Origin of the sequence: Brevibacillus dissolubilis (assembly GCF_006170445.1) — a bacterium.
Taxonomy (GTDB): domain Bacteria; phylum Bacillota; class Bacilli; order Brevibacillales; family Brevibacillaceae; genus Brevibacillus_B; species Brevibacillus_B dissolubilis.
In genome coordinates this window covers 57,672-115,342 of the sequence record NZ_VCNA01000010.1, presented here as the reverse complement: position 1 = coordinate 115,342, position 57,671 = coordinate 57,672, and the positions used below count along the sequence as shown (strand labels likewise).

Genomic DNA, 57,671 nt, shown 5'->3' with positions numbered 1-57,671 from the left:
TTACCAGCTCTTTTAATATCTGATGAACCACATCATACTTTCCGTGAGCCAAAAGCTCTTCGATGATGTGATCGGGTTTTGGGTCTCCTTCGAGGCGAAGGGAATCGAGGTAGGCATCGCTGTAGCGCATAAACCCTTATTCTCCTTTTCTATGTTGTCGCTGGATACAAGTCGGATCTATGTATGTGTAAAAATAATAGCAAAACTCTTTGTGTAAGTTAAGTAAAATTTACCTATTTTTTTCGACCATTGTTAACTTTAACATGAAAAAAAGCCTGCCATCCAGCCGGAAGCACTGGAAAAAGCAGACTTTTGTCTTATTCGCTTGGGACGACATTCATCCGAAAGCGGACATAGAAGGTCGTTCCTTTTTCACTTGTAGAGACGTCAATTCTCGCGTTGTGATGGGCAGCCACACTATAGCAGACCGCAAGCCCCAAGCCCGTGCCCTGTTCTTTGGTCGTGAAAAACGGCGTCCAGATCTTCTCCAGCAATTCCTCGGAGATGCCGACACCTTGGTCCGCGATCTCTAAGATCACTTCACGGCCCGCTGTATACGTCTTCACCTTCAGCTCACCGCCTGCCTCCATCGCTTCGAGACCGTTGAGCGCGAGATTGAGGAAGAGCTGACGGATTTCTTTTTCATCCAGATAGAGATCAGAGCAGTCCTGCAGATCGATGCTGACACCCTTGTCAGACAACAGCGCCTCCGCTTGGACGAGCGGGAACAGAGCGGAGATGATCTGGTTGAGCTGCTGTTTTTTCATGTCGGTTGATTTGTTCTTGGCAAGGGTCAGGAACTCGGTGATGATCGTGTTGGCCCGATCCAGCTCAGTCAGCATCAGATCGATGTAATCCTCGGTCGGGATATCCTGGCAATTCTTCGCAATCTGTAAAAAGCCGCGCACCGTGGTCATCGGGTTGCGGATTTCATGGGCGATCCCCGCCGCCATCTCGCCTACGAGATTGAGGCGGTCGAGTCGGGCCATCTCTTTTTCCAGATAGCAGCGTTCGGTGATATCGGTGACGACCGAGAGGACACACGGCTCACCCTCGATCTCGATGATCTCAGTGGAAAGCAACCCTTCCCGTACCTCGCCTGTTTTGGTCACGTAGCTGATCTTGGCGTTGCGGATGCTGTCCCGCAGATCAATCCCCCGCCCTGCGAGCGCTTCGTTGTCTGTCTGATCAAGAATCAGGAGACGGTCGGCATTGAGATTCTTTACCTCGTCATACTCATAGCCGGTATATTGCAAAAAGCTCTCGTTCACATCGATATAGCGTTGATCTTCCATCGAACGGATCGCGATCAGACTTGGGCTTGCTTTGAAGATTTTGCCGAACAGATCACGGGATTTCTGCAATTCCTGGGTGCGCTCAGCCACCAGCGACTCCAGCTGGATATACTGCTGTTTGCGCTCGGTGATATCGCGGATGGAGCAGACGATAAAATTCTCGGGGGTCACATGTGCCTTGCCGATATGGATTTCCACCGGGAAAAACGTACCGTCCTTGCGCTGTGCGGTCATCTCGATAATCTGGCTGGTCGCGGTGACGACCGAACGAATCTGGGGCAAGAGCAGCTCCACACTCTGACCGGTCAGCTCCTCCATCTGATAGCCGAACATCTCCCTCACCGCTGGATTGGTCATGATGATTTCACCCGTCTCAGCCAGTGTCAGGATCGTATCGACAGAGGTTTCTCCGATTGCGCGGGCGAGCGCCTCTGTCTTTTGCAGCTCCAGGGTCAGGTTCTCCAGCTCCTGCGCACGGTATTTGAGCATCTCGCTTTGCAGGCGGATCTGCTCTTGGTACTTGTGGAGCCGGATGAAGCCTTCGATCTTCATCCGCAGCAGCTCAGGCTGGAATGGCTTGAAGATATAATCGATCGCGCCGACGGCATAGCCACGGGCGACATGCTCCATCGTCTGGCTGATCGCTGTGATGAAGATGATCGGGATATGACGCGACTTTTCCCGCTCCCGGATCAGCTTGGCCGTCTCAAAGCCGTTGAGACCCGGCATCTGCACGTCAAGAAGAATCACCGCAAAATCTTCTTTGAGCACGTGACGTAACGCCTCTTCCCCAGATTGAGCGCTGACCAGCCGATAGTTGGGAGAATCCAGCACGGCTTCCAGTGCCAAAAGATTCTCCGTCCGGTCATCGACGAGCAGGATATTAATAGGTTTGAGCTCATCTGACTTTTCGATAGATTTTTTCCAGTCCATCGACTTCTTCATAATCGTTTGCATGGCTCGTACATACAACTCCTTCTCTATTCCCTAATCCAAAGAATCCAGACATACACAAGCTGTCGTAGAACAAGTCGTGCACCCGGTTTTGAAGCGTTTCGTCAAAATAGATCATGACGTTGCGGCAGATGATGACGTGGAATTCATTAAAAGATCGGTCTGTTGCCAGATTATGCTGGGCAAACACAATATTATCCCCCAAAAACGGTTCAAAAATCGCCTGATCGGATTTGACCGTGTAATACTCGGAGAAAGCGCGGGTTCCTCCTGCTGCCAGGTAGTTCTTGGTATATAACTGCATTTTGTCGAGCGGAAATGTTCCGGTCTTCGCGCGTCGCAGCACATGCTCATTCATATCGGTGGCATACAGGCGGGTCCGGTCAAAGAGACCCTCCTCGTGCAGCAGGATCGCCATTGAATAGACCTCCTGCCCTGTGGAACAGCCTGCGTGCCAGATTCGTATAAACGGATAGTCTCTGAGAATCGGTACCACTTTTTGGCGGAATGCGAGGAAAAAGCCGGGGTCGCGAAACATCTCTGTCACATTGATCGAGAAGTCAGCCAATAGCTGTTCCATCACGCGTGCGTCGTGCAGGACCCGCTCCTGCAAGCCGGAGATGCTGGTCAGCCGTTCAGCGCGGATCCGGTGCCAGATACGGCGGCGTATCGACGAGACGGCGTAGTTGCGAAAATCAAAACCATAATACCGATAGATTCCTTCGAGCAGCAGTTCAATCTCAATCGTTTCTAATTCTTCTTGGTTCATCTGCCTGTTACACTCCTATTTCTTGTATAACCAGACCTTCATTAAAGAGAATAGCTGATCCATATGAACCGGCTTGCTGATATAATCTGAAGCTCCCGCTTCGATACATTTGTCGCGGTCATGCTTCATGGCCTTGGCTGTCAGCGCGATGATCGGCAACGATTTGTAGGATGGCATCTGCCTGATCGTGCGCATGGCCTCATAGCCGTCCATCTCTGGCATCATGATATCCATCAGCACCATATCGGTGTCGGGATGCTCTTCCATCATCTTGATCGCTTCCCGTCCGTTCTCCGCAAAGATCACATTCATCTGTCTGTCTTCAAGTGCGGTGGTCAGCGCGAATACATTACGCATATCGTCATCGACGACGAGAATTTTTCTGCCTGCCAGCTGCACTTCACTGGATTCTTCCATATCTGTCAGAGATTCTTCGTGACTATCAGATTCCCCTTTCTCATCCTGCACTTTTGTATACTCATCTGCTACAGGGGCTGCCGCCGCATCGAGATAGGTTCCCACAGCTGCTTCGTTAAGCGACAGAATCTCCTCTGTCTTCGCATCCAGATAAAAGGCCGGCAGGTACAGGGTAAAGGTACTGCCCACTCCCTCTGCGCTGTTCACCGTGATGCAGCCGCCAAGAAGCTGAGCAATCTCGCGGCTGATCGACAGACCCAGTCCGGTTCCGCCGTATTTGCGGCTGGTGGTACCATCTGCCTGCTGGAATGCCTCGAAGATGATCGACTGCTTCTCTTTTGGAATCCCGATCCCTGTATCGATGACCGAGAGAGCCAGCACCGGGTCCACCTCGTACATGAAGGAATGGTCGGCCAATTCTTCCGGCTCAGCGTGGCGTACCTCCAAAGTGACACGACCCTCGTGTGTGAATTTGAATGCATTGGATAACAGGTTGGTCAAAATCTGCTGCAGGCGCTGCTCATCCGAGTAGATCCGCTTCGGCAATTCTTGGGCCAATCGGATGTCGAACTGGATTTCCTTCTGCGCCGCAATCGTGCGGAAATGACGCTCGGCAAACGCCTGGATTTCATAGATACTCAGATCTGTCGGGCTGATTGACATTTTGCCTGCCTCCACCTTGGACAGATCTAGGATATCATTGATCAGATGGAGCAGGTCGTTGCCTGCACTGTAGATCGTATGGGCGAATTCCACCTGCTTCTGGGACAGGTTGCCCTCTTTGTTCTCCGACATGATCTTGGCTAAGATCAACAGGCTGTTAAGCGGCGTCCGTAATTCATGTGACATATTGGCGAGGAATTCGGACTTGTACTGGGAGGCTTGCTGGACTTGCTTCGCTTTTTCCTCCAGATCCACTTTGACCTTCTCCAGCTCTTTGGTTTTGAGCTCGGAATTCCTGTATTGTTCTTCGAGCTTTTCATTGATGCTGCGCAATTCCTCCTGCTGCAGCTGCAGCTCTTCGGATTGGCTTTGCAGCTCTTCGGTGAGGGTCTGTGATTCACGTAGAAGCTTGCGGATCCGCATGTTGCTTGCGACACTGTTAATTGCTGCCCCAAGTGTATCGAGCACGCTTGCGAGCAAGGATTGATGCAGCTCCGTAAACGGTTCCAAAGAAGCAAGCTCGATGACAGCCAGTACTTCACCCTCGAACTCAACTGGCATGATGATCACTTGTGTCGGTGTGGCATACCCCAGTCCGGATTGAATCTGGGCATAATGTCTCGGCACGTCGGTCAAGAGGATCGGGCGGTTCTCCAGCGCACACTGACCGACCAGCCCTTCTCCCATGGCAAAGCCTTCTGCACCGACAGCCTCACCGTCGAACGCATACGAGGCTTTGCGCTGGAGGCGCTGCTGCTGATCCTGTCCGTCTTTGATATAAAAAACACCGTAGCTTGCTCCCACCAGCGGCGACAGCTTGGTGATGATCAGCTGTCCGAGTGCGGCCAGATCCTGTACACCCTGATAGTTGGCTGTAATCTCGGCCACTTTGGTCTTGAGCCAGTTGTGTTCCTGCATTGCTTCTTTGTATTCTAGTTCCTGTTTATTATGTTTTTCGAGGGAGTCAGCCATCTGATTGAATGCTCTGGCGATTTCACCAATCTCGTCCTTGGTGATGATCTCAATGCGCGGTAAGTTTTCACTTGGGCCGATTTCGGTGGAGGAGATCGCCGAGGTGATCCGGTTCAGACTGTTGCCGATGCTTCTGATCACCCAGAAGGTAATGCCGATCGCAAGCAACAAGCCAGCCAACACGAAGCCAATGGTGACTTTCATCGTAAAATAATAGCTTTCGATGGCACGCTGGTGTGCGACGTCAAGCAATCCCTCCTGGAACTGCTTTAGATTCTGAATCGCTGTGAACAGCTCCCGTTTCATCAGACCCGCGTTGTGGGTGATTTTGGTCGAGGCTTCCGCTACTCGGCCGGCGCTGATATCTTCGAGGATTTCTTTTTCCAGCTGGGAGTAGTTATCGTAGGCCACCTCCATATGGGCCAGATTCTCAACGCCTTGTGGCAGCTTGATATGCTGGTTGAGGTACTCCAGCGAGGTGGCGACTTGGAGTCTGGACTTTTTGAGCTGGTTCTGCTCTTCTTGGAATTGCTGGTCATTGTCCGCCAACAGCATGTTGGTCAGCGCACGGGTCATGTTATTGACCTCATTTTGCACGATGGTCGCTTGTTCTACTTTTTTATAACGGTCGTTGACGATCTCATCGACGCTGGTATGAATATTGGTTACAAGGCTGGACACGATCCCCAAGAGAAAGATCATCAGAGCCGTGATGGCACCGAATCCGATATACAGCTTGGTTTTGTATTTCATATGTTATTTTCCATTCCTTCCTTGTATGTCAAAAGAACATCGTTCATTTCAATTCAACAATTTCCTTCCTTTTCCTGCATAATTATAGGTTTATAAGTATAGAGACATGGATAAGACCCACTCCGTGGCCTGTTGTATCGGCTCGGTGTGGGTCTTTGGTGTGTCGAAACAGGTCAAATGGATTATAAAAATCTGCGGTGAACCTTTTTTCCGTCGTAAGTGAACAAGACAGGACGGCCTTCGACGAGGGATTCGAGATGGATCGTTTTGCCCCAGAGCGTGTGGATGTAGGGGAGGGTCTTCTCCACGTATTTGACGTCCAGCTCCATGTCCTCAAAGTGATGCTTGAGGTACAGCTCACCGCTTCTCAGGTAATCACCGTCAAAGACCGTGATGTACGGGAAGCCGCCGTTGACACGGGAGTTGACCAGACTGTCGCGGACCTGTTCCCATGCTTTCTCCATGATCACCCAGTCGTTGCCCTGCTTGCCGAAGGTGTAGAGGTCGAGGTCTTTGACCAGATCCTTGGTCAGGTAGTTGCGGATGAAGCTCATGTCGGAGTCGACCTCTCGCACCTCGAAGATCTTGGCACGGCCACCGCCCGGCTTGCGGCCATAGCGACGCTGCTCCTCCTCTGTCGGATTGTTGAAGCGGCGTTCGATGTCCTCAAAAATCTTCAGTCCCAGATGATACGGATTGATGCTGGTCGCAGACGGCTGGATGACAGAGGAGTGCAGACGGGCGAATTCGATCGTATCCTCTTCGGTCAGCTCCAAGTCGCGCATGATCTGGGCGTGCCAGTAGGAAGCCCAGCCTTGGTTCTGCAAAGGTGCTTAGGAGGTCATCACCCCACCGACTCAGTCCCTTCCTTCATCGTAATCACATAGCGGGCCGCCGCCACCTCTCCCACCGCTTCTGTCAGCAGATGACGGGCAGCTGATAGTTTCACCTGTGCCGCCCATGTGTGAAGTACTGTCTGAAGTTGGTCGGCGAGAACCGGATGGTGGTTACCAAGATCGTTCCAATCGGAAAAAGAAACCAATGGCTCCACTAATGCCCCTGTGTCCACGCAAAAAACAGCTTGAAGTGGTTGCTCATGCTGACTCTGTTTCAAACCGGCATCCCCCCTTTTCCACCCATGTCTATGCAGGACGGCACCCGGGACAACCCTCTGATTCATACCCCCTGCCCATGCTGAATAAAGTAGAGCATCAGGGAAGGAGGGCAAGCCATGACCCGATCCATTGCGATCTATTGCCGCGTCTCCACCGATGAGCAGGCACGGGAAGGTGTCTCACTGGAAGAACAGCAGGAGCGTCTTGCTGCCTACTGCAAAGCGATGGGCTGGACGCAGCAGATTCTCCTCTATGTGGATGACGGCTACTCCGCCAAAAACACAGACCGCCCCGCGCTGAACCGACTGCTAACCGCTATCCGGCAAGGCCGTATCGCCAAGGTGATGGTGACCAAGCTCGACCGGCTCAGCCGCCGCCTCTTGGATCTGTTGACCTTAATCGAGCTGTTTGGACAGCATCAGGTTTCGTTTGTCTCCACCAGTGAATCCTTTGACACAGATACGCCGTCTGGCCGCCTGACCTTGCAGGTGCTGGGTGCGGTCGCTGAGTTTGAGCGGGAGCGCATCCGCGAGCGTGTCTTCGATAATATGCATCACGCTGCTAGAAACGGTAAATGGCTGACACAAAGCCCCTACGGCTACCGTCTGGAACAGAAGGAGCTGATCATCCACGAGCAGGAAGCCGAGGTGGTGCGCCGGGTCTATGATCTGTATCTCAACCAAGGCCTGGGCTACCTGACCATCGCCAAGCGGCTCAACGAAGAGGGCATCCCCTCCCCGCACAAAAAAGAATGGTCCCTGCGCGCCATCAAGCTGATGCTGACCAATCCCGCCTACAAAGGCACCCTGATGTGGAACCGTACCGACTCCAGCACCCCCACCCGCACGACCAAAGACGAGGAGGAGTGGGTGATCGTCCCCGACTGCCTCCCCGTTATCATCGATCCATCCGTCTGGGAGCAGGTGCAAAGACGCATCGCCAAGCCACCCGTCGCCTCCCGCGCCCAGACCAGTCCACACCTGCTCGGCGGCCTTTTGGCATGTGGTCATTGTGGAGCGTCGATGAGCATCGGCTACTCCGGCTGGCCCAAGCGCCACCGGGTCTATCGCTGTTCCGCCCATAAGAACAAAGGAACCTGCCATTCCACCCCGTACCGTGCCGATCAGGTGGAGCTGCGGCTCAAGCAGGCGCTCGACAAGCTTTTTCGTACCCTTCCGATTCCTCGGCCCCTGCTCCCTATGCTCACCCTCTCCACTCCCTCCCACTCAGCTTCTGGTCACGGACAACGCCTCAAAAAAGCCCAAGCCCGTTACAAACGAAAAGTAGAAGCCTATGCCAACGGTCTGATCGACCTCGACGACCTTACCGCTGAAAAGACCCGTCTGGACAAAGAAACCGCCGCCGCTGTGCCTGCTCCTGACAATCCCAATACCTTGCCTGCTGATCTGCAGTTGTTGAACGAATCCTTCTCCCACCAGCTTTCCCATACGATGGATGCCTTTTCGCTGTTGCCTGTCGAGACGGCTAAAGCACTTTTGCAGACACTCGTGGAAAAAGTGACAATCCATAAAGAAGGAGCCGTAACCCTGAGGCTACGGCTCCCTTCCCAGATCCCGTCCGAGACCTGAAAACCTATAAGATTACTGTCCAAACCGATAGATAGCATTATCGTCAGCCGCAATGATCAGGCTGCCGTCCTTGTCAATCGATGGAGATGAAAGTGTTCTGTCTCCGAGCGCATACGACCATTTGAGCGTTCCGTTCGGATTCACCCCATATACCGATCCATCGGTAGAGCCGAACCAGACCACTCCAGATGCATCGATGACCGGAGTCGAATAGACATTGCCGCCTGCTTGGAAGGTCCACTTTTTGGCACCACTTGGGGTTAGGGCATAGAGATTCGCATCCCCGGCGCCGAAATAAAGCGTACCGTCTGCCGCGATGGCAACGAGGCTGTCAATGTGGCTGGTCAATGTATAGGTCCACTGCAGGGTGCCGTCTATATCGATGGCATACAGCTTTTTATCATTGGAACCGACGAAAATCGTTCCGTCCGCCCGCAGCGTAATCCCTGAGATCAGCGCCCCTGTTGCATAGCTCCACATGACTTGGCCTGTGTAGCTGATCGCGTATACTTTGTTCTGGATCGCAGCATAGATCACGCCGTCTGATCCCATGGCCAGATCCACGTAGTTGGCTGTCCAGCTCGTTAAGGAATCAACAAGTAAGGTTTTCCACTTGATTGTGCCATCTGGATTGACGGCATATAGGTATCCCGTTGCCGATCCCACATAGATCGTACCGTCCGCCCCGATGATCGGAGCCGGAGAGAAGCTTCCCTGCAGCTTGAGGCTCCACTTGAGCTTGCCGTCTTTGAGAGCCAGCAGATAGCTGTCACCTGTCACAGCATAGATGGTGCCGTCCTGACCGAGGGTAACGTCACCGATGACATAATCGGTCTGGTACCTCCATTTGAGCTTCCCTTCCGGTGTGATCGCGTAGATATCACCTGTGTTGGTCGCACCGAGATAGGTGACCCCGTCCCGGTCGACAATCGTAGAAGCATCCTGTACAGCCTGGTTGTAACCTTCCAATTGGTACTTCCATTTGAGACTTGGCTTTTCCGTAACCGTATAGCGGGATTGGCGTGTCCAGTTAAAAATCGTCGGCTGGGCCGCGTCAGGCTGGTAGGCACCATTTTGGTAGCCGCCATAGCCGCCTTCGTTCTGGTCAAATGGGTCTGTGATCAGCTGTTGCAGCACGAGAGCCGGTACATCGACCACACTGCCGATGATTGGGCTGACTGTTGTTGCAGCAGACAGATACCCTTCTTTGCTGGCTTGCAGGGAATAGATGAGCTTGTCCCCTTTGGAGGTTTGCGGTACGAAGTCAATCCGGTACAAGCCATAGACGTCGGTGGTGACGCTGTGACTGTAGGAATTGCCAAAGATCGTAACCGTTGCGCCAGCGACAGGTTTACCGGAGCTGTTCTGCACAAGCCCGTTCACCGTGCCGGATTCGAGGTAGTAGGTCAGCACGCCCCCAACATCCGTGGTCTTACCTGCGGTCACCGAGAATGGACCCCAGGTGATGTTGGCATAGCCGATTGCCTCTGCTTGGAGGAAGATCTGGTATTCGCCCTCAGGCACATCTGTGAAGAGATAGGTTCCTGTGGCATCCGTTACCGTGGAGTAGGTTGTCCCAACCAATTGCACAGGAACTCCGGCAAGAGGGATGGCCCCATTCCCATAGACTCCCAGCAATTTACCTGTGAGGCTTCCCGTCGGTGCGGCCACTTTACTCAGGACGATCGCGTCTGCCGTGATAACACCGCCACGGGTAGGCGCTACCGTGACAGAATTCTGCTGATAGCCCTCTTTTCCAGCTGAGATCGTGTAGGTCAGGAGATCCCCTGTCGCCACCTGCGGCACTTGATCAAAACGGTAATTCCCGTATACGTCGGAGGTAACCGTCTGCTGGTACCCATTGCCCAAAATCACGACATCAGCATTGCCAATCGGCTCTCCTGTCACTTCGATCACGCGGCCCGTGACAATACCCGAAGCCGTATACAGCACTTGTGGATCAAGTGTGAATGTCTCGCCTGCCTTAACTTGATAAGGCAGGGTGACCAGATTCTCATGACCCACTGCTTCGCCGATGTAGCGCAGTGTATAGGTACCTGCCGCCACATTGCTGATCGTGAACATGCCCTGCTGGTCTGATACCGTATAGAGGTCAGTTCCCATCACTTCGACGGTGACACCAGCCAGCGGGTATGTCTCCAGTCCGTTCGCTCCTTTTACCTGACCAGTGATATGGCCCGGCTTCTCAGGAACGACAACAGGAATCAGTGTCAGAGTAGGAACGCTGGTGAGTGCCCCTTTGGTGAGCGGTATGCTGAGAGTGGCTGTTTGGAAGCCTTCTTTTTTCACCTCCATATTCAGCCAGGTGATGGGATCGTCAGAATACGGAATGTTGGTCTGACGGTATTTTCCTTCGGCATCTGTGATCAGGTCATACGAAACACCTTGTCCTGTCACCGTCACCGAAGCCCCTGCGATCGGCAGACCGGTCGGATCTGTCACCATACCAAGGATACTTCCTGTAGTAGGTGTCAGTTTGACAGGTGCAATCGTGGTGGTCTGCCCTGCTACTACCGTATAAGATCCCGAGATGGTCTCTGTATAACCCGGTTGGCTTGCTTGAAAGCGCAGTTGGTAACTGGCTTGCGGGAGATTTGGAATGGTGAAGCTTCCCTGCGCATTGGTCACGGCAGCAAAAGTCGTGCCCATGACCTCCACGCGGACATCTGCGAGCGGGAACTGGTTGAACCAGTCCGTACCATAGACGTAGCCTGCCAACGAACCAGTCAGTACTGGCGGTGGCGGATCATCTGGAATCTGCTGCTTTTTGACAGTAACACCCAGTGAACCGGACACATTGTCGACCTCGGCGGTGATGACAGCATTGCCTACGCCTCTTGCTGTCACATTCCCAGTGCGGTCAACGGTTGCGACCCGTTTGTCGCTGGTGGACCAAGAGAAGCGTTTGCCTGAGATGGTATTGCCGTCTTTGTCTTTGGCGATGGCTACGAGTGAGAGGGAGATATCGTCAGTGCCTAAGACCAGCTCCGCATCCTCGGCGAGATTCATCACCTCGACAGACGCTACCTTCGCTTTGCGTGAAGCCAGAATGAATGGGTCTGCCTTCAGGGTTTTATTACCGTACATAACCAGGATCGTGACCTTTTGATCCTTGGAAGTCGATGGAGTGAGCGGATTGAAACGGAAGCTTGCCGCATTGGTCGATTCACTCCAGTGGTAGGCCGTGATGGACAGCGCACGCTCCTTGCTATCATCGATCACAGCCCGAAATATGAAGTCTCCTGCCGTCGGCGCTTTCTCCATAGCCCCATTGAATTGCACGGTAACGGCTCCATTGGTGGCAGAGACGCCTGCTGCACCGCTCGGCCCTTCTACTGCTTCGATGCGAAAAGATGCTTTTGCATTACCTGCGTAAGCGGTGACGGAAGCCGATCCTGCTTTTTTGGCTTTGACCAGTCCTGTATCGTCTACCGTCAGAACCTTGGAATTGCTGCTTGTCCATTCGATGTCGGCATTGGCGACGACGTTGTTGTCCTCGTCTTTGGCGATCGCCACCAGGGACAAGCTGTGGCCAACCTCTAGTTCATTGGTTGCAGATGGATTGAGAATGCTCAGACTTTTGACCTCGGCATCCTTGGATGCGATCGTAAAAGCCCGTGAACTCTTCTGTGAACCGTTATAGTTAACGCTGATCACCACGGATTGTTTTTTCTCTGTCGATTCCAGCGGTGCAAATGTGGCGTAAGCCGTTCTTTCTTCTTCATCATAGCTAAACGTATCGATTGCTACGGACCCCGCATCCTTGCCATTAATTCTTTGTGATAATTGGAAATCTTGGCTGGATGGGGCTTCTTTTGGTGCTGGGGATAATTTTAATTTGATAAAACCATTGTTGGCCGTGACATAGCTGAGCCGGGCATCAGACGAATCAGGCTTCGTCTTGGCGGCTTGGGCTACACTTGGTACGACCTGTGCGAAAACGAGTAAGAAAAGCAGCAGGACCCTGAAGAGTCTCTGAATTTCTAGGACGCTCGTCATCGGTTCACATCCCTTCCAGTTGATTTTTTGGGTTAATCTTCCTATAACCTTATCGGCATATTAGGGAGAAATGTGTAGATCGATGTAGAAGGTTGTCCTGTTTTTTTAAGCAGCTTTGAAGAAGGAAGCCCACCCTTCGTTCATGATCTTAGTCTCGATCTGCGGCCAGAAGTAGAGCATCTCGTCGCGGATGATCGTCATAATATCGCGCTGCCATTCGTCTAGAATGGTGCTGTACTCTTGGATGAACAAGAGCAGATCTTTTTCGGGCTGTGGTGGGAAGCGGCGGACGATTTTTTCCGGTTCCTTGTTCTTTTCATCGGGATCGAGCTTCCAGAGGTCGTCATAGACGGTGCCAGCTGACAAGGTGCTCGATGTGACGGAGACATCGCCGGTCTCTTGCTTCCAGCGAAGCTTCGGGCGCAACAGGCTCGGATCGATATGCTCCTGGATCGCGATAGCGGCGTCGAGCACTTCTTCCACGGTTTCTTTGCCGTACTTGATCTCGTACTGGCGAATTCGCTCTGCGCTCGCTGCCATGCTCTCCACCATATCGCGGTTGGTGTTGGAAAAACGGACGTTGTTCTTGAAGAAATCACAGTGACCAAGGACGTGGGCGACAATCAGCTTGTTTTGGATCAGGCTGTTGCCGTCGAGGAGGAAGGCGTAGCAGGGGTTGGAGTTGATGACAAGCTCATAGATTTTGCTGAGGTTGAGATCATACTGCAGCTTCATGCGGTAAAACGATTTTCCGAAGCTCCAGTGGGAGAACCGGGTCGGCATCCCATACGCACCGAATGTGTAGATGATATCGGCCGGACATATCTCATAGCGCATCGGGTAAAAATCAAGCCCGTAGCCTTTGGCGATCTCGGTGATCTCATCGATGGCGCGCTCCAATTCTTTGTGTTCCTCTGGCTTCATGACAAAAATCCCCCCATTCACTTTCTTGATTCTAAAGTATATGGGGGGAGGTGTGCTTTCAGTTATGATTTTCGGAATAGGGATTAGCCCTAATAGCTAAATGCGTAAATCGCGTTATCATCCGCGGCGATGTAAATGCGCTCAAACGGATAGGTGATGCTTAAGCTTGGAGAAGACCATGTACGGCCGCCCAGTGTATAGCTGGTATCCAAGCTGCCAGACGTGGTCAGACGGTAGAGTTTTCCATCTGATGAACCGAACCATACTCCATTCATGTCGTCAAGAAGTGGTGTCGAGTAGACAGCTCCGCCTGTTTTGTACGACCATTTTTTCGTTCCGTTTGGATTAAGGGCATAGAGATTGAAGTCGTTGGAGCCAAAATACAAGGTTCCGTCTGCACCAATCGCAACAGATGAGTTGATGTCATTGGCCGTGTAGTATTTCCACTTCAATGTACCATTGGCATTGATCGCGTGCATGTAGTTATCGTAAGAGCCTGAGTAGATTACTCCTGTGGAATCCAGCGCGACACCTGTGAGCATGCCGCCTGCGGTGTAAGACCATTTGGTTGCGCCTGTGGAAGTGAGTGCGTAAAGCTTGGTGTTGATCGCAGCATAGATCGTTCCATCCGCGCCGATCGCCATGCCTCTGTATGGAGCATTTAGTGTGGTTGTGGCATCCACGACGAGCGACTTCCATTTGAGTGTACCGTTTGGATTCAGTGCATACAGGTTACCTGATGTAGAACCGATATAGATGGTTCCATCTGCTCCGATGACTGGTGCTGTATGCGAGTAGCCCTGTGTCTTATAGCTCCATTTGAGTGTTCCGTTCGGGTTGACGGCGTACAGGTATCCGTTGGAGGTCGGCGCATAGATGGTTCCGTCTGCACCGATGGCTGGGTCTTTGATATAGCCGCTGCCTGTGAACTTCCACTTCTGTGTGCCGTCCGGATTGATTGCATACAGGGTATAGGTGTTGGTCGCACTCAGATAGACAGTCCCAAATCGGTCGATGACAGTTGATGAGGCTTGTACCGCCTGGCTGGTTGTTGCACCTTCCAGCTGATGCTTCCAGATTTGTTTGGCGTATTTGTTGAGACCAAGCGTAGATTGGCGTGTCCAGTTGTATACGCTTGGCTGGTAAGACGTGTTCTGGTAAGCCCCTGTCAGATAGCCGCCTTTTCCACCTTCGTTTTGATTAAACTGGATGGTTGTGCTCGGTACCCTCTTCAGTTGAAGCTGGAGAGTCTCTCCGATAACGGGAGTGACGTACATGTCAAGGTTCTCATATCCAAGCACCGAAGCAAGGATCTTGTATCGATACGTGATCCCCTCTGGTCCATGATAGACATGTTTGAACAGGAAGGCCCCTGTCGCATCTGTAGTCGCTTGATATGTCCGACCACCATATTCCTCGTTATAAAGTTCCATTTCGACGTTTTTCAAAGGAGCTCCGTTATGATTGGTCATGACACCTGCGATATCACCTGCTGCCCGCGGTAGTGCAACCTCTGGCGCGGTGATGATTTGAGCACCGGTAATCTGGTATCTTTCGGGTGAATACAACTCTTCATAACCTGACTCCCAGCCAGAATAAAAAAGACCGTAATCCCCATCTGGAATATTTTGAATGGTGAAGTTCCCTTGCTCGTCCGTTGTTCCAACATGCTCGAATAAAATATTGTTGTAGATATCGGTCAGAAAGACTCTCAATCCAGCAAGAGGGTAGATCTGATCTCCAAAGCTTCCTATTACCGTACCTGTGACGGTTCCATAGTAAGACGATGGAAGCAAGGTGATCGGGTCTACCCTTAGTGCCGATCCTCCATACGGATACACACCATAGATGGTTGTAGGAGCATATCCCTCTTTGCTTGCCATGATCCGATACGGGTTGTAATCCGGGTACGACGCTTCCTCGGGTGGGACGTTATCAAAACGGTATCTCCCGTACACATCAGTCGTGACCGTATCGTGATAGTCGCTTTGATTCCCATAAAGTTCGACCGTGACACCTGCGAGAAGTTGATTGCCATCCCCTTTTACAATCCCCGTGACAATACAGTTCGGATTCGTGAGATGTTGTCTCTCATAGGTCACCAATTCGCCTGCCACAACAGGAACGGTCTCACCTACCGTATTCGAATGACCGATGCTTCGGCCCATTGATTCAAGCTTTCGGTCGCCTGGAGGCACATTTTTAATCAGATAGAATCCATATTCATCCGTAACTGCTGAAAGATTGGTACCTTGGACGTTCACCGTGACACCTGCCAACCGATAAGCATCCAAGCCATTTGTCCCCCATACTTCACCTGCGATAGAACCTGTGGTCGTGGAAGGCTCATCGTACAGGACGATCGATTGTAAGTCGGTTCCTTCCCAAAAATAAGGTTCTGCCGTCAGCGTCTTGGAGGGATACCCGTCTTTGCTGATCTCAATGGTGTAGCTATAGTGATTCGCCCAGTCTTCCTCTTGGGGAAGCCCGTCAAATCGGAAGTTTCCTTTGGCATCCGTTGTCGTGCTCCGGGTATAGCTGTCATGGGTGATGGTGGCCGTTGCATCTGCGATAACTGCCCCACTGTCATCCACGACACGTCCCGCTACCAGACAAGTTTGCGATGGCATGTGGAACGGCCCGGTTTCAATCCAATCACCTGGTTCCGCATAGTAATACATATCGGTCAAATCGCGTAGTCCTACCGGATCACCATCAAAATCCAGAATGATCGTCCCCGGTTCAAGATTGGTCAGCATGAACCGTCCATTTTCATCTGTGATGACACTGGTATTGGTTCCTTGAACACTGACAGGTACACCGGCTACGGGAACTCTAGGGTCAATCCCGTTGTACACCTCGACGATCCCCATGATCGTAACCTTGGTGTCGGCTTCACCGTCCGTGCTGATCCGAGCCTGGGTCTCTTTGGTGGCAACCCGCTTCACAGTGAATGCCTCCGCCGCTTTTTTGGTACGACCTTTATACTCAGCGGTAATTAAGACGTTCTGGGTTTTGTCCGTCGATTTCAGGGGTGCATATCGGACAAGCACTGCCCCCTCCGCTTCTACATATCTGAAAGAATCCACCTCTACTTCCACTTCTTCAGCGCCATTGATGGTCTGGGTAAAGCGGAAGTCCCGGCTGACCGGAGCTTTCATAGGCGCTTTGGCAAAAGCAACCCTGACCATGCCATTAGTGGCCATCACATAGGCAATCTCTGCCTCTGTAGAGTCCGGCTTGCTTTTTTCAGCAAAAGCCACAGTCGGTACAACCTGTGCGAACACGAGTAAGAAAAGCATCATGACCCGAAACAATCTTGGAATCTCGTATCCTCTCGTCATCTGTCTGTACATCCCCCTTTTTTTCTGAATGGAGAAGAGTGGTAATCTCTTCCTTTCTCGTATCGGTATATTTAGTAAAAACATGTATATCCTTACACTATATTTTTCTGAGGGTTTTTACATCCTTGTGAACAATATGAGAAAAAGCCCTGTCCCTTCCACAAAGAGGTAGGACAGGACTTTTTGAGTTACGGTGAAGCTTCTTACTCACAGCGGAATGCCATTAATCCTCCTAATAACCGAAGGAGTAGACCGCGTTGTCATCCGCGGCGATATAGAGTCGGGAGTAAGAACCGATCGCTGGAGAAGACCAGGTGCGCCCCCCCAGCGTGAAGGTAGCATCTACTGTGCCTGTATTGGTCATCCGGTACAGCTTGCTGTCAGCCGAACCGAACCAGATGCCATTATTGGCGTCAATGATCGGAGTCGAGTAGATCGCCCCGCCTGTTTTGTATGACCATTTTTTTGTTCCATTTGGATTAAGGGCATAGATACTCATGTCGTTGGAGCCGAAATAGATCGTGCCGTCAGAACCGATGGCTGCTGAAGTATTGATATCATTGGCCGTATAGTATCTCCACTTTAGCGTACCGTTGGCATTGATCGCGTACATGTAGTTGTCATAGGAACCTGTGTAGATCGTGCCTGTTGCATCCAAGGCAACACCGGAGAGCGCTCCGCCTGTGGTGTACGACCACTTGGCTGTACCTGTCGGGGTCAGCGCGAATAGCTTGGTGTTGATCGCCGCATAGATCGTGCCGTCTGTGCCGATCGCCATGCCTCTGTACGGAGCATTGAGTGTGGTCGTGGCATCGACGACAAGCGATTTCCATTTGAGCGTGCCGTTCGGATTGAGAGCATAAAGATTACCAGATGTGGAACCGATGTAGATCGTGCCGTCTGCTCCGATGACAGGGGCGGTGTGGGAGTAGCCTTGGGTTTTATAGCTCCATTTGAGCGTACCGTTCGGGTTGACCGCGTAGAGGTAGCCGTTGGAGGTCGGGACATAGATGGTTCCGTCTGCACCAATGGCTGGGTCTTTGATAAAACCGCTGCCCTTGAACTTCCACTTCTGCGTACCGTCCGGGTTGATCGCGTAGAGCGTGTAGGTGTTGGTCGCACTCAGATAGATTGTGCCGAAGCGGTCAATGATGGTCGAGGAGGCTTGTACCGCTTGGCTGGTTGTGGCTCCTTCCAGCTGATGCTTCCATTTTTGGCTGACGAAGCGGTTGAGGGAAACGCTTGATTGGCGTGTCCAGTTGTGGACGGTCGGCTGATAGGATGTAAGCTGGTACGCTCCAGCTAGATAACCGCCTTTGCCGCCTTGGTTTTGGTTAAAGACAGGTGTGTTGCTGATCGGCAAGGTGATCGGCACTTCTACGGTTCCTCCGATGACAGGTGTCACGGATACTCTTGTCGTCTCATATCCAATCCAGTTGGCTTGGATCGTATAGGTCAAGCTTGTACCCTCAGTGCTTTGTCTAACGTTGGTAAAAGTAAAGCGGCCGTCTGCATCGGTCACGGCGTCTCTGTGCATACCATTATCCATGATCGCCACTCTGACGTCTTTGAGCGGAGCTCCTGCTTCATTCTTGACGATACCTGTTACGGTACCTGTGACCAGTGGGACGATGACCTCGTCCACCTGTGTGATTTGACCCGCGGTGAGGTGATACGTCCAACTGTCATAATCTGCATGTCCCGTATTGCTAGCGTAATAGGAGATCTGATAATCTCCCTCTGGTATGTTTTGGATCGTGAAATTCCCCTGCTCGTCTGTTCTTCCGTCGCGGTCAATATAAGAACCATCCTTCATCACGGAGACGGAGACACCTTGGAGAGGATAGACATTCCCGTCAAAGCTGCCTTTTACCGTACCCGTAACCGTAGCGAAGTGAGCAGATGAGGTCAGTGTAATCGTCTCAGCCGTAATCGCATATCCCATGCGCGGGTTGACCTCATACAACAATCCTTCGGTATAATCCGGCTTGCTCGCCCGAATGGTGTACGTCATGTCGGAGTATAGGGGGTCTTGCGGCACTTTATTGAAACGGTACGTTCCGTAGACATCTGTGGTGACGCTGTCGGTGTGAGCATTTTGGTTTCCTCTCAGCGTGACTGTTGCATCTGCAAGGGGCTGACCATTCTCATCCACTACCTCACCGATGATAATCCCCGTATCAGGATTGAGATGTACCGTGTAGACAACCGCGGTTTCCCCCGCTGTGATCTCGTTTGGCAACGTCACGTATCCAGAATGCTCAGCAGGCTGACCATTGTAATACAACTTGTAGCTGCCCGGTGGGACATTCTGGATGAAAAAGAAGCCCTTCTCCCCAGACACGGTGGAGATGTCAGTACCTTCGAGGCTTACCGGTATGCCCGGCAAATCATACGTCTCGATTCCATTGCTTCCCTTCACTCTGCCAAAGATGGAACCCGTGGTCGTGGATGGGTCATCATATAGAAGGATATATTCCACGTGTGCCGCTCTGCCCAGATATGGCTTGGCGGTTGTGAGTTTTGTCGGGTATCCGGTCTTGGTGACCTCCACGGAATATGTATAAGTATCAGGCCATGATGCTTGTGGAAGATCGTTAAAACGGAAGTTGCCCTCCCCATCCGTCAGCATACTGCGGGTGAAGTCGTCATGGGTGATGGTGACCTTTGCCTCAGGAATCCCCTTTCCGGTCTCATCAATCACGCTGCCATAAATAATCGAGCTAAATGGTGCCATGTACGCCGGGAACGCCTCCGTCGTCTGACCTGCATATACCATGCAGTCCATATCCAACAGATCCTGACGGTCAACCGCACCCCCATGATAGTCAAGATAATAATACCCTGGCGGCAAATCAGAAATCTTATATTTCCCCTCTGCATCAGAGACGACGGAAATATCGGTTCCATCCACTGTGACAGTGACTCCCGCCAATGGAACCATCGGATCAACACCATTGTAATCATAGACCACACCGATGATATCACCTGTCGTCTCAGACACATCCGGGCTGACGAGCTGCCCAGCCTTCACGCCTGCTGCCACTCCTGCTGCGCCAATCGTAAAGGCTTTAGCACTCTTCTTCAAACCTTGATAATCCACACTGATCACCACGGTTTGTTTTTTGTCCTTCGGCTGTACAGGAGCGATTTTGAGATAGGCAGCCAGCTCCTGCTCTTCATAACGGAGTGAATCTATCTCTGCCTCGCTTGATGTTCCCCCGTTAATCTGGGTGGTAATACTGAAGTCACGGGCTTTGGGTGCTTTCTCCAGTTCCTTGGAAAAAGCCACCTTGATCCATCCATTGGTTGCCGCCACGTAATCAATCTGTGCCCCCTCTGGATCTTTCCCCGCTTTTTCAGCTTGTTCGGCAAAGGCGACCGCTGGTACAGCCTGTGCAAAGACGAGTAAAAACAGCAGCATGACACGAAGCCATCTCGACATCTCTTGTAATCTCGTCATCTTCCTCACTTCCCTCTTTTCTAGAGTTTCGGAAGAATGGAATACTCTTCCTGTTTTACCTATCGGCATATTTTTAGTAATTATGTATATTTCAGGATTACTTTTTTAATTTTTTTTAGAAAGTTACCCAACATAGAAAAAAGCCGCCCGCTCCTTTTGAAAAAAAGGGCAGACGACTTAGCATACTTGCTGGGATGGCGGGAACTATTTTCGTTGGGCGGTCCATTTTATGCCATAGACATCTTCATAGGTCAGTGCTGTTACGTTCCCATCTGACGCGCGTGTGAAGCAGACTTTTTCCCAGATGTGGTGGGTGACGGCCTGGACGGTATCTGCCAGGATTCCGGTGATGGTCAGATGATAGCGGTCTACTCCGCCGTATTGGTTCTGCTTGGTGATGAGCAGGTGCGGAATGCCGGGGGAGGTGGGCTTGATGTCGTCAGATGGTCGATTAGACGATACGGTCTCAGACCGCTCACGTTGCTCGTCCGTCACTCCCGCCACCAGCGAAATCTCTACTGTCCGATCCGTCCCCTCGATCTGATAAATCCCCAGAAACGGCATCAACTCTTCCTCAGACATCACCATCCCTGCGGTCTCTTCCACGCTCCGCTTCATCTCCGGCATCTCCACTTCCACATCCAAGATCAGCTTGGAGAGATCACGGCTGAATTTCACCGTCGGCGTGACCCCGATATTGGACAGCACGACGACGATCAACTCGATCTCGGGATAGATCAGAAGGTCGACACAAAACCCGCAGATATCCCCATAGTGGCACAGGCGCTTCTGCCTGCCGTAGTGCGGGGTATCAAACTCGTGAACCGCCCAGCCGCAGGCATAGTCTTCCTGAACAATCGTGGTCATCTGCTCAAAAGATTCCGGGCCAAGCAACGTCCCACGGCTCAGTGCCTGTGCAAAACGGTGCAAATCCTCTACCGTCGAATACATCCCATAGGCACCGTACGTGACAGACATATCCGTCGTGGGCGCATGAACGATTCCTCCATCTACACCATAGCCGGTAGCGCGGTTTTTTAACAGCACATAGCCGTCGTCGACCCCGGTATCGTGCATCCCGAGCGGGTCGGTGACGAATTGTTTGACTGCTTGGGGATAGGTCAGGCCGGTGATGTCTTCGATGATATAGGAGAGCAGCATGTAACCAGAGTTGGAATAGTTGTAACGTTCCCCCGGTTGGAAATCAAGCGGATATTCGGTCATCTGAGCGAGCATCTTTTCCCGTGTGGCAGGCAGGCGCATGATACTGTCCCAGAAGTCAGGACGCGCGGTGTAGTTAGGGATGCCGGAGGTGTGGCTTAGGAGGTGGTGGATCGTGATCTCATCCGCATGCGGGAAATCCGGGAAATACGTGGCGAGCCGATCGGTAAGCGACAGCAGACCTTGCTCCATCAGACGAAAAATCACGGTTGCGGTGATGGGCTTGGTGATCGAGGCGATACGGAACTTAGTCTTGCTGGTATTGGGCACGTCATGTTCCATATTCGCCATGCCGTATCCATCGGCGAGCAGGATGTTGCCTTGGTGGGCGACGAGGACGGAGCCGTTGAAGTAGCCGTGGGAGGCGTATGTATGCAGGTATTCGGTCAATTGAGATGTGATAACGGTCGTGCTGTTCATAGAGAAGACACCTCTCTTCGGTCGTGATGATCTGGTACGTTCTTACCTATCTACCCACACCTTATCATAAAAAACACCCCGTCGAACAGACATCCTCCCTGTGCTTGGAGTGCGGTCTGTTACCACGGGGTGCTCTTGGTATGGTCAGGCTCATCCTATCCTTTTTTACTCAATCACAGCCGATCTCGACGCTTCCTCCCATGTCACCTTCGCTCCCAGCGCCTCACTTACAAAACGAAGCGGCAGGAACGTCTTTCCGTTGGTGATCTGAGCCGGTACTTCCAGTGGCAGTGTCGTCCCATTCTTGGTCGCATTGGCCTGTCCGATGACAAGAGTCACCGTGTCATTCCCTTTGGTCATCGTAACCTTGCGTGTGGCTGCGTCCCACTCCACCGTGGAGCCAAGCGCTTCGGAGATCTCGCGGATCGGCACAAGCGTGCGTCCATTGGCGACATAAGGCTGAACCGGGAAGCTGATCTTCGGATACTCGGTCTCACCTGTGGCGGCTGTCGTCTTCACATAGACACGGATGTTGTTCGACTGATAACCCATCATCTTGGCGAGCATGCGTGGGATATCGGTGTTATCCAGCACACCGTCGAAGTTCTCCGCCCCAACCCCATAGGCAAAAAGAGGTGCCATGTTAGCCGTGTGACCACCTGTTCCACTCAATGTCCGCACGTCACTGCTCATCACCCCGACCGAGTTGTGCGAGGCGATCAGGCTGCCGATCTCCCAGCCGATGCGGTAGGAGGCGTAGACCTTGCCTGCTCTGTCTTTGACACGCTGGTTAAACGAAGCGATCTCTGCATCGGTCAGCTCGATATTGGCATATTGCTTAAACACTGCGCGCAGACTGTCTGCCGTAAAATCGCCTGTCGCCGGATCTGCGACCAGCTTGCTTGCCATGAACTCTGGAGAGACTTGGATCTCCTTGAGCTTCTGCAAATCCATCGGCTCGGCGGCGGCGATCCCCATAGTTTCGTGGTCGGCGAGGACGACGACGAGGGTATTCCCATCGATCTTGGCCCAGTCAGTGGCATAGCGGACAGCTTCGTCGAACTCTACGGTCTCTTTCCAGATGCTCGTGATATCAGCAGCATGTGCCGCGTGATCGATCCGTGCCCCCTCAACCATGACGAAAAATCCTTGGTTGCCGCGATTGAGCACCTCGATCGCTTTTTGCGTCATTTCTTTGAGCGTAGGCTCGTTGCTGTTCATCTCTTCGCGGTCGAGCTTGTAATTCATGTACGAGTCATGGAAAAGCCCGAGCAGCTTGTCACCCTGTGCCTGATCCAGTTGGTCGCGGTCGGAGACGTAGGTATAGCCGCGTTTTTGGAACTCATCTATGTAGTTGACGGGATTTTTGTCGGTCGGGCGGAAGGTCTTGGCGCCGCCGCCGAGGATCACGTCGACTTGGGCCTCCAGCTGTTGACGGGCGATATCCTCTTGCCCGAGCCAGCGGTTAGGGATGCTGGCGGTGAAACCGGCGGGAGTCGCGTCTGTCACTGTGTTGGTGGAGATGACGCCCACTTTTTTACCGGCTTGCTTGAACAAATCGAGGATGCTGTCCACCTCGCGGCCTGCCGGGTTGACCCCGATTTTTTCATTGTCGGTCTTAAATCCTGTCGCAAGCGCGGTCGCCGCAGCGGCAGAGTCTGTGACGATATTGTTGGCCGAGTAAGTCTGGACGAAGGCAACATGCGGGAGAGTCTGCATGTAGAGCTGGCCTTCCTTGCCGTGTTCCATCAGGCGGGCCACTTCCATCTGACCGATGCCCATACCGTCACCGACCATGAAGATTACATTTTTCGGACGGCGATTGGCGGCAAGACGATAAGTCGTATCCCGTCCGAGTGAGACTGCGTCATCCTGGGAACTGATCGATAAGCCGAACTCGTTGTTGCCGAGCTGCCCCATTTTGCGCGGGCCGTTCTGTCCGTTGCCTTGTGCTTGGGTCTGGGCCCCTTTTTTGCCGCTTCCGGCGTTGCCCATCTCATCGGAGGCTTGGATGCGGTCTTCGGTGTCCATGTACATCTCGTAGTTGGCTTTTCGCGTATCCAGCCGCTGTCCGTTGATTCCGGTGCTGTTCTGCTGGGCTTGCTGGGTCTGGGCGTTCTGCTGGTTTTGCCCGTTCTGCTGGTTCTGTTGTGTCTGTTGGTTCCGCTGATTCTCAGGACCGGCCTGGTTGTTACATCCCGCCATCGTGACGGCGAGGACGGTGGCCAGTGACAGGTGGAGCAGGTTGCGTCTCATCGTGATCCCTCCCATGAAAAATATTCATGGGTAGTATCTGTCAAGCGGATCGATTCCATGGCAGGTGATGATTGGTAAAGCAGGGAATTCGCCTGCCCGAGCCTAAGCGAATACTCCGACTGCCCAGCCTACGCGTGAAAACGGTACCCCGCTCCCCACACGGTCTCCACATACTGCGGATTGGATGGATCATGCTCGATTTTTTCCCGGATTTTGCGAATGTGCACGGTGACGGTCGCGATGTCCCCCATCGAATCGATCCCCCAGATGCGGTCAAACAGATGCTCTTTGCTAAATACCCGGTTGGGATTGGAAGCGAGGAAGACCAGCACGTCGAACTCCTTGGTCGTGCACGGGACTTCTTTTCCGTTGACGAATACCCGGCGGGAAGCCTTATCGATGCGAAGTCCGCGGATCTGGATCTCATCTGTCTCCCGATCCTCGCGTCCCACCAGGCGGTCGTAGCGGGCCAGATGTGCCTTGACCCGTGCGACCAGTTCACTAGGGCTAAACGGCTTGACGATGTAGTCGTCCGCGCCCAGACCGAGCCCCCGAATTTTGTCTACATCCTCTTTTTTGGCAGAGACCATCAGGATCGGGATGTCCTTGGTGCTGCGGATCTGCTTGCAGATATCAAAGCCGCTTATCACCGGGAGCATCACATCCAGCAGAAGCAGATCATACTCTCCTTCCAGCGCCATCCGAAGCCCTTCCTCTCCATTGTGCGCCATGTCCACCTCGAATCCCTCGATCTCCAGATAATCCCGCTCCAGCTCAGCGATGCTTGCTTCGTCTTCTACAATCAACAGCTTTTTCACAAGGCTCCTCCTTCGGTTTCTTTGACTTGCGGCAAGGTGATGATCACCCGTGTCCCTTGACCGATTTGACTGGTGGCGCCGATCGTGCCGCCATGCTCCTCAATGATCCGCTTCACGATGGCAAGCCCTAAGCCGCTTCCGCCTGTCAGGGAGTTGCGGGACTGATCCGTACGGTAAAAGCGGTCAAAAATATAGGGCAGATTCTCCGCCTCGATCCCTGGCCCGTTGTCTTGGATTTCGAGCGTGACCGTGCCGTCTTCTTCGTCCGTTCCCGCTTTGGCCGACAGCCAGATATCCAGCCGCTTATCCGCCTTATCCATATACTTCAGGCTGTTCTGCACGATATTGATCAATACCCGCTTCAGCTTCTCACGGTCAGCCGTCACCAGATAAGTAGCTCCTTGCTGTACATCAAATGCCAGCTGCACCTGTCTTTTATCCAGCTCAAACTGCAGTTCCTCCAGATAATCCTGCATATAATCACGCAGATTCAGTGTCTCGAACTCAAACGGCAACCGGTTCAGATCCAGCTTCGAGTACAGGAACAGCTCATCAATCATATGATCCAGGTCATTTGCTTTCGTCGAGATGGTCTGCACATACCGTCCCAGCTTCTCCGGCGTATTGGCTACTCCGTCGCGGATGCCTTCCACATAACCCTTGATCGCGGTGATCGGGGTTTTTAAGTCATGCGAGATATTGGCGATCAGCTCTTTGCGGTTCTCCTCATACTGGAGCTGGATGCGGATGGACTCTTGCAGCTTTTCCCGCATCACTTCAAAAGCATGGGTAAGCTGTCCCAATTCATCCTTGGTCGTCGCCTCCAAGCGGAAATCGAGGTTGCCCTCTGAGATCTGCTGTGCCGCCTCTTTCAGCTGATCAATCGGACGCACGATACTGCGAGACACGAAATACGTCAGCATACTGTTGGTCAACACCAATAACCCAATCAACAACAGGAACAACACCGGATAGAATGTCCAGGCAAAATCCTCCACCGGACTTGCTTCCTTCACAAACATGATAGATCCCTGACTGCCATCACGGAAATAAAAGTCATGCTTCATCACCGCATACGTCTTCCCTCCGATCTCATACATCGGACGACCGCGTTCATTGAAGTTAAAACTCGGCAGCTCCAATTCTTGAATGTCTGGAAGACTTGGTGACGTGTAGATGAGCTTGTCTGCTTTTCGCACGATCAGCGCATTATCTGTTTTCTTCAACCGCGTGTCAATCTTCTTCAGATAACTTTGATTCAGATACTTCTCCGGATTGACGAACGTCTGCTCACGAAGCTCTTGATGCAGCATGAACTCCGGCGCCGGCGGGCGTTTGGGCCCATCCTTGCGATCTCCCCACGGGAACTCGTCCCAATCAGGCTGGTATACCAATGACAACAGAGACGCCGCCAACAAAAACAATACCAACGGCACCACAATCATACCAATGTTAGATAAAATCAACCGCTTGCGGATTGACATAGGCTTTCCACCCGCTTTCTCTTCCGTTTCATTCTCTGGTTAGCCATTATCGTACCCTACTGATAACCACATTGCATTCCTTCTTGCTTCAAGCATACTGCCCAATGGTAAACACCCGCTAAACCAATTCTTAAGAAAAGCTTAACTCACAGAAAAAATCCGCCCAATCGACAAAAGCCGGCGGATTCATTTTTTTGTATAAGGGCCAATGCCAACCTCCACACTAAAGGTACACATTGGGACACGGTGAGTAAAGGAGGATGAAATGGACACAACAGGACGCCATATCATACTGGACATGTGGGAATGCAACCAAGAGCTGCTGAAGAAAAAGCAAGTGGTCGAGCAAATCATGGTAGATGCGGCCAACGAATCCCAAGCCGACATTCGCGAAGTGATCTTTCACCAATTCGAACCGGACGGGGTAAGCGGTATTGTGGTCATCGCCGAATCCCACCTGAGCATCCACACTTTTCCCGAAGACGGCTACGCCAGTGTCGATGTCTACACCTGCGGGGATATGGACCCGCACATCGGGATGGAATATCTTGTGAAACGATTTGAGTCCCGCTCACAGGAGGTTATTGAGGTGGTACGCGGGGTGAGGCCGCTGAAAGTAGAGACTCCGTCTGGTGACCTGCTCGTGGAATCGACGCGTCCGTAGCGGGTGCGTCGGTTATCCTTTAGGATTCACTTGGACCAGACTTGACTGCATCGAAAAGCGCTTTGAGTTTTTTCAAAGAATCGAGTGTATAATTCCAGCCTCTGTTTTCCAGCATTTTTTTGATGATATAGGAGGTATATACCTTCTCCACCCTCCAGTTGGTGATATGCTTGGATGCCACGATCGTCATGACCAGCTTCTTTGAACCGCGCGGGCGGCCGATTACCTTGATATCCTTATAGCCGTCCCCCCACAGCACAGGAAAACAATAAACCTTGGTGTCGAGTGAAAATACGTTGGTGCCCTCCACTACGTTGCCGACCAGGCACCAGAGATAAGGAAGAGAGACACTGCCCTTTTCGCTTTTCCCTTCCTTCTCTTCCCCCTCCTCCTCTTCGCCATCGCGGAACTTCTTTTTCCACTCGATGTAGTCCGTGGTCAGCAGATTGATCAGGTCGATTCCCTCCTGCATGAACCCCCGCAGTTCTGCGAAGTCTCGTGTCGCCCGAAAATACAGCACCTCTTCCTCATAACCAGGAACCATTCTGCCACTATGCAGGATCGTCTCACTGTCTTCCTGACGAATCAGCGACACCACAAAATTCCCCTCAGGATCATGCTCGGGATACCAGCCCACATGAACGAGGTATTGGTCTTTTTCGTGTATGACCTGAAACATATCCGCACGCAATGCTCCCACCTGCTCGGTGAACGCTACATTCGGATCAATCTGAAATGCATCATAATAAGATGAATGCGGGAAAAAACCAAGATCGTCAAACAAAAGCTGCTCCCCCTTTTCGTCCTGCTTACTATAGAAAAAAGACGAGATCCCTTATCATTGTATGGGCATTCCCGTCTTTTTTAGGTATGATCGTATTTTTCTATTTTTATCATGTCTTTTTATTATATCTAATGTATAGTGGCCCGTTACAAATATGTACGAATCTACCCAACGACCTCTTTCGCCATTGAGTCCTTGTTCATAGAGTTATCAACCAATTCGGCGTGATCCGAAGGCGGTTCACCTCTCTTCAAGTAATCCATTCTGCCTATATTCAATTCCACCTTATCAGACAAATTCCTGCATAAAAGTTCACATAATACGAAAATAATTTTTCATTCGACAACATCGGATCAAAAAAAAGCCCTCCCCACACTGCTTGGGAAAGGCTCTGGATCAAACTTTTTGACTATACCCGGTCGTTGGTCAAAGCGAGGAACTGCTCCACATCTTCCAATACCAGACGCACACCACCAGACCAGAAGTCTGTCTTGGTCACATCGGCACCCAGGTGCTTCTGGGCCAGCTCTTCTACAGTCATGCGGCCTGTATCACGCAGCAGCTCCACATATTTATCTTCAAATCCGGTTCCTTCTTCAAGCGCACGCGCGTAGACACTGAGGCTGAACAGATAGCCGAAGGTATACGGATAGTTGTAGAAAGGAACACCTGTGTTGTAGAAATGCGCTTTAGCCGCCCAGAAATGCGGATGATAATCAGCCAGCGCCTCACGGAATGCTTCTTTTTGCGCGGAGACCATCAGTTCATTGAGCGTGCCCACACTCACCAGACCATTTTTACGATGCTCATAGAAATCCTGCTCGAAAATGAAGCGTGCATGGATATTCATGAAGAACGCTACACTGCGCTCCAGCTTATCCTCCAAGAGCAGAATACGCTCATCGTCATCCTTCGCGAGCTTCAAGGCCGCATCCGCCACGATGATCTCGGCAAACGTCGAAGCCGTCTCCGCCACGTTCATCGCAAAAGCGGTCGTCAATGCCGGCAGATCACTGGTCACGAAGTTGTGGTAGGCATGCCCCAGCTCGTGTGCGATGGTCGCCACATTGGATTGGGTACCGCCGTAAGTGAGGAAGATACGGGATTGCTTGCTCACCGGGAAGTTGGCGCAGAATCCACCCGGACGCTTGCCAGGACGGTCTTCAGCTTCAATCCATCCTTCGGCAAAAGCACGCTGGGCAAAATCAGCCATCTTCGGACTGAACTGACGGAACTGATCTATGATGAAATGAGCCGCCTGATCATATGGAATCTTGGTCTCGCTGCTGCCAAGCGGTACACTCACATCATGCCAGCCGAGCTTTTCTTTGCCCAACAGCTTCGCTTTGCGGTTGAGGTATTCTACCATCCGGTCTTTGCCCTGATTGATCGCTTCCCACATCGCATCGAGCGTCTCTTGGGTCATACGGCTGCCCGATACCGGTTCACGCAGCACAGACTCCCAGCCGCGGTGACGGTACAGGGCCAGACGGAATCCACCCAGATGATTGAGTGCATGCGCAAACAGATCGGCATTGTGAGCCCAAGCCTCTTCCCATTTCTCGCTCATCGCCGTGCGCACCTGTGGGTCAGTGGAGAGCAGCATGTTGGCCGCTTGGGAGACGGAGAGCTGCTTTTCTTCCCCGTCTTGTGTGTACGGAATGCTCATCTTCCCGACGATGGTATTGTACAGGTCAGGATACGCATGATAGCCGCTGACTGACAGATCGTTCGCCAGAATCTCCAGCTCGGCTGCCATTTTGTCAGCTGCTTTTTCACGGATTTCGTTGAGGTTAAATGCCAGAGGCTTCAAGCTTGGGCTTGCGAGAAGCTTCTCCCACTGATCCTGTGGTACGTTCTGCGCCACTTCTTCCAGACGGCTGCGCAGGGAGGCAAAATCAGCAGACACCTTGCGCACGCTTCCTACCAACAGCTTCGCATTCTGGTCACCCAGATCCTGAGCCGACATGCATGAGCCAAAAGATGACAGCTCCTTGATCTGGGACGCTGTATCCTGATAGCCAGTCAGCAGCTCCACCCAGCTTGCAGCCTGCTGTCTGTTCTCTTCGGTGTTCATCTCTTGAAGCATGTTATGTAGGATCTTGATATTCCCTTCTACATTATGTAGAAACGCCTTCTGCTTATCCGAGTTGCTTTCCCCTCCGAAAAAAGGGCTCATATCCCAGCTTAATGGATATTGATTCGTCATCTGTTCATACCTCCATTATTTGTCTAGTACAGATTCCCCCTCCTTATCATACTCCTCTTCATAAAATCTTGACCAGTCAAACCCAAGGACTTGCGCAATCCTTTTCGCCACACGGACGCTGGGAACCACCCCGTTTTCGATTTTGGTATAGTAAGAACGGGTGATATCAGTCAATTGGGCCACACTGTCATGGGTCATATTTTTTTTCGTGCGTAATTCGATCAGCCATTGATGGTTGTTTTTCATCGCGTCTTCCACCTTTGATTGTGACAAATCGTCACATACTATGGCTAGTATACAAATGTTAATGCTCACATTCAATACACCATGTGACGTTTAGGCACATATCTTTTATGGTGAATTTTTGTCACCTATAATGGATTTGTGAGGTGAAGGCACGATGGATACGGTTGGCGCAAGACTCAAAGAGCTCCGACAGCTACGGAAATGGACCCAGCAACAGGTGGCAGATCTGCTTGGCATCGAGCGCTCCACCTATACCAAATATGAACGCAACACCAACCAGACCGACTATGATCTGCTCCAGCGCCTCGCTGATCTGTACGGAACAAGTATCGACTATATTCTCGGCCGGACCGATGTGATGTTCATGACAAATCCAGACAACCCCAATAGTGAGCCTGACACATTGCGACACCGTGACCTGCAGGCTTTTCTACAGGAAGATCCGATCCTGCTGCTGCGCGACAAGCTGTTCGAGCTGTCACCGACAGAACGGGAGGAACTGTTGAACCTGACCGAATCCAACCTTTTTTATATCCTGCAAAAACGCAATCCCAAACCATAATCGTGATAACATGAAACCAAATACGAAAGAGCGCTCAGGCGGAGCGCTCTTTTTGTTTCTTCTATTAGTTAACACCTACAGCCGAGTAAGCTTGTTTTACGCTGTTGACTTGAGTAGAGGTCGCACCGTAGAGGTCGCTTGCTGCTTGGATGGCAGCTTGGCGCATCCCTGCAAAGTTCGTGGAGGCAGTCATATAAAGGGTGAGAGCACGGTAGTAGATTTTCTCCGTAGCCGCACGGCCGATCCCTGTGACCGTTACACCATAGTGGGTGCCACCGTCAGAGAGGAGGTAGGCCGCTTTGTTATTGATCCCGGAGTTGGTGTGTACGCCACCGTTGTCAGCCGTACCGGTGTAGCGTTTGCTGTAGTGATCCGGGTCACCGTAAGCAGCCGGGTTAGAGAGAGAACGCAGTGCGTCACCGGCAGTGGCAGGCGTGTAGATATCTTCACCGATCAGCCAGTCACCACGGTCAACCATCACGGCGAAGATGTCGCTGATCGATTCGTTAAGCGCACCGGACTCGTTTTGATAGATCAGACCTGCTGTTTTTTCCGTTACACCATGGGTAAATTCATGGGCGGTTACGTCAATCGCATAAGAGAAGGGACGGAAGGTTACACCATCGCCATCCCCGTACACCATGTAGGTTCCATCCCAGAATGCATTGTTGTAGTTGGAACCGTAATGGACGACAGAAAGCAGCTTTTTACCTGCGTTGTCAAGGCTGTTGCGGTTATGTGTATTTTTGAAATAATCATATACCTGCTCAGCGTTGGCATGAGCGTTAACCGCTGTACAATCAGTGAACGTGGTGGTCGGGCTGGTGATGTAATAAAGACTGCTTGTACCGTTTCTCGCGGTATATGTCTCGATTCCCAGACCACGGGAAGTTCCACGAAGGTAGTAGCTGCCGTTAGAGTAAGTGACTTCGAAGGTCCGGCCGCAACCTGAACCGACTTCATCTGGTGTTACAGCAGTTGCTGCTTCTTGAAACGCTGCTTCCCATTCCTCAGCGGTTTCTTTTCCAGCCGTTGCATCTGCGCTTTGCTTGTCGTCATGGTCAACGTCAATGATGTTCTGTTGAGCAAGGATTACTCCAGAAACCGCATCGACTACGGTAATATAACGGCCTGGGGCTGGATCGAGAAACGATACCTCTGTTACATAAGCGAGGGTAGCTTTCCCTTCGGCCATGTACACATAGAGGTTTGCCTCTTCTGTATTCAATTTCCCGAGTTTTCCGATATCCCCCTCGATCGAATCGGTCGCGATCTTGAGTGCCTCTTTGCCCGAGAGCTTCGCTTCTGTGGCGGCACCTGCAAGAACATCGTCTGGTACCACTTGGCCGAAGTAAGATTTCACATTGCCTTCTGCGTCAATGGCAACGGCTTGGTCTGCGCCATATACAGGTACACCGTTCACCTGTTGCTGGAGGCGGAAGTGAGTTGATTTGGTCTCTTTGTCAGAGATTTCGCTTTTGACCTGAAAGCTGTCAGGCACATTTTTGATTTTGAAGTCCACTTTTTTTGATTCGAGGAAAGCGATAACGGTTTCGCGTTTATCTAGACCTTTGGGTGCGACCCATTTTTCACCGATAAAAGATGGTGTGCCGTACTCTTTCGTAAATGCATTCCCCTCTTCTGCCGCAAAAGATGGAGTCGCGCTGAAAAGTGAAGTTCCGAGAACAACGGTGGCAATGACAGTCGAAGCTGCCTTACTCTTTTTCACAGATACCCCTCCCGAATCAAATTTGTTTTACTGAGTGTTTATGCTTATTGTAAAAAATAGGAAGTAGAGACGTCAATTACTTTTTGGTATTTTATTACTCTTTTATACAAATACAACATTTCTTTCGAATCCCGCCCGACTCAAATAAAAAAGAGCGCCCGGGAGCGCTCTTTTTTGGAAGCTGTTATTAGTTTACACCTACAGCGGAGTAAGCTTGTTTTACGGAGTTAACTTGAGTGGAAGTTGCACCGTAGAGGTCAGTTGCTGCTTGGATTGCAGCTTGACGCATAGCAGCGTAGTTAGAAGAAGAAGTCAGGTACAGAGTGAGTGCGCGGTAGTAGATTTTCTCAGTTGCTTCACGACCGATACCTGTTACAGTTACGCCGTAGTGAGTACCACCGTCAGAGAGGAGGTAAGCAGCTTTGTTGTTGATACCGGAGTTGGTGTGTACGCCACCGTTGTCTTCAGTACCGGTGTAACGTTTGCTGTAGTGATCTGGGTCACCGTAAGCAGCTGGGTTGGAGATGGAACGCAGTGCGTCACCTGGAGTTGCTGGAGTGTAAACATCTTCACCCATCAGCCAGTCGTCACGGTCAACCATCGCACCGAAGATGTCGGAGATGGATTCGTTGAGGGCACCGGATTCGTTTTGGTACACGAGGTTAGCGGAGTGCTCAGTAACACCGTGAGTCATTTCGTGAGCGATTACGTCAAGACCAGCGGAGAGTGGGCGGAATACAGAACCGTCACCATCGCCGTATACCATGTAGGTACCGTTCCAGAACGCGTTGTTATATTTGCGGCTGTAGTGAACAACGGACAGGAGTTGTTGACCTGCGTTGTCTACGGAGTTACGGCCAAAGTTGTTTTTGTAGTAGTCATATACTCTTTCAGCGTAAGCTTCTGCGTCAACTGCAGCAGCGTCAGAGAAAGTAGTGCTGGTGCTGGTTACGTAGTAGAGGCGGCTTGTACCGTTGTTAGCGTTGAGGGTTTCAGTCCCCAGACCACGGGAAGTACCACGCAGGTAGTAAGTGCTGCCAGAGAGAGTTACTTCGAAGGTTTGGTAGTTGCCGAGAATACCGTAGCCAGAACCAGTTGCGTTAGCCGCTACTGCGTCAGCTACTGCCGCTTCATCCTTGATGGACTCAACAGTGGTGTAGCCAGTAGCTACTTTCGCGCCTTGTTTGTCGTATTTGTCATCGTGGATGAGGTTTTCTTGCTCAAGGATTTTGCCGGAAACCGCATCTACCACAGTGATATAACGACCTGGAGCTGGATCGAGGAAGGATACCTCTGTTACATATGCGAGGGTAGCTTTACCGTCTACCGCATATACGAAGAGTTCCGCTTTCTCTTTATCCAATTTTCCGAGTTTTCCTACTTCTTTCGCGATAGCTTTGGAAGCGATTTTGAGAGCTTCTTTACCAGAAACTTTTGCTTCAGTCGCTGCGTCAGCGAGGATCTCTTCAGGTACTACTTGACCGAAGAAGGAATTTACATTGCCTTCTGCGTCAACGGAAACAGCGGAATCTGCACCAAATACAGGTACGCCGTTTACTTGTTGTTGGAGACGGAAGTGAGTAGATTTAGTTGCTTTGTCAGCTGTTTCGCTTTTTACTTTGAAGCTGTCAGCTGCGTTTTTGATTTTGAACTCACCTTTTTTCGCATCGAGGAATGCGATTACGGTTTGTTTCTTGTCGAGGCCTTTTGGAGCTACCCATTTTTCACCGATGAAGGATGGAGTTTTATATTCTTGGTTGAATGCTACTTTTTCTTCTGCTGCGAAAGATGGAGTTGCACTAACGAGTGAAGTACCCAGGACTGCAGTTGCAAGGACAGCTGTAACGACGGATTTCTTTTTCACAATTACCCCTCCTGAATGAATATTGTTTTATTTGTTATACCTTATTTTAAAATATTCTGACGGATTGTCAACATTTTTATAAAAATAAATAATATTTTTTCAAGGATAATTTATCCAGTAAATGTATTCTAATGAAATAATATACTTTCCCTTCCCCTTCACCCCGCTGGAAAAAGCAAAAAGAGCGCACGAGGGCGCTCTTTTTTTGTAAAGATTAGAGGTTTACACCAACAGCGGAGTAAGCTTGTTTCACGCTGTTAACTTGAGTAGAAGTTGCACCGTAGAGGTCGGTTGCAGCTTTGATTGCAGCATTACGCATGCCAGAGAAGTTGGTGGAAGAAGTCATGTAAAGGGTAAGTGCGCGGTAGTAGATTTTCTCAGTAGCCGCACGGCCGATACCAGTTACAGTTACACCATAGTGAGTGCCACCATCGGAGAGAAGGTAAGCAGCTTTGTTGTTGATACCGGAGTTAGTGTGTACGCCACCGTTGTCTTGAGTACCGGTGTAGCGTTTGCTGTAGTGATCTGGGTCACCGTAAGCAGCTGGGTTAGAGAGGGAACGCAGAGCGTCGCCAGCAGTTGCAGGAGTGTAGATGTCTTCACCCATCAGCCAGTCAGCACGGTCAACCATCGCACCGAAGATGTCGGAGATGGATTCGTTAAGAGCACCGGATTCGTTTTGGTAAACGAGACCAGCAGTGCGCTCAGTTACAGCGTGAGTCAGCTCGTGAGCGATTACGTCAAGAGCAGCGGAGAAGGTACGGAAAGTGGTACCGTCGCCATCGCCGTATACCATGTAAGTGCCATCCCAGAATGCGTTGTTGTAGTTAGAACCGTAGTGAACGATAGAGTTCAGCTTTGCACCTGCGTTGTCGTAGGAGTTACGGCCATGAGTGTTTTTGTAGTAGTCGTATACATCTTCAGCATAAGCGTGAGCGTCTACTGCTGCTTTGTCAGTGAAAGAAGTAGTAGTGCTGGTGATGTAGTAGATGGAGGAAGTGCCGTTTTTAGCAGTATAAGTTTCTACACCTTGACCGCGGGAAAGACCACGGAGGTAGTAGTAGCTACCGGAGAGTGTTACTTCAAAAGTTTGGTAGTTGCCGAGGGTACCATAGCCAGTACCAGTTGCTTCAGGAGCTACTGCGCCTTCAACAGCTGCTTCAACTGCTTCTTTACCAACAGTCAATTTAGCGCCTTGTTTGTCGTATTTGTCATCGTGGATGAGGTTTTCTTGGGAAAGAACTTTACCAGAAACCGCATCTACAACTGTTTGGTAACGACCTGGAGCTGGATCGAGGAAAGAAACTTCAGTTACGTATGCGAGAGTCGCTTTGCCATCTACAGTGTAAACGAAGAGGTTAGCTTCTTCTTTGTTGAGTTTTCCGAGTTTTCCTACTTCTTTGGAGACAGCTTTAGTAGCGATTTTGAGAGCTTCTTTTTTGGAGAGTTTCGCTTCAGTTGCTACGTCAGCGAGAACTTCTTCAGGTACTACTTGACCGAAGTAGGAGTCTACGTTGCCTTCTGCGTCAACGGAAACTGCTTGGTCTGCACCAAATACAGGTACACCGTTCACTTGTTGTTGGAGGCGGAAGTGAGTAGATTTGGTTTCTTTGTCAGAAACTTCACTTTTCACTTTGAAGCTTTCAGAAGCGTTCTTGATTTTGAAGTCACCTTTTTTCGCTTCGAGGAACGCGATTACGGTTTGCTTCTTGTCAAGACCTTTTGGAGCTACCCATTTTTCACCAATGAAAGATGGAGTGCTGAATTCTTTGTTGAGAGTTACTTTTTCTTCTGCAGCGAAAGATGGAGTTGCGCTAACGAGTGAAGTACCAAGGACGACAGTTGCGATTACGGATGATGCTACTGCTTTCTTATTCACAAATACCCCTCCTGAATCAAAAGTGTTTTTTATGTTATGGCTTTATTCTAAAATATTTTTATAGATTGTCAACGTTTTTCTGATAATAAAAAATCGTTTGAGAAAATAAATTTGCTTAATAAAGATACTCTAATGGTGAGATAAAAAACGGCAAAAAGAAAATCCCTCTCACCTAACAATAGGTGAACGAGGGATTTTTTAATATGAGTATATCTATTCATTTGTGGTGAATGAAATCTGGGTCGTAAGCAACTCAGGGTAACCGACCGACCAGGTCAATGTATAATCGCCTGCTCCCCACTGGCTTGCCTGCGGAAGGATGATGCGGTTCCAGTAGGCTTCGGCCTTGGCTTGATGGATCATCGTATCTCCCTGTCGGACCGTAATCCCGGGCTCGATCACTTGCGTACTGACCGGGCGATAGGTGCGCTCGCTGCTGTCATAGGCGGCAACCGTCCATTGTCCGTTGGAATTGGTCGTCATGCGAAGCGGTACGGAGAGGCTGGTGCTCTCATCGTAGACCACGATTGCGATTTGTTGAATTTTGTTACTGTAGGTATCGTGGACGTTTACATCATAGACAACTGTGTCCGGGTTCTGCTCATCCGCTTGCACGCGTTGAAGTTCTGCTGTGAATGTGTCGCCTGCTTCGAAGACATATCCGTTTTTGCTTTTGACCGGTTGGGCATCGAGCAGGAACGTGGTGTTGACTTCATTCTGCGTCGTCTGTCTGAGCAGCTGGAAACGGTAGTCGGCCGGCTGCACATAGAGAGTCTTGCCTTCCGTGAGTGGGAACAGGTCGAATTCTTGGGCTGACGGGTTCCGGCTTACCCCAACTGACCAGTGTGTTTGGCTCTGTCCGTCAGCAGGCTGGTCTGTGATGGTAACAGGTACCAGCTTGGACTTGACTGGTGCTGGCTTGATTTTGGCAGTCGCTTTGCTTACTTTAACCGGCTTGGGGTAGATCACATAGCCCTGATCGGTCGTCTCAAAAACGGTGAGATCATAGGCGATTGGATCGAGCCATGCGGTGTTGCTGTCACTGTGGACGCGGATGGTCTGCGCACTGTCACCAGCGAGTGCCACATCGGTGAAGCTGCCTGCTGGCAGTTGGAATGCAATCTTTCGCGGAAGGGCGGTTGGTTCGGAGAGATCAATATCCCAATCTTCCGCTTCCGCTGTCAGCACACGCTCAACCAAAACAGGAACACTCTCTTCTGTCACACCCGCGATCCGAACCAGATAGTCCTGTCCTGCTTCCAGTTTTTCAAATGGCAATTCATCATTGCCAAACCCACCGAACGGATCGCTGATAAAGTCAAAGCTTTTTTGTTCAATCAACCGCTTGGAACGCGGGTCATAGACACTGACACTCAACTTGCCGAAATCTTCGCCCTCCGGACCTGTGACGCTCACCTCTGTCGATGTCGATGTATCTGCCGAATCCACGATGGTGATCTCGCCCAGCTTGGCTGTCTTGGTTTTGAGTGGGAGGGTTGTATCGCTGTAATCGACGTAGAGCTGATAACGGCCGGCGGTTAGGCTCTCACCGGTTGGGATATAGAACATCCGCTCTGCTCCGCCCACGCTCCAGACCTCCTCCCCTTTTTCATCGAGGAGCACGAAGCCGGGTGAGGCACCGTAGATGGTTTTAAGGACTTGTTCATCACCAAAACGAAGCTGGAAGCTGGTTTCGACTGCATCCCCCTTCCGGTAAGTACCGCTGACCTGCTTGTCAACGCGGATCGCCGGGTCTGCGACTTGGAGGTAACGCTGTGAGCCTGCTGCAAACGGTTTGACCGACTTCAATCCGTAGATGCTCGAATCATCCTCGGTGTCATGTGCCAGTTCCAGCGTGTAGTTGATCTGGCCTGGATTGACGAACAGTCTGGTTTTGTTGGTCACCTGCATCTGGGGAAGAGTAAGTCCGTCCACTTGCGGAGCCCAGGTACCGCTCTTGACCCATTGTGGGAGATGGAATCCAAATTGCTTCGCCTCTGACAGATTGAACGTCACCTTGGACAGCTTGTCCCCCACTTCCACCTCTTGACGCAGGAAGAAGTTGATGCCCGTAGGCTCCAGCCGGTATGCATACATCGCATAGCGTCCGGGTGAAAGAGTTGCTTTCAGGTTACCTTGTTCATCCGGCTGACTGATCATCGCCAGGTCGTGTACCTCTGTCCCGTCGATGACAGGTAAAAAGGCGTAGGTCGTATTGTCATAGTTGGTCTGACCATTTTTGTTGGTGATCGTTTGCACATCAAAAGTCTGGGAGCGGCTGATGTCTGCTGTGATCTCCTTGGAATCTGGTGTCACTTGATGAATCGATGTATAGAAGACTCCGTCCTGATCCGGGTCTTGGTTCAGGATCACTGCGAGATATCGTTCTCCCGACTGGATCAGTTCTTGCGGGATATAGGCCAGACCATGGTCATTGAGCATCGCTTGAAAAATCATGCTGTAATTGTCTGCGGCTGGAGTGCCGTCTTCATTGGTTCTCGACCCATATCGGTAAAGCTGTACAGAAGAGCCGTACGCAGGTTGGCCGGTAAAGTCGAGAGCTTGGACGCGAATGCCGGACTCATTCTGATTTTTCACCTTGACAGAAAGCTGCATCGGTTGTCCAACCGGATGATTAGCCGTATCCATTGCTTGAATCATCAATAAGTGGTTTCCATCTGTTACCAGCCTAGAGTCCCAGTTAAAATTTACCATATTTTCAGATATTTTGAATACCCCTAACTTTTTACCTGCTTCTGTACGTACCTCGATTTGCGTTGCCTGTGGGGTAAGAATCCGTAGGTCAAAAGTGACATCTCCCCAGAGGTAGTCACCTTGGTTTGGTGACAGTACCTGAATCGGTGCCTGCTGGTTGTCATATTGCAGAGCCGCGTCGATTTGGACGAGACCGTTCCCTGTAGCAGCATCGAAGCCTGGCTTGTCAATATCTTTGGAAGTTTTTTCCAAAGCGTTTCGAATTTCGGTTGGACCCCAGCTTGGGTGAGTGTATTTGATCAGAGCTGCTGCACCTGCTACCAGTGGAGTCGCCATCGATGTTCCGTTGAGATAACGGTAATCCTGATTCACATAGGTACTGAGGATGCGTTCGCCGGGTGCAGCGATATCTACTGCACTGCCGTAGTTACTGAAGGAAGAGGATTGCTCGGTACTCCCGACTGAGGCAACGGTTAAGGTATCGGCATAGAGGGCCGGGAATTGGGTTTCCGTTCGTGTCCCCTTGTTTCCTGCGGAGCAGATGATCAGGACGCCTTTGGCCGTGGCGCGTTTAACCGCTTCTTCCACAAGCTTGCTGTTGCCTGTCCCCCCTAAGCTCATATTGATGATATCGGCACCGAGTTCGACTGCCTTGTCAATTCCCTTGGCGACGGTGAGTGAGTTGCCTTTCCCGTTGTCACCGATTACTTTGATCGGGAGCACCTTGACCGGTAGCTTGCCTGTCACACCCGCCACACCGATGCCGTTATCTGCTTCGGCGGCAATGATTCCGGCTACATGTGTTCCATGGCCCACTCTGTCGGTAGGGTCGGTATTGTCATCGACCGTGTTGAAGCCGCCTTGCACACGATTCTGCAAATCTGGGTGGGTGGTCTCCACACCAGTATCCAGCACCGCGACGGTCACTTGACTCTTGGTCGGGCCGCTCCAACTGCGAAGCAGCTCCCATGCTTCTGGAACATGTGCCAGCGGCAATCCATATTGGTCATAATAGGATGGGTCATTGGTAACGGGAGCAGGATCTTCATGTAACTCGAATAAATAATTCGGTTCTACATAAGCAACATTGGGATCATTGGCGAATTGGGCAGCCACTTGAAGGAGGTTGCCGCTGTCTACTTTGATGAGGGCGGTTTTGCCTGATTGTCTGGCTACACGCACGGAAGCGGCAATACGCTGGGCAGATTTGGCCTGGCCCTCTGATTTATATTGAACAATGATTTCTTTGGGGGCGTAATCAGCTTGTGCAAACATCGCGCTGATCGCCTGCTGCTTGGTCTGTACCTCATTGGACGCAGGTTGAGCCGCAAACGTTACAGGACTGTACCCGCCAAGCGTCAATGGGAGCATGAGCGCTGCGATCAAACCGCGCTTTTTGTTGAACATGTTGCTCACTTCCTCCTCACATTATTATAAATCAATTATCATCTTACCGAATTTGAAAATATCTGTCCATCTCTCGGGCTTTTTATACAAAAAGATATAAAAAAAGACCGGATGCCTACACATCCAGTCTTACTCTTGATGCGTTTCCTTGAGAATCTCTTTTGCTTATTTGACCTCGACGATCCGTCCCTCTACTTTTGGATTGATCGTCTTGCGGGCAAGCAGCGCTTCTTCCATCATGCTGTACAGCGTAATTCCTGTATTGAAGGCTGGCTTTTTCAAAGTAGTATAGCCGTCGCCGCCTGCTGCGATGAAGTCATTGGTCGCTACTTTGTAGGTTTTGGCCGGATCGATCGGCTGACCTGCTACTTTGAGTTCGATGAGCCGCTCGCCTGCCGGTTTTTTCGGATCGTACGAGAAGCTGAGTCCGCTGACCTGTGGGAAACGTCCTGCACCATTCTCCACATCGCTGACACCACTCTCAAGTGCTTCCTTGATCTCAGCGCCGGTCGCTTCTAGGACCACGAGCGTGTTCGGGAATGGCAACAGTGAATAAAGATCTTTTTTGGTCAGATCCCCTGCTTTGAGCTGGGTACGGATACCGCCGCCGTTGGTGATGGCGATGTCGGCTTCATGGCCCTTGATCGTTTTGGTCTTCTCCACCATGATGTCGGTGATCAGATTGCCTACGTTAGTCTCGCGTTTGCGGACAAAATTGCGGTCACCGTCGAGATCCACCTCGGATTTGACGATTACATCTTTCATGACATCATCGACGCGTTTGACCACGTCTTTGACCATCTTGTCGATCTCAGGGTCAGCCTTGATTTTTTCATCGTATGGGAAAAGTCCGCCGCTCATGGTGACCAGCTCGTTTTTATAATAGTAAAGATCAGCGCGGCCGAGAGATTTGCCGTATTCCCAGTCTTGCAGGATATAAGTTCCGTTCACTAGTTCCGGCTTTTCGATCTGGGTATGGGAATGACCACCCACGATCAGGTCAATCCCTTCGACGCTTTTGGCGATCTCGCGGTCAACCTCAGCCCCGACGTGTGAGAGCAGGATGATGTGATCTGCCTCTGTCTTCGCTTTCGCCACGGTTGCTTTGACTGTCTCAATCGGAGCTTTGAATGTAACTCCTTTGACATTATCCGGGTGGGTCAGGATCGGAGTGTCTTCGGCTACGACGCTGATGATTGCATATTTTTTACCGTTGACCGTGATGTTGATGTAGGGACGGAGCAGCTCAGAGCCGTCTTGCTTGATGACGTTGGCATTGAGGATCGGGTATTGAAGCTGGCTGGCCAGCTTGTTCAACTGTTCGACCCCGAAGTCAAATTCGTGATTGCCTGCGGCCATGGCATTAAACCCGAGCTTGTTTAAGATCGGGACAACGGATTCACCTTTGAACTGGTTGACGAATACGGTGCCTTGGAACGTATCACCCGCGTCTAAGAGTAGGAGGTTTTCGTTTTCTTGGCGCCATTCCTTGATGATGGTCGCAAGCTTGGCATAGCCGAATTCTTTGCCGCTGGGATTCTCTTCGATATGACCGTGGACATCATTCATGTGCGCGATGGTCACATGCTCCGTAATCGCATCCCCGAGTGCTTGCAGGAACTCCCCGCGCTTCACTTGGGCTTGCCCTGACAGCTTGAGAGAAATGCCAAGTTTATTGGCAATTGTCTGAATTCGGATGGCAGTCGGATTTGCATTAGGTGATTGTGCTTCTGCTGCGGTGAGTGCACCTTGCTTCTCTGCCCAGTTCAGGGACGGTGCAGCCCAGTGTCCATTGGCAGCCGGTGTCAGCTTCTCCCCTTTGACACGGGTCAGCAATGTGACGGCCTCCGCAAAAGTGATCATACGCTCTAATCCAAGCTCCCCGTTGTCATAGCCGGACACGAGTGCCTCTTCCTTCATCCAATCAGCATGCTGAACCGGATGAATCGGTGCTGCTGCGGCCATTCCAGCGAACAGACTGGACACCAGCGCAGCAGACAGAATACTGACGCTTGCCTTACCCCATTTGATCAACGAAAACCTCTCCTCTCTAGAATGAACCTATCGATTCGTAAACATTTCTATCCTAGTATAGCAATTCTAGTGAGAAGTTGGGTAATAACTTTATGTAAAAACTTCTATATTGGCGTGGTTTTGTTGATCGTTGAGACTAACTCATCCACCTTGGCCTGCACCAATGCCTGGATTTTGTTCCGGCGCATCCGAAGCATGTGAGTCTCACCGCGGTGCTTCCAGAGGAGAAACAGCTCGCCACGCTCTTCATGTTCGGCCAGAATCCGAATGTCCAAACGTTTCAAATCCTTCTGTGCAGCAAACGCCATCGATCGGGCTACCGGAAGCAGAAATCGAAGAACATGTGCATAGCCATAGCTTAGTTTGGTTGTGGACAATTCAATCAACTGGGCATCATGCTCCAGCTTCGGGATGGCACGTGTCCAAGCAAGGTAGGTTGTGATCAGTTCCGTTGGAGTCATGGTGGTCACCTCATACGTATAATATAGAACGTGTGTTCTTATATTATGTGCGAACATGGTGATTATGTGTACTTTTGTGATAAAAAGTAACAATCATGAACAAAGAAAAACCTTGGACACGATAATCCAAGGTTGTAATGATCATATGTTCCCCATACCCACCCTCACCAAAAAAGGAATCCAGCACAATGGTAGTCATTCGTAATCGGTTATTTGTACGAGTGTAATTGGTACTGGGCAAAAATGGTTATGGTAATGCCCTGCCCCAAGGCCCAAGGTTAGCAGTTTTAGCTGTTGTTTTTGCACTCGCTATTCCATTTTGGTTACCTTCAAAATTTGTTTCTTCTATTATATAAGTGTAATCATATAGATTATTTTACATCAGATCCGTTGACCAGTTGATCGCTTGGATGGCGGTGTCAACTTGGCGGAACTCTTTGGAGAGTCGGTCGACCTGTTTTTGTAGGCTGGCGACATCGACTGTAGAGACGATCTTGATCTCGGAGTGACCGTAGCGCATATCCATGATGGATGCGTTATCAATCAACTTTTGCAGGATGCCCCGGTGGCGCATGATCGATTCGCGTTGGATCAGCGCGTCTGCGATGGTTCCGTAGGGCTCCATCCCGACCGTGGAGTTGGTGCGGTTGATGCGCTTGACCAAGTCGGTCAGGTCGCGGTTGAGCTGTGTGACTTCATGAAGAAGTGTCTGCGGGTCTTCCTGGGGCTTGTCCCCCTCCTGCACTTTGGCGTTGCGGGAAAGACGTTCACGTAGTTGTTCCAGTCGTTTTTGATAATCGGCTCGTTCCAAAAGGGCTTCGGCCAGTTTCATCCCTAAATCACCTCGTTTACCGCAAGGCGGCGTCTCTGTTTGGTAAGATATTAGACATAACCTGGAAGGAAAAGTTGCGGACACAATCAAAAAAGCCTTTTCTCCTGGAAGAAAAGGCTGGATTGGGATCGAGAGAGTTTGGCGAGTATCGCGGTACCAATCATTTTCTCTGCTTGGGGTTTGGGGGTCAGACGACAAACTTTCCAAGGACTATTCGGCGGGTGGTAGCTGAGTTGGTCGGTTTGGCTGGGTCGGTGGTTCTGACTGGGTTGGAGTTTCCGGCGTGGTCGGCGGTTTTGGCTCGTTTGGAGGGTTCGTCGTGGTCGGTGGCTCTTTTTCCGTCTGTGGATCCTTTGACGGCTGTTCACCTTCTCCCGCCATAAAGCCGCTCCGGCGTGCCTCCATGATCATGAACGCCCAGACCGGCATGGGTTCCTGCAGCCTTTTTTTCCAGTAGTCTGGGGATAGAACTACTCCCTGTTCGGCGAGATAGTCGATGGATTGGAGTGCCTGCTTCTCGACTTCGGGGTCAAGCGGCGGTAAAGCTGGTGCAGAGACGAGGACCGGCTCGGCAGTCTCTGGCTGGGTGGTGGCTGGTTTAGCTGGCTGGACGGGTTTGGCTGGTTGAAGGGGCGGAACCGTTTGGGAAGAGAGTCGTTTTTGCACCTCTTGCTTGAAGCGGGCGAATTCACTCGGTTTCTCGATCCATGGCCGTGGACAGTCCTTCCATCCGACTACGGCTTTGTGCGTCCAGATCTGGTCCACTCCCAGCTGAAACTTTTTCAGCAGATAGGCAACCAGATCAGCGGCATTTTGAAACGTAGCCTCGGTGATTTGGCTGTTACTGTTGATGCACATCTCGATGCCGATGGTACAGTTGTTGGGGTAGGTACTCAGCCTCTTGATTGCATCAGGTGTATAGGTCTGGGAGCCAACGTGATAGGCCATCTCATTCATCGGGATAATCTGATAAATGCTGGTGTCATCGACGGAAAAATGGGCGCTGGCGTAGCGGTCGGTCTGACTGTCCGCGGGGTTCTGCTGTTTGAGACGGCCAAAATAACGCAGGATGTTGATCGCCGGAGCACCCGGTGATGCTGTCCAATGCATGACAATTCCTTTGACAGCCTTGAGCTTGGTGCCAGGACGGCTGTATGCATTGACATCAATGATTTCTTCTTGGATCGGTAACATCTACTCCACCTCCTTCTTTTCTTAATATTACGGAAATACCTATACTCTTCCTTCTATTATAGTTATGTTTATGTAAAAAATAACAAAAAGACTGGACCCCTATCCAGTCTTTTTGCCCAAAACCTGCTTTGTTTTTTTGGATCTCACGGACTTGTGTCATGCACGATCGTTTACTTTTACAGACAGGTAGTGCCGATGCTTTCTCTTCCGGCGAAGGACTCAGATGATGCCCAAGCTTCTGTGTTTTTCTGTGGCTTGGCTTCTGTCTGGCCTCTGCTCTTTTGCTCCCGGTCACTATGATGCTTATGCCTGTCATCATGATCGCATCCGTGAGTATCTGTACTGCCCTGCTGCTGTGATGACTATTGATCAGAAACCCAGTCACGGTCATGTTGTTCCGTATGAGGGCTTGGCGGTTGCAAATATTGGATAATCTTAGCTGAAAAAAAGCACGAATCTTTCTATAATAGAAGAAAAGACTCGCTCCCACTCTAAAAACTTGATTACCAGATCGCTCATGTTTTCTACACCCGTTACTCTTTATTTTTCTATTTCTTTGTTTCTATCTCTTTGTATCTATCTTACCTTGTTACCACCGAAGAAAAAAACGCCGTTTTCAGCCATTTTCAGCCATTTCAGACGATTAGGCGCGATTATGAGAGGTGGACGTTTTGGAATTGGCAGACTATATAATCATTGTTATATTTTAGCAGGGCGGTGATACAAAATGGACGTTGAACACGTCGGAGCCAGTATTCGTGAGCTTCGCAAAGCACTTGGGCTGACTCAGAAAGAGCTGGCCGATCAGATCTGCACCCAGGCCCAGATCAGTAAAATCGAGAAAGGACAAGTCCTCCCTTCCGTTGAGATCATGTACCGACTGGCCAAACGACTTGGGGTGGATCTGCATTATTTTTTCGGGGTGATGGAGACACCTCGGCTGGATTATGTCAACGAGGTGATTTTTCAGATCAGGCAGGCGATCCGGTTCCGTGATTACCGGCAGGTCTGGGAGATTTTGATGCGGGAGGAGTCGAATCCACTGTTCCAGAGTAAGCCGAATAAGCAGTTCATTCTCTGGCACAAGGGAATCTGCCTCTATCATCTGTATGAGGATCAGGAGCAGGCGCTGGAGGTGCTATCTTCGGCGCTTTCGCATACAGAGACGACAGAGCGCAACTATTCGGAGCGGGAGATTGAGATTATGGTCAGTATCGGGGTGATCCATTTTGCCGAAAAGCAGTTCGAGCGGGCCACCGAGGTGCTGCTTGATGCCAACAAACGGCTTGGGCGCCTGCCTTCACTGCAGGATCGGACGATCAAGCTGCGCATTCTCTATAATCTGGCGAAATCGCTGACAAGCAGCGGGAAGTATCAGGAATCACTTGCTTTTTGTGATCAGGGAATCAACCTGTGTATCACATATGAAGTGCTGTATCTATTCGGAGAATTGCATTATCAAAAAGGCCGCAACCTCGCCTATCTGGGGCGTCTCGCGGAAGCGGCGGAGCAGTATGAGAAGTCGATTATGATTTTTACCTTGCAGAAGAAGGATATGTTCATCCCTTATGTGGAGGAGGACCTGCGGCAGTTTGGGGTTAAGCTGTAATAAGCAGTCAAAAAATAAAAGACATGGACGTCTGTCTCCATGCCTTAAGAAACATATGATATACACTACGCATGAGCCGGGGTCAAAAACATCCGTTCAAACTCATCTGCTGGAACTGGTTTGCCGATCAGATATCCCTGCATCTCGTCACAGCCAGACTGGGTGAGGAACGACATCTCTGCTTCTGTCTCCACCCCTTCGGCAATCACTTGCAGATTCAGGTTGTGGGCCAGTGCGATAATAGTCGCAACGATCGCGGCGTTGCTCTGGTCAACAAGCAGTTCCATGACAAAGGAACGGTCAATCTTGAGCCGGTCTACCGGAAAGTTCTTGATATAGCTAAGTGAACTGTACCCGGTGCCGAAATCGTCGATTGCAATCTGGACGCCGAGCTGCTTGAGTTCTCCTAACGTTGCAATGGCACGTTTTACATCCATGGTCATGCTCTCGGTGATCTCCAGCTCAAGATACTTGGAGTCAAGCCCGGTGTCACGCAAGACATGGGCGATGCTTGGTACGAGGTCGCGTTGCCAGAATTGACGGGAAGAGAGGTTGACTGACATGCGGAGCGGTGGATAGCCAAGCTCCTGCCAGCGTTTGTTTTGCAGGCAAGCCGTACGTAGAACCCATTCTCCAATCGGTACAATCAGCCCGGTTTCTTCAGCTAATGGGATAAAGTCACCGGGGGAAACCATGCCCCGCTCGGAGTGCTTCCAGCGGACAAGCGCTTCTACTCCGATAATCTGGCGCGTGATGCCGTCGATCTGCGGCTGGTAAAAGAGTAAAAATTCGTCGCGTTCCAATGCTTTGTGCAATTCATTCTCCAACAGCATCCGGTCATAGGCTCGGGAATCCATCGCCGGGGAATACCATTTGAAATTGTTTTTGCCTTTTTCCTTGGCTTTGTACATGGCTGTGTCGGCCCGCTTCATCAGGGTGACCGAGTCCGTGCCGTGGTCTGGATAAGCGGCAATCCCGATGCTTGTGGTGATGTGTATCTCGTGCCCCTGGATCATAAATGGCCGCTCAATCGCTTCGCAGATCTGGCTGGCGATCCCCTCCACCTGTTCGACTGTACGTCCAGGAAGCAGGATGGTGAATTCGTCTCCCCCCATGCGTGCGACGAGGTCGTTCGAACTGACACAGTTTTTCAGGCGTATGCCGACCGACTGCAGCAACAGATCGCCGAAGTCATGTCCCAGCGAGTCATTAATCACCTTGAAACGGTCTGTGTCCAGAAACATGACGGTCAGCGGTTGCTCCTGCCGCTCTGCATCTAACAAGGCCTCCTTGAGCCGCTCATCGAACAGACGACGGTTGGGCAGATCGGTCAACATATCATGATAAGCCATATGATTAATCCGCTCTTCTGTCTGTTTCCGCTCGGTAATATCACGGATGATGACGTATACCCCGACGATCTGTTCATCTACAAAGATCGGAACGTCGGTCACATTGATCTCAAGCCGATAACCGTCACGGTGAAAGATCGTTACATCAAAGTTCTGTGACTCTCCCTGACAAGCCTTGACAAAATGCTCACGTACCACCTCAACATGCTCAGGCTCAATCAAAGACATAAACGGAATCGTATCAGTTAATTCCTCGATGCGGTAGCCCGTCAGCTTGGTAATCGCGGGATTCATGCTGTTAAGCATTCCATCTGTCGTAAATGACAGGATGGCATCTTGGTTGTAGTCAAACAGGGACTTGTATCGTTGCTCGCTCTCTTTGAGCATCAGCGACTTTCTCCCGATCTGACGGTCGCTGGCTGCTCCCAACAGGACAATGACCATCAGCAATAATGTAGCCACCCCGATAAAATACGGAAAGGCGACAGAATCGATCATCATAGATGGCGTATGACTTCCATCATGTTCTGTTGAATAGAAGCTGGCTGCTGCCATCCCCGTGTAGTGCATACCTGCAACAGCCAGACCCATGATCAGCCCCCCGAGCCCTTTTAACCAAAAAGAGTCGCGCATCCGCTCATCACGAAATCTGTGGGAGATCGCCATCGCTACAATCGAGACCCCGATCGCCACTGCAACAGAGAGGCTAAACAGAAGTGGGTCATACTGGATGACCGCATTCATTTTCATCGCTGCCATTCCGATGTAATGCATGGAGACAATCCCCATCCCCATCCAAAATCCACCGACAAGCAAATTCTTGATCCCAAGTACCGGATTGCTTACGATTGCCAAAGCGATCCCGGATGCCACCATCGCCGCGATAATGGACAAAAGCACCAGACTCATATCATAATGAACCGGAATCCCAATGTGCACCGCGAGCATGCCCACGAAGTGCATCGCCCAGATTCCCGTTCCCATCGCAAATGCCCCGCCGAGTAACCATGTCAATCTGGCCCGACCTTTCGTCGCACTGACACGTCCAGCCAGATCAAGAGCAGAGTAAGACGCGATGCTTGCTATTATGATGGAGAACATCACAAGCGTTGCACTGTAAGATTGCTCTAATTCCATCGCTCCACCCCCTTTTCCATACGGCAGTGACGGTATTTTTTAATTAGTGACTCCCTTTATTATAGATAAAATTATACGCATCGCAAATAAGAAAACCTATACCCAAATAATAGAAAAAAGCCGCACGAGGCGGCTCTTCTTTCTTTAGGCTGATCAATAGCAGTCGAAGTATGCAATTCGGTTCAGGCGAATGCTGGTCCATTCCCACTGATTTCTTCTCCATCTCCATCTGTAACCAAACATTTCGTTCCGGTCCACATACACAGGGTAGAACCAGAAGCTGTTACCGTTGCGCAGCCATACGAACGTGTATCGGAAAAGGCAAGGTCTAATAAAACGAGGTCTGATGCCTTCTCTTGCATACTGTTGTTGGGTCTGTGGGTCCATACGCAATTGAGGTACCTGAGCAGGTGGGGGTGGTGGTGGAGCTGGGATTCCTCCCTGTTGTGGACCGCCTGGCGGAAAGCCTGGCTGCCCCGGCGGAAAACCTGGTTGACCTGGTGGAAAGCCTGGACCCGGACGCCCTGGAAACCGTTGAAAAGGATCGAACATGGTTACACCCTCCTTGTTATCAATCTATAGATAGGAAATGCAAAAGGAGCGGTTTTGGTATGGACGGGTATCAGGGGGCATTCGTCTATTTTTTAGATTAGTACAAATTGGAATAAATTATTTTTTATTTAAAACCATGATTTTTCCGAATCGGGTTTATGCTTGTGGGGTAAGTGATCAAGCTGTCTGAGGGAAGGAAGGATTGAGGAATATGACAGATAAAATTGACTTGGTTTTGGAGAAGTTGGAGGTATTACAGAAGGGGCAGGAGCGCTTGGACAAAGTTTCCGACTCCTTGCTTGCGGGGCAGGAGCGCTTGGATAAGGTCACTGATTCCTTGCTTGCGGGACAGGAGCGCTTGGATAAGGTCACTGACTCCTTGCTTGCGGGACAGGAGCGCTTGGACAAAGTTACTGACTCCCTCCTGGCGGGGCAGGAGCGCTTGGACAAAGTTACTGACTCCTTGCTCGCGGGGCAGGAACGCTTGGACAAGGTCACTGACTCCCTGCTCGCTGGGCAGGCTCACTTGGATAAGGTCACTGACTCCCTGCTCGCTGGGCAGGAGCGCTTGGACAAGGCTGTTTGGGTATTGCAAAAGGGTCAGGAGGAACTGACACAGGTCACCCGTTCGTTGCGGGAAGGTCAGGAGGAGATTTCGGCGAAGCTGGATAATTTGACGCTCCACGTCATCAAGCTTGACGAGCGGCTGACTCGGGTAGAGGAGCGTATGACCCGTGTCGAGGAGCACGTCGCTAAGCTTGATGAACGAATGACCAACGTGGAGGCGCGACTCACGAATGTGGAAGATCGGTTGAGCAACGTGGAGAATCGATTATCTGCTGTGGAGAACCGGCTGATTCTCGTGGAAACACGCCTAACGTCAGTCGAGGACCGCATCGCCAACGTAGAAAACCGGTTGACTGCATTAGAGGAGCGGATGGACATCATGGAAGAACGTTCTGGCTTCATCGAAGAGACCGTCGGCAAGATTCATCACGATCAACACCGTCAGAATCAAATGATCGACTCACTCGCCATCCGTTCCATCGCACACGAGGCACAGCTGCGTGAACTAAGACGTGGTGACCTTAACACATAAGGTAAAAATCGTATGTATATCAGGCTTCCGTTTCAAAGAGTGCTCCCTCGAAACGAAAGCCTTTTTGCGTTGGAGAAATGGCTACCCTTTTACACGGCCTGACAGCTTGACTGTCTTGGTTGCACCATCCCATGCGACTCCAAGTCCAAGATGCCCGGCCACCTCTTTAATCCATGCGTGACCATGACCATTGCGTACATCGGTGGTGGTCAGCGGTTTGCCGTCGATCAGAACCCGCCCCGTGGTGTTGCACCAGCCAACAAGCGGTTCACATCCCAGCTCGCGGGCAAAGGCACGGACAGGAACGATCGCCCGCCCATCTTCGAGGGTGCCTTCGGTGTGCAGCTTTTGGCCGTTGAGGGTCAGGTGGCATGCGTCATCATCGAGTTGGACGGATGGGCGCTGACCAGCGAGCAGTTGACGGATAGACAGGCCGAATGTCATCTGCAGATGCGGATAATCCTTGAAGTCAGACCACTCCCCACCCCATTCAAAGCCAAGCGTTTTGGCGATGCTGCCTACCACACGCCATTCATGGTTGACGGTCCAGACTGCTTTGCCACAGTCATCGAGCAGACAGTAATCTATGGCCAATCCATAGTTGTGATACGAATATCCAGGTTTGGCATAAGAGACGATTCGACCCGGCTTGGTACGACCTTGAGCATAGATCTCGGCCTGCTGGTCCATACTTCGCAATCCCTGTGTGATCAGGACGAAAATCCCTTGTGCATGAGCACGGCGGATCAGCTCTTGGGCTGCCTGTCTGATCTTAGGATGGAGACCTTTGAGACGGGGTTCGCTTTTTTGCAACAGGGTGTTCAGATCCATGCTACTCTCTCCCCTTGTTGTCATTATGCTGGTCGGAACGTTTTTTGAGTTGGATTAGAGCGGAGCGCAGTGCACCTGGGACAGGCAGACCGGCGCGGGTGCCGTTTTCGAGCAGTGAAAGCCCTTCGTTGGCGATGTAGAAGTAGATGGTAATCGTACCTAAGAAGCCCGGCGTGCCGAGCGCGATATCCATCTTATGGGCGGCAGCGACAAGGAAAAAAATCAGTACCTTTTTGCCAAGTCCCTTAAAGCCTTCGTTGCTGGAGAGTTTCTTCTCGACAAACGCGGCGTACACGCCAGTTGCATAATCAATGATGACAAGCCATGCAAGAACTTCCAGCAAAGGCGACCAACCTCCAAACATGTAAGTTGTGACTGTACCAAAAAAAGCAACGATGAATTTGAGGATGTACTCGTTCACGTACTCTCTCCTTTCCCAGAATGATGTTTGGATGATAATAGCGGCTGACTGCAGCAGGCACCCGGCATGCCGATTACCCGGCTGTTGCGGCAAGTACCTCCTGAACCATCAGGCGATTTTTCGAAACTGCGGATGCTGCGAAAATTCACCCGGTGTGATCACGGCGGGCATCAGAACCCCGGCTGCACCGAACATACGGGCGGCAAACTCGGTACAGTTCATGCGCCCATGATCGTTGATAACCGGTGTACCACATAAGAGATTCAATCCGTTCGTGACGGTCTGTACGAGGTCATACGGGGTGGAGATGTGCATATGCAAAAAATCATCCATCGCCATCATCTGGGTGTGAAACAGCTCTCCCTGATAGCGGAAGACATCGTACGTACCGCGTGGATAATTGAGATGACGCACCTTGAGCGGATAGCGCCAGTCCGTCTCCGCCACATGCCATGGATCTAGCACGATGGCGACATGAGAATAGGGAGAGCCCGTCACCCGGCGGATCGTACGCCCGATGACAGACTCCCCCTTCACGAACAGAAGGTCGAAGCGTTGAAGATGGGTCACTCTGATTTGGCCTCCTTTAATAGGAAGTACTCTTCCTGCAGGCTGCGCGTCTGCTCTTTTTGCGCAAGCAGATTGGCGAAGCGGTAGTTGTCGGCTGCCTCAGACAACGCGATGGCCCGAAGCGGCAGGAGCTGGTTTTTGATCGCCTGCACCGCCTTTTGCTGGGCTTCGGTGAGAGATGGATTGAGCTGCTCGGCCAGAATAAGAGTCAGGTCGGTTACGAGGTCAACCTGTGTCTCCAGTGCATCCAGTACAGCAGTCTGGCGGTACGGATGCGTGAACAAGTCAGCGAAAAAAAGATAGACTTCCTCTTTGGTAGAGAGAAAGTCTGTCAGTTCATCAGAGATATCTTGGCCCTGTTGCTTGCGCGAGAGGAGTTCCCGCCATTTTAGCTGGCGGGCTTGCTGCTCCTGTTCGGCGCGCAGGGTGCTTAAATCCGTAGATTTGAGTACGCGCAAAATGGATCACTCCTGTTCTATTCGTATGCGAGTCCGAAGCCGTCAATCTCAATCGGGCTATACGTACCATTGGCTGTAACCGTGATGCGGAGATTAATCCCCCAGTTCTCAGCGGTTTTGCTCTTGTTGGAAAAGAGATGATATCCGCCGTTGAGAACCGCGTAGGTCACATCCTCCCATGTCGGCGTTTCGTCATAGGCATTGTTGCAGGCTTCTACTTTGAAAGTGGCCGGGGTCTCGTCGGTGATCACTTCGAAATGGTCAATCAATGCGCAGGTATAGGCATAAGAATCCGGATTGAAGAATTTCGTCGCCGCAATCTTGATCTTATGCTGACCATAAGGCAGATCCAATTTCTCGAAGTTCATATGGTAGTTGGTATCAGTTGGTTCCCCATACTGATCTACCTGTCCGATGAAAATGTCGTCGATGTAGATATTGGCAATCCCCGCCTCCGGGTCTTTATAGCCGTACCAGCGAATCCCTGTACCGACAAAGGTCAGCTCTGCCGATCCATTGCCATCCACATTAAAAGTCCAGCTGCCATTCGAGCCATTTCCATTGTTCTGCCAGGTACCCGTATAGGTGATCGCCTGGTCTCTGTCCTCGACCCGTTTGATGGTTCGCGCTTCCGTCGGGAGAACTCTCCCCACGTTGAGTACCAGCTTCTCCGCCGCTGCCGATGTTGGGACAGGTTCTTTTAACTCCGTCGAGATCAGGTCACCTACGCGGATGGTTCTCGGTGTCGGGATCGTCTTGGTGTTATCCACGTAAGGGTACTTCATCGCCAGATTATCCCCGGTCCAATCAGGGTCGACGTCGATACGGTCGTACTCCTCCTTGGAGATCTCGTAAAAACGGATGCCATCAATATAGGTAGTCTGCTGCTCGGCCGTATTGTTGGCATAGATGACCGCCCAGTCTTTGCGTCCGACACCAGGGCATTTGGTATAAATCGTCTGCCACATGTTCGTCTTGCCGAGCGGTTTGCCGAAGAAGCTGGCCACGTTGATCGTCACGTCTGCCACGTCTGATTTGACATCCGCCATGAATAGGTAGTATTTCCCACGGGTTAAGGTGACTTGGCGGGCCAGACGCGCATAGTTGTCCGCAATCGTATTGACCAGTTTGGCAGAAGCAGAGCCGTAGAGAAAATCGGTTGTGCTCTTTTGCAGCGTGGCAGCCCCTACATCATAATGGTGATCGAATCCAGCGAATGTGTTGTTGGTAAAGGACTCCAAATTACCTGCTGATCCGAAAAGATTCGTCAACACCCGTTTGTCGGTATAGTAGCCCAGCGTTCCTGTGTAGCCGTCAATCGGTGCGATCCGCCAGTAATAGGTTTTGCCTTCGATCAGATCGTTCTGTGGAGTGAAGCGGACTTTTTCATAGGTGGCTGGCTGAATCACTTCAACGGTGATGTCATCTACCCAAAATTCGGTGTTAGCCGGATTGCCGCCATCGACAAAGATTCTGACAGACAGGTTGTTCAAGTCCATTGCAGGCAGTGGGGCCTCAAAGCTGTAGGTCTCGTACTTCGTAGTCGGGCTGGTGATGACAATTCCTTCTGGATCGTAATTCTCACCAAGCACATCGATGTTGATCCGGGCTTGTGTCCCGACGCGAACCGCAAACACCTTGGCAGTTACTTTGAGACGGTCACCTGGTTTCCAGCCTGCGAGAATATGCTGGACGCCTAATCCGCTCGTTCCACTGTTATTGACGATCCGCAGTGCACGTTTGCCGGTAAGCGGGGTTGCTTTGGTATCGATGGCATCGTTGGCTGCAGGTTCCTCCATGTAATCCCAGAGCTTGGCCCACTCCATGCTACCGAGTTCAAAGGACGGGTCAACCACCAGCTGCTTCACCCTGCGGACACCACCTGTCGGAAATGCCACCCACTTACTGCCGTCATAGACCTCCCAGCCTGTCTTTTGGATGGAGGTATCATAGTTGTGCACCCCGACCGTGAACTGGTCATCTTCTGCCAGCTGCAGCTTAAAGTGCTGGTAGTCTGCTTCCAGATCATTGTTGATGGACGCTTCGAAGGTTGGTTTGGTGTTGGTGCGGATATTGTCCGGCGGGCTGAGGAGAATTGGGGTCTCAGGTAACATGTTGGTGTAGAAGTATGTTGGGGTCGAAAAGGCAGTCGCCTGGTACCCCATGATATCTGTCGGTTGAACCTGCCAGCCATAGATGGTATCAGCCTGCAATTCAGTAACGATGACATCATAGTAGGACTGGTTGGTTGTGACGGATTTGTTGACGACTACCACGTTGTCGCTGGCGCGGAAAATTTTGATGTTGAAGGATTTCAGCGTATCAACTTCTGGGTCGGAATATTGAAAATGAAGTCTCGGGGTCTTGCCCAAGCCAATAGGAAAGTCCACTGAAGATGCACCTGTGATGTTGGTTGCTGTCGGCGGACGGTTGGTTCGGAAGAAGTTGTAGTCGCTCCAGACCCCTTCCATGCTGGCAATGTCCCATGTTTTCACACGCCACTTGTAGATCGTGTTCCAGGTGAGCGCTGTTCCGTTGTAGGTCCAGGAAAGTGCTGTACTGGTTACCTTGCCCGTATTATGGACAAGCGTGCCTGCATTGTTATAGACCTCGATCTGATAGGCGGTCGGAGTGTCACCCGGGTCTGGGTCGGCAAATGTCCATTGCATGACTGGGGTCAGCGTCGGGACTAAGACGGGTACTGTAGAGGTTCCCCTAGGTGCTGTGATTCCCGGAGTGGTCGGTGCACGGTTCGGAATGAAGTAACTGTAATCACTCCAGGCACTCTCCCCTTCCAAAGCGTCCCATGTTTTGATTCGCCACTTGTAGGTGGTGAACCAGTTCAACGTCGCACCGCTGTAGGTCCAACTGGAAGCTGTACTGTTTACCCGGTTGGTTGTGCAGACGAGGGCACCTGTGCTGTTGTTATAGACTTCGATTTGATAGGCTTTTTGGGCATCGCCATCAGCATCACTGTAGCTCCATTGTAACGCAGGGGTTTGAGACGAGGTGTAAGCTGGGGCTACAGCAGTTCCTTTGGGTGAAGTAATCGTAGGGACAGAGAGTTGACCGAGATTGATTTCGTAGAGCTGATAGTCTATTCCGCTATAGTCTGCTACGGTGAAATAAAAGGTGATACCAAACACCTGTGATGGGTAGTAAGTCACAAATGGATATGGCGAGTTAGCGGCTTGAAGGCCTGTCACTGCCTGCCGAGTGTAGACACCATCGGAAATACGGAATTCATTGATTACACTGCCATTCCGCAAGTAAAGAAAATCCTTATGAAAGAAACCACCCGCTGCCCACGAGTGCGATACATAACCGGTTTGTACTGTACAGACCAGCACAGGGGTTCCCGTCATATCCCGGTTAATTCGATAGAGTTGTCCTGTATTGTATCTATAATAGTAGAAATACGGTTCTCCGCATAAACCAGTAATAATCCCATCATATTGGTGATAACCAGATATAGTACTGGTTATAGACATAGATCGTATCAGGGTATTATTAGAGTTATACTCAGCAATCGTCCCTGAGTTATTTCGGATAAATGTATCGCTCATTGGATCATACTGAGAGCCCTGATAATACCCTATGGCTGGAAAGTTAGGACTATTAGCGTTCCACGAGTGAGAGCCACTTATAATGTTGTTATTATCCGAATAGTACGTATAACTTGCATTGTTAAAGTGGCTTCGGCTTCGGGAAGCACCGACAGTCATCAGGTTACCGTTTGATCCGGATAGTGTATACGTTCCTATTAATCGAAAACTGATAGGCACATTCTCTACCTCCTATCTCAAAATAATTTTGCCTTGAATCTGTGCGAACACGCCGTGATGCATCGTCACTTCATCGAGATCACGGAAGGTTTCGATGAGAATATTCGAGTTGACACCGTTGAGCTCGGCATTTTTCATCGTCTCCAGCTCAATTAACGCATCGATCAGATTCCGCTCGGTGTTGACCAGTCGGGTACCGAGACTGGTGATCTGATTATGATGGCTTTCCAGTTCGGCGTCGGTTTTGTCGAAGTTGCCGTTGATTTTTAAAGCCCCTGACATCAGGCTGTCAGGGGCTTTTGGGTCAACGGAGATTCTTGCTTGGGTCACTGCCATAGCAAATCACTCCTTGCTTATGAGATGTGCACCATCAGATTGCGTGCTTTTGGCGTGATGGTTGGGACCGTGGTATTTTGTCTGATGCGGATGCGCAGCGAGGTAGCTGCTGTGCTGAGGTTCTTTTCGAATTTGAGCTGGGTGAATTGTGCATCGATAGGGGTCTGCTCGGTGGCTGATCCCATGGAAATCCAGGTCTGGCCGTTATCGACGGAGTACACCAGCGACTGATTGGTTCCGGACGGTGTGAAGAGATCCACGTAGACCGTCACCTTGGTAAATGGAGCGGCAGACGTAATCGCCCGGCTCATATAGACACCAGCCGGCTTGTACGACATCGCGATGGCATTCATGCTGGTTTGGATCACCGGTGAGGAGCCTTTGGAATTGAGCAAGGCACGGACATAGACCTCAGTGGCCGGACTGCCCAGTTGGGTCACATCTTGGTCGGCTAAGGCAAACCA

General features: G+C 51.0%; 37 protein-coding genes and 2 pseudogenes (2 of these 39 cut by a window edge). 6 read left to right on the top strand and 33 right to left on the bottom strand.

Translation table 11 applies throughout. The annotated features are described in order from the left end of the window. The 6 genes and pseudogenes from FGI41_RS18565 to FGI41_RS18540 all read right to left on the bottom strand — a co-directional run. Positions 1 to 130 carry the 5' portion of an oxygenase MpaB family protein gene (locus tag FGI41_RS18565; protein WP_139491831.1) on the bottom strand. Its footprint begins 1,115 nt before the window's first position, so 130 of the gene's 1,245 nt are visible here — the first part of the coding sequence; its start codon is at positions 128 to 130; its stop codon lies off the left edge, out of view. Positions 131 to 317: 187 nt separating this feature from the next. Then, complete coding sequence (locus FGI41_RS18560; RefSeq protein WP_255298534.1) at positions 318 to 2,252, bottom strand: PAS domain S-box protein; 1,935 nt, start codon at positions 2,250 to 2,252, stop codon at positions 318 to 320. Further along, the gene (locus tag FGI41_RS18555) at positions 2,194 to 3,018 is read right to left on the bottom strand and encodes a CheR family methyltransferase (RefSeq protein WP_139491830.1); all 825 of its coding nucleotides are present in this window, start codon (positions 3,016 to 3,018) and stop codon (positions 2,194 to 2,196) included. Before FGI41_RS18555 ends, FGI41_RS18560 begins: the two co-directional genes overlap by 59 nt. A gap of 15 nt (positions 3,019 to 3,033) precedes the next feature. Then, a complete protein-coding gene (locus FGI41_RS18550; protein ID WP_139491829.1) occupies positions 3,034 to 5,823 on the bottom strand; it encodes a response regulator in 2,790 nt (929 codons plus the stop codon). A 182-nt stretch (positions 5,824 to 6,005) separates the two neighbouring features. Continuing rightward, positions 6,006 to 6,650: pseudogene (locus FGI41_RS18545) on the bottom strand (SpoVR family protein); the annotation flags it as partial. Between the two features lie 17 nt (positions 6,651 to 6,667). After that, positions 6,668 to 6,937, bottom strand: coding sequence for a hypothetical protein (locus tag FGI41_RS18540; protein WP_139491828.1), 270 nt, complete (start codon positions 6,935 to 6,937; stop codon positions 6,668 to 6,670). Positions 6,938 to 7,054: 117 nt separating this feature from the next. Between FGI41_RS18540 and FGI41_RS18535 the strand changes: the two genes are divergently transcribed. Next, entirely contained in the window at positions 7,055 to 8,527 is a 1,473-nt protein-coding gene (locus FGI41_RS18535; protein ID WP_139491827.1) for a recombinase family protein, read from the top strand. A 12-nt stretch (positions 8,528 to 8,539) separates the two neighbouring features. Here FGI41_RS18535 and FGI41_RS18530 read toward each other — a convergent pair whose 3' ends face one another. The 8 genes and pseudogenes from FGI41_RS18530 to FGI41_RS18495 form a co-directional block, all read right to left on the bottom strand. After that, complete coding sequence (locus tag FGI41_RS18530; protein WP_139491826.1) at positions 8,540 to 12,547, bottom strand: carboxypeptidase regulatory-like domain-containing protein; 4,008 nt, start codon at positions 12,545 to 12,547, stop codon at positions 8,540 to 8,542. Between the two features lie 117 nt (positions 12,548 to 12,664). After that, positions 12,665 to 13,471, bottom strand: a pseudogene (locus FGI41_RS18525) (SpoVR family protein); the annotation flags it as partial. Between the two features lie 89 nt (positions 13,472 to 13,560). Continuing rightward, the gene (locus FGI41_RS18520; RefSeq protein ID WP_176560343.1) at positions 13,561 to 16,815 is read right to left on the bottom strand and encodes a carboxypeptidase regulatory-like domain-containing protein; all 3,255 of its coding nucleotides are present in this window, start codon (positions 16,813 to 16,815) and stop codon (positions 13,561 to 13,563) included. A 232-nt stretch (positions 16,816 to 17,047) separates the two neighbouring features. Beyond that, complete coding sequence (locus FGI41_RS18515; RefSeq protein WP_176560342.1) at positions 17,048 to 20,278, bottom strand: carboxypeptidase regulatory-like domain-containing protein; 3,231 nt, start codon at positions 20,276 to 20,278, stop codon at positions 17,048 to 17,050. Positions 20,279 to 20,482: 204 nt separating this feature from the next. Next, positions 20,483 to 21,919 (bottom strand): serine hydrolase domain-containing protein, encoded by a 1,437-nt coding sequence (locus FGI41_RS18510; protein WP_139491823.1) that lies wholly within the window; start codon positions 21,917 to 21,919, stop codon positions 20,483 to 20,485. A 165-nt stretch (positions 21,920 to 22,084) separates the two neighbouring features. Next, positions 22,085 to 24,175, bottom strand: coding sequence for an alkaline phosphatase (locus tag FGI41_RS18505; protein ID WP_176560341.1), 2,091 nt, complete (start codon positions 24,173 to 24,175; stop codon positions 22,085 to 22,087). Positions 24,176 to 24,303: 128 nt separating this feature from the next. After that, the gene (locus tag FGI41_RS18500) at positions 24,304 to 24,993 is read right to left on the bottom strand and encodes a response regulator transcription factor (RefSeq protein ID WP_139491822.1); all 690 of its coding nucleotides are present in this window, start codon (positions 24,991 to 24,993) and stop codon (positions 24,304 to 24,306) included. Further along, positions 24,990 to 26,477 carry a sensor histidine kinase gene (locus FGI41_RS18495; RefSeq protein WP_139491821.1) on the bottom strand — a complete coding sequence of 496 codons (1,488 nt, stop codon included), beginning with the start codon at positions 26,475 to 26,477 and terminating at the stop codon, positions 24,990 to 24,992. The genes FGI41_RS18500 and FGI41_RS18495 overlap by 4 nt, the downstream gene beginning before the upstream one ends. Positions 26,478 to 26,742: 265 nt before the next feature. On the opposite strand from FGI41_RS18495, the gene speD reads away from it, so the two are divergent. Further along, complete coding sequence (gene speD, locus FGI41_RS18490; RefSeq protein WP_139491820.1) at positions 26,743 to 27,141, top strand: adenosylmethionine decarboxylase; 399 nt, start codon at positions 26,743 to 26,745, stop codon at positions 27,139 to 27,141. A gap of 19 nt (positions 27,142 to 27,160) precedes the next feature. Here the strand turns inward: speD and FGI41_RS18485 are convergent, their stop codons facing one another. The 3 genes from FGI41_RS18485 to FGI41_RS18475 form a co-directional block, all read right to left on the bottom strand. Then, a complete protein-coding gene (locus tag FGI41_RS18485) occupies positions 27,161 to 27,925 on the bottom strand; it encodes a hypothetical protein (protein ID WP_139491819.1) in 765 nt (254 codons plus the stop codon). A gap of 409 nt (positions 27,926 to 28,334) precedes the next feature. Beyond that, the gene (locus FGI41_RS18480) at positions 28,335 to 30,134 is read right to left on the bottom strand and encodes a M3 family oligoendopeptidase (protein ID WP_139491818.1); all 1,800 of its coding nucleotides are present in this window, start codon (positions 30,132 to 30,134) and stop codon (positions 28,335 to 28,337) included. Positions 30,135 to 30,149: 15 nt separating this feature from the next. Beyond that, positions 30,150 to 30,380 (bottom strand): helix-turn-helix transcriptional regulator, encoded by a 231-nt coding sequence (locus tag FGI41_RS18475; RefSeq protein ID WP_139491817.1) that lies wholly within the window; start codon positions 30,378 to 30,380, stop codon positions 30,150 to 30,152. A 154-nt stretch (positions 30,381 to 30,534) separates the two neighbouring features. Here FGI41_RS18475 and FGI41_RS18470 point away from each other — a divergent pair, with 154 nt between their 5' ends. Beyond that, the gene (locus FGI41_RS18470; protein WP_139491816.1) at positions 30,535 to 30,942 is read left to right on the top strand and encodes a helix-turn-helix domain-containing protein; all 408 of its coding nucleotides are present in this window, start codon (positions 30,535 to 30,537) and stop codon (positions 30,940 to 30,942) included. Between the two features lie 64 nt (positions 30,943 to 31,006). On the opposite strand, the gene FGI41_RS18465 is transcribed toward FGI41_RS18470, so the two are convergent. The 8 genes from FGI41_RS18465 to FGI41_RS18430 all read right to left on the bottom strand — a co-directional run bounded on the left by FGI41_RS18465 (position 31,007) and on the right by FGI41_RS18430 (position 45,057). Further along, a complete protein-coding gene (locus FGI41_RS18465; protein WP_139491815.1) occupies positions 31,007 to 32,671 on the bottom strand; it encodes a M4 family metallopeptidase in 1,665 nt (554 codons plus the stop codon). Between the two features lie 187 nt (positions 32,672 to 32,858). Then, on the bottom strand, positions 32,859 to 34,535 hold the full coding sequence (locus FGI41_RS18460) for a M4 family metallopeptidase (protein ID WP_139491814.1): 1,677 nt from the start codon (positions 34,533 to 34,535) through the stop codon (positions 32,859 to 32,861). Positions 34,536 to 34,749: 214 nt separating this feature from the next. Further along, positions 34,750 to 36,414: a M4 family metallopeptidase gene (locus FGI41_RS18455; RefSeq protein ID WP_139491813.1), complete on the bottom strand. Its 1,665-nt coding sequence runs from the start codon at positions 36,412 to 36,414 to the stop codon at positions 34,750 to 34,752. Between the two features lie 213 nt (positions 36,415 to 36,627). Continuing rightward, a complete protein-coding gene (locus tag FGI41_RS18450; RefSeq protein WP_139491812.1) occupies positions 36,628 to 40,536 on the bottom strand; it encodes a S8 family peptidase in 3,909 nt (1,302 codons plus the stop codon). A 165-nt stretch (positions 40,537 to 40,701) separates the two neighbouring features. Then, on the bottom strand, positions 40,702 to 42,570 hold the full coding sequence (locus FGI41_RS18445; RefSeq protein ID WP_255298533.1) for a bifunctional metallophosphatase/5'-nucleotidase: 1,869 nt from the start codon (positions 42,568 to 42,570) through the stop codon (positions 40,702 to 40,704). Positions 42,571 to 42,674: 104 nt separating this feature from the next. Then, entirely contained in the window at positions 42,675 to 43,031 is a 357-nt protein-coding gene (locus FGI41_RS18440; protein WP_139491811.1) for a YhjD family protein, read from the bottom strand. A gap of 376 nt (positions 43,032 to 43,407) precedes the next feature. After that, the gene (locus tag FGI41_RS18435) at positions 43,408 to 43,863 is read right to left on the bottom strand and encodes a DIP1984 family protein (protein WP_139491810.1); all 456 of its coding nucleotides are present in this window, start codon (positions 43,861 to 43,863) and stop codon (positions 43,408 to 43,410) included. Between the two features lie 210 nt (positions 43,864 to 44,073). Then, on the bottom strand, positions 44,074 to 45,057 hold the full coding sequence (locus tag FGI41_RS18430; protein ID WP_139491809.1) for an N-acetylmuramoyl-L-alanine amidase: 984 nt from the start codon (positions 45,055 to 45,057) through the stop codon (positions 44,074 to 44,076). Between the two features lie 727 nt (positions 45,058 to 45,784). Here FGI41_RS18430 and FGI41_RS18425 point away from each other — a divergent pair. Further along, positions 45,785 to 46,666 (top strand): helix-turn-helix domain-containing protein, encoded by an 882-nt coding sequence (locus FGI41_RS18425; RefSeq protein ID WP_139491808.1) that lies wholly within the window; start codon positions 45,785 to 45,787, stop codon positions 46,664 to 46,666. A 65-nt stretch (positions 46,667 to 46,731) separates the two neighbouring features. Here the strand turns inward: FGI41_RS18425 and FGI41_RS18420 are convergent, their stop codons facing one another. After that, the gene (locus tag FGI41_RS18420; RefSeq protein ID WP_139491807.1) at positions 46,732 to 49,155 is read right to left on the bottom strand and encodes an EAL domain-containing protein; all 2,424 of its coding nucleotides are present in this window, start codon (positions 49,153 to 49,155) and stop codon (positions 46,732 to 46,734) included. A gap of 422 nt (positions 49,156 to 49,577) precedes the next feature. On the opposite strand from FGI41_RS18420, the gene FGI41_RS18415 reads away from it, so the two are divergent. Together FGI41_RS18415 and FGI41_RS18410 are read left to right on the top strand one after the other, a co-directional pair. After that, complete coding sequence (locus tag FGI41_RS18415) at positions 49,578 to 49,808, top strand: hypothetical protein (RefSeq protein WP_139491806.1); 231 nt, start codon at positions 49,578 to 49,580, stop codon at positions 49,806 to 49,808. Positions 49,809 to 49,918: 110 nt separating this feature from the next. Next, positions 49,919 to 50,806: a coiled-coil domain-containing protein gene (locus FGI41_RS18410; protein WP_139491805.1), complete on the top strand. Its 888-nt coding sequence runs from the start codon at positions 49,919 to 49,921 to the stop codon at positions 50,804 to 50,806. An 81-nt stretch (positions 50,807 to 50,887) separates the two neighbouring features. On the opposite strand, the gene FGI41_RS18405 is transcribed toward FGI41_RS18410, so the two are convergent. From FGI41_RS18405 to FGI41_RS18375, 7 genes are all read right to left on the bottom strand, one after another. Then, positions 50,888 to 51,637 (bottom strand): M15 family metallopeptidase, encoded by a 750-nt coding sequence (locus tag FGI41_RS18405; protein ID WP_139491804.1) that lies wholly within the window; start codon positions 51,635 to 51,637, stop codon positions 50,888 to 50,890. Between the two features lies 1 nt (position 51,638). Further along, the gene (locus FGI41_RS18400; RefSeq protein WP_255298532.1) at positions 51,639 to 52,058 is read right to left on the bottom strand and encodes a phage holin family protein; all 420 of its coding nucleotides are present in this window, start codon (positions 52,056 to 52,058) and stop codon (positions 51,639 to 51,641) included. 108 nt (positions 52,059 to 52,166) lie between these two features. Continuing rightward, positions 52,167 to 52,628: a C40 family peptidase gene (locus FGI41_RS18395; protein ID WP_139491803.1), complete on the bottom strand. Its 462-nt coding sequence runs from the start codon at positions 52,626 to 52,628 to the stop codon at positions 52,167 to 52,169. Continuing rightward, a complete protein-coding gene (locus tag FGI41_RS18390; RefSeq protein ID WP_139491802.1) occupies positions 52,625 to 53,086 on the bottom strand; it encodes a hypothetical protein in 462 nt (153 codons plus the stop codon). Before FGI41_RS18390 ends, FGI41_RS18395 begins: the two co-directional genes overlap by 4 nt. 17 nt (positions 53,087 to 53,103) lie before the next feature. Further along, positions 53,104 to 56,355: a glycoside hydrolase family 78 protein gene (locus FGI41_RS18385; protein WP_139491801.1), complete on the bottom strand. Its 3,252-nt coding sequence runs from the start codon at positions 56,353 to 56,355 to the stop codon at positions 53,104 to 53,106. 528 nt (positions 56,356 to 56,883) lie between these two features. After that, positions 56,884 to 57,207 carry a hypothetical protein gene (locus FGI41_RS18380; protein ID WP_139491800.1) on the bottom strand — a complete coding sequence of 108 codons (324 nt, stop codon included), beginning with the start codon at positions 57,205 to 57,207 and terminating at the stop codon, positions 56,884 to 56,886. Between the two features lie 17 nt (positions 57,208 to 57,224). Next, positions 57,225 to 57,671, bottom strand: partial view of a choice-of-anchor R domain-containing protein gene (locus tag FGI41_RS18375; RefSeq protein ID WP_139491799.1) — the end only. Its footprint extends 675 nt past the window's final position; 447 of the gene's 1,122 nt are visible here — the last part of the coding sequence; its start codon lies beyond the right edge, outside the window; its stop codon occupies positions 57,225 to 57,227.

Coding starts and splice junctions, on each gene's coding strand:
- FGI41_RS18470 (WP_139491816.1), top strand. CDS start 30,535: ATGGATACGGTTGGCGCAAGACTCAAAGAGCTCCGACAGCTACGGAAA.
- FGI41_RS18560 (WP_255298534.1), bottom strand. CDS start 2,252: ATGCAAACGATTATGAAGAAGTCGATGGACTGGAAAAAATCTATCGAA.
- FGI41_RS18530 (WP_139491826.1), bottom strand. CDS start 12,547: ATGACGAGCGTCCTAGAAATTCAGAGACTCTTCAGGGTCCTGCTGCTT.
- FGI41_RS18535 (WP_139491827.1), top strand. CDS start 7,055: ATGACCCGATCCATTGCGATCTATTGCCGCGTCTCCACCGATGAGCAG.
- FGI41_RS18555 (WP_139491830.1), bottom strand. CDS start 3,018: ATGAACCAAGAAGAATTAGAAACGATTGAGATTGAACTGCTGCTCGAA.
- FGI41_RS18520 (WP_176560343.1), bottom strand. CDS start 16,815: ATGACGAGAGGATACGAGATTCCAAGATTGTTTCGGGTCATGATGCTT.
- FGI41_RS18420 (WP_139491807.1), bottom strand. CDS start 49,155: ATGGAATTAGAGCAATCTTACAGTGCAACGCTTGTGATGTTCTCCATC.
- FGI41_RS18475 (WP_139491817.1), bottom strand. CDS start 30,380: ATGAAAAACAACCATCAATGGCTGATCGAATTACGCACGAAAAAAAAT.
- FGI41_RS18510 (WP_139491823.1), bottom strand. CDS start 21,919: ATGAACAGCACGACCGTTATCACATCTCAATTGACCGAATACCTGCAT.
- FGI41_RS18405 (WP_139491804.1), bottom strand. CDS start 51,637: ATGGATCTGAACACCCTGTTGCAAAAAAGCGAACCCCGTCTCAAAGGT.
- speD (WP_139491820.1), top strand. CDS start 26,743: ATGGACACAACAGGACGCCATATCATACTGGACATGTGGGAATGCAAC.
- FGI41_RS18440 (WP_139491811.1), bottom strand. CDS start 43,031: ATGACTCCAACGGAACTGATCACAACCTACCTTGCTTGGACACGTGCC.
- FGI41_RS18425 (WP_139491808.1), top strand. CDS start 45,785: ATGGACGTTGAACACGTCGGAGCCAGTATTCGTGAGCTTCGCAAAGCA.
- FGI41_RS18515 (WP_176560342.1), bottom strand. CDS start 20,278: ATGACGAGATTACAAGAGATGTCGAGATGGCTTCGTGTCATGCTGCTG.
- FGI41_RS18430 (WP_139491809.1), bottom strand. CDS start 45,057: ATGTTACCGATCCAAGAAGAAATCATTGATGTCAATGCATACAGCCGT.
- FGI41_RS18505 (WP_176560341.1), bottom strand. CDS start 24,175: ATGAGACGCAACCTGCTCCACCTGTCACTGGCCACCGTCCTCGCCGTC.
- FGI41_RS18450 (WP_139491812.1), bottom strand. CDS start 40,536: ATGTTCAACAAAAAGCGCGGTTTGATCGCAGCGCTCATGCTCCCATTG.
- FGI41_RS18495 (WP_139491821.1), bottom strand. CDS start 26,477: ATGTCAATCCGCAAGCGGTTGATTTTATCTAACATTGGTATGATTGTG.
- FGI41_RS18550 (WP_139491829.1), bottom strand. CDS start 5,823: ATGAAATACAAAACCAAGCTGTATATCGGATTCGGTGCCATCACGGCT.
- FGI41_RS18480 (WP_139491818.1), bottom strand. CDS start 30,134: ATGACGAATCAATATCCATTAAGCTGGGATATGAGCCCTTTTTTCGGA.
- FGI41_RS18380 (WP_139491800.1), bottom strand. CDS start 57,207: ATGGCAGTGACCCAAGCAAGAATCTCCGTTGACCCAAAAGCCCCTGAC.
- FGI41_RS18435 (WP_139491810.1), bottom strand. CDS start 43,863: ATGAAACTGGCCGAAGCCCTTTTGGAACGAGCCGATTATCAAAAACGA.
- FGI41_RS18410 (WP_139491805.1), top strand. CDS start 49,919: ATGACAGATAAAATTGACTTGGTTTTGGAGAAGTTGGAGGTATTACAG.